Origin of the sequence: Scytonema millei VB511283 (genome assembly GCF_000817735.3) — a bacterium.
GTDB classification, from domain to species: domain Bacteria; phylum Cyanobacteriota; class Cyanobacteriia; order Cyanobacteriales; family Chroococcidiopsidaceae; genus Chroococcidiopsis; species Chroococcidiopsis millei_B.
The window spans coordinates 173,015-224,735 of sequence record NZ_JTJC03000008.1 but is presented as its reverse complement, the minus strand read 5'-3'; the positions used below and the strand labels follow the sequence as shown (position 1 = coordinate 224,735).

Genomic DNA, 51,721 nt, shown 5'->3' with positions numbered 1-51,721 from the left:
TGGCTAGTGGCTAGTAGTAGATAGGGTGTGGGGTGTGGGGTGTGGGGTGTGGGGTGTGGGGTGTAGTGGATTGTTAACTGGTCAGGAGTCACTGGTCACTGATAACTGGTCACTGGTCACTGCTCGTGCGCTCCCTTTCCTCATCAAAGCTAATACTATTTGACTTGTATTCAGGTGGCTCAACGTGAATTAAAACCCGCACGGGGCTAAATTTCTCTTCCAGTTTGGCTTCTACGGCTTCAGTGATCCGGTGGGCAGTATCCACATCAGCAGCATCGACAATTAAATGCATTTCAATAAAGACTTGTCGCCCTAGTAAACCACGGGAGGCAATATCGTGACAGTTAACCACCCCAGGTACGGACATGGCGATCGCGTGGATTGCTTCGGGGGCGATCGCGATTTCATCGACCAACCAAGGTAAATTTTCCTTAATCACCTGCCAACCACTCCAAAACACTAATAAGGCAACGGGAAACGCCAAAATTATGTCTAACCATTGAAGTTGAGGCAGATTTAAAACTCGTCCCTGCCAAATACCAATCAATCCTGCTAACACGGTAATCGTCACCCAGACATCGCTCATAGTGTGTTTAGCATCGGCAATCAAAATCGGACTGCCTACCCTTTGACCCTCGCGACGTTCGTAAAAAGTCACGAAAATATTCACTCCCAAAACAATCAGTAGCAACCACAACTCTGATTCAGTAATTTTTACTGGCTGAATCCCATTAAAAATTCGCTCGATCGCTCCTTGTAAAATTTCAAAGCAAGCAATGCCTAAAAAGGCAGCTATACCTAAAGCTCCTACGGCTTCAAATTTTTGATGCCCGTAGGGATGATCTCGATCTGGTCGGGGAGAAGAAAAGCGACTGGTAATTAATCCCAAAACGTTATTGGCGCTATCCGTGATACTATGCAAAGCATCGGCTAATAAACTGAGCGAACCCGTCCACCAACCTATTGTGGCTTTCAACGCCATCACAAATAAGTTGAGTAATAAAGTTATCAGTAAAACCTTACGAACTACGGAACGATTGTCTAAAATCATATATAAAATTTCTGAACTTTCAATATCAAATTTAGAGCTGTCAACTACATTAATTATAGGAAAATAATATTTGATTTTGCGTATTTTTATATAGAATTGAGATGGTAAAAAATCAATTGATTTTTTTTACTTAATGAGCAAAACTAGCAACTAATTTTATATTTTCTTGGATTATTTTGAAAGAATTTCTGATTAGAGATCGATCGAAATAGCAAGCGAGAGATGAGGAAAGGACGAAAGAGTTGCAAAGCAGCGATCGAGTCGTAAGTCGTAAATAGAGAATTAACTGGTCACTGGTCACTGGTCACTGCTCCCTGCTCCCTGTTAACTGATAGAATCAAATTTTAATTACCCGATCGTGACTCCTACACAATTAACCTTAAATTTAGTTGAAGGCTCGGTTTCCTTCAGCTTTTCGCCAATGGCAGCACGAGAGTTACAAGCTGCGATCGCTCAGTTAATGGATCGTCTCAAAGCAGTTGCAGTCAAAACTGCACCAATTGGTAAAGCCACGCCTCAACCTTCGATGGAATATCGCCATGTGGGAGAAATTTTTCTCGAAGTATTTTGTAATCCTAATATTTGGGCGAGTCCCTTTGCGGCAAAAGTTCTGCTAACCGTCAAAGATAGCAACATTCGCTTAACTAGCGAAGCCGAACTCACTCGCATCAGCGAAGACTTAGAGCGATATTTAGCAGAAACTGATGGCTAGAGAGCAGATGGGGAAGCAGTCAAAAATCCGCTAAAGTGGTACTAAATATTTAGATGCAAGAATTGGAATGTCACCACGTCTTTTACTAGTCGATGATGAACCTGGATTGCGGGAAGCCGTCAAGGACTACTTAGAAGAAAGCGGTTTTACCGTGCAGGTTGCAAGTAATGCCCGCGAAGGTTGGGATTTATTGCAGCAGAATACTCCTGACTTGGTGATTTCAGATATCATGATGCCCCAGGTAGACGGCTATCAATTTCTCAAGCAAATGCGAGAAGATCCTCGCTTCAAACGCCTACCAGTGGTATTTTTGACTGCTAAGGGGATGACAACCGATCGCATTCAGGGCTACAACTCTGGTGTAGATGCCTATATTCCCAAACCTTTCGATCCCGATGAGTTGGTGGCAATTGTCGAAAACTTATTAGACCGTCGCCCCGTCAGTCAACCCTTAGCAGAAGGTGAAGCCCCCGACATCGCTGAATTAGCCAATCAAATCGCTCAAATAAAGGCAATGCTAACTCAGCGTAGTGCAATTAATACGACTCCCGCCCCAATAAAAATCGATCTAACACCGCGAGAACAAAGCGTCTTGAATTTGGTGACAGAAGGATTGATGAACAAAGAAATCGCTCGCCGCTTGCAAACGAGCGTCCGTAACGTAGAAAAATACGTCAGCCGCCTTTTTAGCAAAACTGGTACAAATAGCCGTACTGAATTAGTTCGGTTTGCCCTAGAACATGGCTTGATTGAGTAGGTTGTAACTTATGGCTAGAAAGGCAATTGCCAGTGCGTAAAAGTACGATCTACTAAAGTTTTCAGCTACTCTACTCTAGTAAAAAGAAGTAGGTGCGATCGCTTCAAGGAGCAAAAAGTTCCTAGCTAACGGAGGAATTCCCTTGCATCTGAACTTGCTAGAGTTATGATGAAAGCTCAATTCAAGTGGATTGCTCCATGTTGCGTAAATTCACAATCTTGTTTTTAACCTTAACTTTATGCTGGACAACTGTAGCTTGTGGAGGACCAAATGAAGCGAATAATCCTCAAGCTACTAAGAATGTAGCTACGCGAGAAAGCGTTTCTAGCCAGCTCGCCGATGGTGAGTATCCCGTACAGCAAGTTGAATATAATGATGTTGATGGGACATATAGTTTAGTCTTACTCAATACCCCACCTGGCACGCCCCCAGTTTACAATACTCAAAACTTACAGATGGCACGGCTGACCGACGAACAAATTAAAGCAGGTCAAAAGAGTTATTTGAAAGTAGAAAACGGACAGCCAGCTTTATATTTAACTGAAGATTTTCGGATTCAGTACGTCCATAACGTAACGGAAACGCAGACAAATCCGCAAACAGGACAGCAAGAAACCGTAGTTGTCCGCCGAGAAACGAGTTTCTGGACACCATTTGCTGGAGCCTTAGCGGGTAATATTGCTGGTCAGGCGATCGGTAGCTTGCTATTTAGACCTCAGTACTACGTTCCACCCGTCTATCAACCAGGGGTAAGCGTTCTCAGAGGCTATGGCGGTTATGGCAATACTTACGATCGCGCCGTAAGTAGCTATCGCACGCGCTACAATGCGCCTCCAGCAGCAGTTAGAAACAGACAAACCTTCCGCACTACAGGTAGAATTAGAACTCCTTCGGGCAGCACGGTACGCACACCCGCGCGCACGACTAACCGTCCTACCGGATCGGGCTACGGTACTAACATTCTGCGCCCATCGGGTAATCGTAACTCCACCTACAGAAGACCATCTTCTGGTAGTTTTGGTAGTGGTAGTCGCAGCCGGGGTTCTTTCGGTAGTGGTAGCCGCAGCCGGAGTTCTTTCGGTAGTAGACGACGTTAAAACTGTAAGGTGGGCAATGCTCACCTTTTTTTTCGCCTTTTGGTGTATGAGTGAAAATAACGTGAAAGGCGAGTTGTAGGGTGGGCAATGCCCACCAAAAAACATTTAATTAACGCTCGATTAATATTCTAATGGTTCAAGTTTTTTGCTGAAGATTATGAGCAACTCGATTCTAACGGACAATATACACCGTTTTGTGCTGCTATTATTTATATTCTCAAACAGAACTTTGTGACTTAACTTGAGTGTGTCTACGCGCACCTTGTTTGGATGGTTTTGTAATTTCTCACCTAGTATCTTTGTCCTGTAGCGATCGCACCTGCATTTACCTATTCGACTTCAAAAGAAAAGAATGGTTATCATCTCAGCGAACATTTTATCTAAAAGGCTATTATCCTAGAAAGCTAATAGCGATCGCTTCCATTATGGCTTCTAGTAAACTTTCATTAACATCTGGTCAGCAGTGGCTGACGGGGTTAGCCTCAAGCGAAACATTTATTTATATTATCAAGCGGCTAGCCCAAGCCCTCTTGACATTATTACTAGCATCTGCATTGTCATTCTTTATTATTCAACTTGCTCCTGGGGATTATTTGGATACCCTGCGGCAAAACCCCAAAATCTCGCCCGAACGGATCGAGCAACTGCGACAACAGTTTGGATTAGACCGTCCTTGGATCGAGCAATATTTCCGGTGGTTGTGGCGGATCGTAACTCAAGGTGATTTTGGTACGAGTTTCGTCTATCAGCGTTCCGTGTCTTCCTTGCTGTGGGAGCGGGTTGGAGCCACCTTACTACTAGCAATTTCATCTTTAATTGTCACCTGGGCGATCGCCATTCCTTTAGGAATTGTCGCCGCCGTGAAGCAAAATCAGTGGAGCGATCGCGTTTTACAAGTTATCAGTTACACCGGACAGGGATTTCCCAGCTTCATCACTGCCTTGTTACTCCTCATCTTCGCTCAAAACGTCTCTCCCCTCTTTCCCGTTGGAGACATGACGAGTATCAACCACGCCGATCTCACACCTCTAGGTAAAATTCTCGATGTTGGCTGGCACATGATTTTACCTACCATAGCTTTAAGTATTACCAGCTTTGCAGGCTTGCAACGGATCGCCCGTGGCGAACTTCTCGACGTACTCCGTCAAGATTACATTCAAACTGCCCGCGCCAAGGGACTACCAGAAAACCGCGTGATCTACGTCCACGCCCTGCGTAACGCCATCAACCCCCTAATCACCATCTTAGGATTTGAACTAGCTGGTTTATTAAGCGGTGCATTTATTGCCGAATTCTTCTTCAACTGGCCCGGATTAGGGCGCTTAATTTTGCAAGCAGTCTTAGCTCAAGATTTGTATCTCGTCATGGCAAGCTTGGTCATGGGAGCCGTAATGTTAATTGTTGGTAACTTAATTGCCGACCTGCTACTCAAAGTCGCCGATCCCCGGATCAAGTTAGAGAACCCCTAAACAGTTATCAGTTATCAGTTATCAGTGACCAGCGATCGGTGACCAGTTATCAGTTATCAGTGACCAGTTAACCAACAACTACCAACTACTAACTACCGTCAACCGTCAACCGTCAACTGTCAACCGTCAACCGTCAACCGTCAACCAACCACAAATCGCCAATCACTTACGACTTACGACTTACAACTTACGACTTCTGATTCATGTTGTCCCAAATCTACTACATTGCACGTTCCAAGGCTGACGGTCGCTATTTAGTTGCCCGGGTAAATCGCGATGTAGCTGATGAAAATGCAGGCTATTTGTTACTATTCAGCGAATATTTTGAGGCATTGACTTATCTGAATACTCATGGTGCTGGTGTAGCTGACCAATTTGGCATTGAGTCTATTCCTGGTACTCAACTAGGAGCGTTATTGAAGCGTTGGAATTTTATTGGTGTCGGTATCGTGCGCGATCCATTATTACCAAAGATTGAATTTCTCGTCTGTGATTAGTATTAAATATATCTATCCTGATGTAGATGTAACTAAATCAAAGATTAGCGCTAAATAAAGAAGGTTGGTTCCGAATTTTGCTGAATTTCAGCGAAACGTAGCCATAAATTACAAGTTTGTTATTACAATTGTCGATCGCAGGAGAAACAAGTATGCGCTCTGTTCGATTCAATTTATCTGCGTTGCGCCCAGTTCGCATTTTATTTGCTATCTGTGTTAGCGCGTTGCTAGTATTCTCTCAAGCGCTTCCCGCTTTCAGCGCTCCTGTCAACCCCGGTGGTAGCCCCACTGCTCCCCAACAAGGTGAAGCTCAGCTAAGAGGCATTGAGAAAGAAGCTCAAGAAGCAGTCATCAAAGATCCTTACTCCCGTAAAGAAACACAAACCAAGGCTCAAGAAGGGCTGAATGAAGTTCAAGGAGCTGCTGACTTAAACAAGATGAGTCGTCCAGAAAATGCTAAAGCAACCTCAGTAGAAGACAAACTGAAAAATGCTTTGGAATCAGTTACTGGTAAAGACTAAAGCTTTTGATGCAGCTGAAGAATTGAAACATTAATATTGCTTGACGTGTGGGGATGATTCTGGCGGTGGTCATCCCTAATTGCTGTTTTCTGCTCTCTGCCTTCCCATATTACAAACCAGCAAACTCTGCATCTGCGATCAGGCGGGGATTTTTTGTATTAGCAGAGATCCAACTGCGATCGCGAATAGCTAACTTGTAGGCAGAATAAGTTTTGTAAGTTTTGCCATTATCTACAAATGTACTGTCGCCGCGATCGCCACCAAAAACAGCCCAATCTGTTTCTTTGTCTTGATTGAACCACGCGATCGCTTTGATATTGTGGCTTTGAGCATAATTAAAGACATTGGTAATCCACCGGGATTTCTCCGAGATTCTATTACCAGCAGTGGTAGATGTCGTAGTCGCCACCTCACCAATCGCTACAGGTTTCGATGTGAGGTGACGCAAGCGGCGGAGCATATTGCCGAACACTAGTTCTGGATCTTGCCACTGAGACCATGTTTGAGTTTTACCCCAGTTGTAGCCGTCAATTCCTACCCAATCTACGTAATTGTCACCCGGATAAAACGACTCGGCTTGATAGTTACCCACATCTGTAGCATTAACGCACCAGATCCATTGCAAATGCGTGCGTTCCATACCTTTGTTGGAAAATAAACTTTTGACATGTTGCCACATGCGGATATAATCAGCCGGTTGATTTGTGCCTTGAGCTGCACTCCAAGGATACCAGTTGCCATTCATTTCGTGAGCGAGACGAATGTAAGCGCGGCGATCGTCCTGAGTATTATAAATGCCGTCTGCACCGCTGAGAAAGGTTTTCATCCTGTCTGCCCATCGATTTATGTATGAGTCGAAATCGCCATTGGCAATTTTTACTTCAATATCGCTGGGAGTGGCGGAAGCATTGCAAGAAAATGGTTCCCACGCAATCGCGGGTATGTGGCGATCGCCCCAAATTTTGACCAGTTGTTGTCTAAATAAGTTATCCAGAGCGGTAGTAGAATCGCACCAGTTAGCAAACAGCGCGATCGTTGTATGTTGCTTACCCTGCCATTTTTCCATTGCTTGCACCCGCTCCATTTCCCAGCCATTGTCACCGTAATACACGCCTAATAGCGGTTTATTGGTAGTGGCTTGCAGGGGGAGACAGCAAATGAAAAGGGCGATCGTCAGACAGAAAAAGTAAGTCCTGGCTGACACGAGTTGACGAGCCAGCGATCGCATGAAATTCTTCTTTCTTCGGAATGTCATGTTGCTTTACGCCCTTTTTCTGCAAAACCCGCCCCTACCGACTGCCAATTTCCTGTACGGGCGGGTTTAATCGCGAAACTGTTGGTTGTGCGCACAGATCTGCAAAAAACCCGCCCCTACGACTCCCGATTGTTAATATCCCGCAAACTTCGCATCCGTCAATAAACGGGGATTATTCGGATCTGAAGGAACAAACGCATCAGCGCTAATCGCATTCTTGTAGCTAGAGTAAGCGTTATACCTGTTGTAGTAGTAATCGAAATAGCTATCGCCACTGGGACCACCAAACACCGACCAGTCAGTTTCTTTGGAAAAATTAAACCAGACAACCATCTTGATATCGTTCGCCAGAACGTATTTATAGAAGTTGGTAATCCACAATGCTTTAGCGTCTGTACTAATACCGTTGGGCGTGGCTGGAGTGCTGGCTACCTCGGTGATGGAGATCGGTCTGGTCGATAAAGCCCGTAAGCGACCGAGCATATTGCCAAATGTCTGTTCTGGAGTTATCCAAGGCGACCAAGTTTGACTTGCACCCCAGTTATAGCCGCTAATCGATATCCAGTCTACATAAGCATCGCCAGGGTATAAAGCCTCAGCATTGTATCCCTGGTAATCGTTATAGTTGACACACCAAACCCATTGCAGATGCGTCCACTCCATCCCCTTGTTGAAAAATAAGCTTTTGACGCGCTGCCACATGAGAATATAATCGCTAGCAGGATTACCACCTTCCCCTGAGACTGGACTCCAAGGATACCAGTTGCCATTCATTTCGTGAGCAAAGCGAATGTAAGCGCGGCGATCGTCATTGGTATTGTATATGCCATCGGAACCGCTTAAAAATACCTTCATCCGGTCTGCCCAGTTGTGGAAGTAAGTGTCATACTCGCCATAGGCGGCGCGGATCTCGATGTCACCTGGAGTAATGCTGCGTAACTCAGCATCAGTTGGATTGGAGGAAACGGGACAAGAAAACGGTTCCCAAGTAATCATCGGAACGTTTTGATTGTTCCAAATATTTAAGAGTTGGTCGTTGAATAGATTATCCATGACAGTGCTTTTGTCACACCAAGTCGTGAATAGGTTAATTACAGTATTTTTCTTACCCTGCCAGGTTTCTAGAGCTTGAACTTGCGCCATTTGAAAGCCGTTGTTGCCGTAATAAACGCCAAACAGCGAATTATCTGTAGCTGCTAATGTGGGGGTTAATTGACTTAGGGAAAGCAGAAAAATAAGGCAGGCGATCGCCCAGAATTGTAGAAAAGATTTCTTTCTCAATTTGAAGTTGGCAATTTTTTTGAGTTGAATCATTATTCACAAGTCACAAATTTTTGTGTTGCTATTTCTTTGCTTTGTTTTACGAAGCAGGTGTAAGGTAGGCAATGCCCACCCTACTTACGACTTACGACTTACGACTTAATTAATGTGGTTATAGCGTTGCTATTAACTCTCTGAGTTTCAGCTAAGGGATATAAACGAAAGACAGAGGTAATCAACGCCCAAAAAGATTTGAATTCACTTACGGGAGTCTCTTGCCATTGACCGGGGCGACAGAAAAGAAATTCTATCAGTCGGCGCTCTTGTTCTAAGGTCAAACTCACGAATTCTATTTCTATTTTCGTGCCATTTTTGGCTGTACGGCTGGGAAGGCAAATTAGAGCTAATGTTTTCAGTTCCAGAAATGGAATATCAATTTGGCTAACTGTGTCTGAAGGATAATTTGTCGGAAATGAGTCAAGCTGAATTTTTGCCCCTTTCTGTGATATTTCAACCGTATGACCATCAATAATGCGATCGCCTAAAATTAACTGACAAGAAAGTTGATGCGGAAAACTAATAGACAAAACTTCTTGGGGAACGTCGATCGCAACTTGAATGGCGATCGCTAACACGCAAGCATTATAAATTCCCCAAAAAATACTAAACCCTGGACTGACTGGTTTACCTTCCCACTGCAAACCAAATAAATGCACGGCGAGGGCAATAACATACAATCCTAGAGTGAAAATGAGCGGATAAGCAACTTGCCAATTTACAGCTACCCCACTAGCATCTACACCTTTAGGCGTGACTTTAAAACCTTTTCCAAACGGATTCATTAGTGTTTTAACAGTCATTAATGCCAAAGGAAAGCAGGTGATGTTGGCGTAAACATCAGCCCACAAAGACGATCGCTTGCTACCATTTAACCAAGCAAATACGGTGAGATTGATTAAATAATAAGGTAGCCAAAAGAAAAGCAATTCATCCATTTCCGCTTTTAACGGCATCAATCCTAATAAGAGAAATCCTAAAGGTACGAGCAAGGAAAATATCTGCAAACCTGTTAGCAACCAGCCTAAGATTCCAATAGCATAAAAGCAGCGTTGAACTAAATTCAGCCCTGGCATGGTTAAAGGATTAAGGGAACAAAATAGAGTTTGTAGCGTTCCTTGTCCCCAACGAATCCGCTGATCGATGTAGCCACCAATATTTTCGGCTGAAGCACCAGCAGACAAGGCTTCATTTAAATATAAAACCTTGTATTTTGCTGCTTGAAGTTTGACTGAAGTTAAAAGATCTTCGCAAAGAGTTTCGGTAGGAATACCACCAACTTTCTCCACGGCGTGACGGCGCATGATGAAAGAAGAACCGCAACAAATGACGCAGTTAAAAGTATCTCTACCAGATTGAACTAGGCGAAAAAATAAATCCTGATCGTTGGTTAAAATTCCACCTAAACCTAAATTGTGCTTGATCGGATCGCCATTATAGAAAGTTTGAGGAGTTTGCACTAAAGCAACTTGTGGGTCTTGAAAAAATCCCACCGTGCGCGTCAGAAATTCGCGAGTAGGAATAAAATCAGCATCAAAGGAAACAATTAATTCCCCTTGAGTTTGTTTCATGGCATGGTTGAGATTACCTGCTTTTGCATGGCGATTATCGGGGCGACAGAGATAAACACAACCTAATTCCTCGGCGAGCGATCGCATTGCCGGACGGCGCTTATCGTCTAACAAATACACCCGCTTATTGGCATAATCCATCGCCTGACAGCCGATAATTGTCCGTCGCAACAGTTCCACTGGTTCGTTGTAAGTCGGAATCCACACGTCTACCCAAGGGCAATAAGTCCCAGCAATCACGGCTTTTGACAAGCGATCTGCCTGGGGGGAACGGTTGGTAATAAAACTCATGTGGCACAAAGAGGCAACACAGACCACAAATCCGGCGATATCGATCGCCAAAAACAACAAGCTGAGGCTACCGTTCCAAAAATCGCTAAAGTTAAGCGTGATAAATAATCGCCAAGTCAAGTAACGTAAGCCTAGCAGCACCACTATGCTAGAAACAGCCACCCTTACCCAAACTGGCGGAAAACTAGGAAAAGCATGAATTGCGATCGTGGCAGCAGCAACACCCAGCACGGAAGGAAAGAGCAGAACGTGCAGGGAACTAACCACATTAGAAAAAGATGCTTGTCCCCACTGCCAAAAATTCAGCAACTCAGCCATTAAATCCAACCAGTTGAGCTGTTGAATCGACCAAATTCCTACCAAGATTAGTGCTATGACTATCAGCACTCGTTCTGTGTGGTTATACCAGGAAGTTCTAAATCGCATTCTTAACTACATCCTTTGAAGTCGTAAGTCGTAAGTCGTAAGTCGTAAGTCAGAAATGTCTTACCAATGACTCACGATCGATAACAACCCACACGAAGATTTCATAACTCAAGCTCGAAATGCTACAGAGTGAGACGCTTCGGAAAGCGAACTTCGGCACTGCGTCCGACATCGCAGAAATTGACGGCATTAGGAGCCGCAGACCAATCGAGATTGATTCTGACTGCAACTTGTTTCTGGGTGCTTTCTGGGGGTGGAACGGCGACATCGTAGCCTGTAGCGACCCGTCCCGAACCGCTGCGGAGCGATTCTATTTTTCCTGGTATGAAGCGATCGCCTCCTCCCACCAAACGCACTTGTACAGCCATTCCTGGGGTCAGGTTTTTCGTACTATCTTCCGAGAAGAAAGCATCCACCCAGCGATTTTGACAATTCAAAACCCGCAGCACCGGAGTACTCGAAGCAAGATACTCTCCACCTTTGGCATCAACAGACCACACAGCCCCCGTAGTCGGAGCGGAAATTACCACAACTTTATTCAATCGGGTCTGCTGGATCAGTTTTGCTAGTTCTAGCTCGGTAGTTCTCGCTTCTACGCGCATTTGGGCTGCTTGGCGTTGTAAGTCGGCAATTTCGGTATTGATTTCCCTTTGACGAATCTCGGAATAGCTCAAAGTGCGGGAACCGTCGATTTGCAATCCGGCTTGAGCCGCTCTCAATCGCTGTTGTGCTTGGGCTAGAAGCGCCTGCGCTTTTTTCTCTTCAGCTTGCGCTTGTTCGTAGCGGAGAAAATCTTTTTCGGCTGTAGCCGGGGGAACGATCCCAGCCTCTAACAACTCCTGGGCGCGATCGCGATCGACTTTAGCAGTTTGAGCAGCAACAGTGACGCGATCGAGTTCGCTTTGGGCTGCTTCAACCTGCTGCTGAGCAAACATGCCATCAAGTTGTTTCTGGGCTGCAACTTCAGACGCAAATTGTGCTAATTGACGGCGGCGATCGCGAATCTGTTGTTGAATGCCCTGTTGTTTTTGCTGGGTGACTTGCAGGCGCGATTTGAGTTCTTGCTGTTTGATTTCGAGTTCGGCGACTTGACGCAAGTTTTCGACTCGTCCGATCGCCTTACCTGCGGTAAGCCACTGTCCAGGTTGGAGGCTGTCGAGCATCAAATTACCAGCGATGGGGTTACGCACGTCGATAATTTCGGCGTTAACAAAAGCTTGGCGACTCTCAACTTGGGTATAGTTCTTCCAAACGAAAGTAGCCGCAACACTACCGACGCTGACAATAAAACCCAGTCGCAACATTTTGAACATCCAAACCCGGGATATTTCTGTCTCTGGCTTGCGGGCAGACGCAATTTCAGGAGATAAACTCATGAGATCCTCTTGGTGGTGGTTGGCAATTCGTTCTGATTTCTTGGTACTAGAGCCTGTTTGAGCGCAACACCGACGCGATCGCTTCGGCTCCAAGGTAAAGTTGGTAGTATTCTGGCGGCTACGGCAATTTCGCAAATGAGCTTGCGATTCAGCCAAACCATAAGCGCGACTCAGCAGCCTCCTCCACAGTGAAAGTACCGATTTCAGCTATGGAACAAGCAGCAACGAACCCGTACTATTACGGTGTACGTGTAGATGAATTCTGATTAGAGCGCTCGATAGGATGTGGTTTCGGCGTGTAGGGAAAGAAATCCACAATTCCCATCATTTCTCAATTAGAGGCTAACTTCTCCGTTCGGGGATCGCTAAATTCAGCGCGATCTCTAGATGAGGAATTTTTGACACGATCGTGTTCGTCAATTATGTAATCCAAAATACTTATTGTAAAGAGAAAGACAATTTCTTAAGTATTTCTTTGAGATCGACAATTGATAATTGGTATTTAGTTGACGGTTGACAGTTGACTGCTCGTGCGCTCCCTAATAACTGATAACTGAATTTGTGGTTTAATGTCAAAATAGCTTTCGATGCGTGCTAAGCCTTTTGGTATATGCCGAACTATATAGTAGAATGCTACTCGTTCGATCGATGCTGGGCTTGCCAGTGGCGATCCGACTACGACACTCGCTCGCGGATCTGAGTACAGGCGATCGCGCCCCAAATAGTAGCTTAATATTTATGATTTGATTTTTTATTTATGATTTTTACGGAGCGACCGATCGAGTCATTGTCGCTTTCGGTGTCTGAAATTTTCGTGTGAGGAAGTGCGGTGAAACAACAGCATTTATTTCTAGTGCGTAACTTTTGTTCGAGTCTAGCTGTAGCACTCTTAGCAACAGAGCTAATTAAGATCGAACCAGCACCAGCGATCGCGAGCGAAACTCCGTCTGTCGATAATGCGATCGCGATGAAATCTGAACCTAGTAAAACTCAGTCAATTAAAGCTACCAAACAAGCTTACCTGCAAGCAAACGGCTCGTTCCATCACTCCCAAGCCTCGGTTCTCTTGTCAAACCAGGAAATTGGGAGTCGGGAGTCGGGAGTCGGGAGTCGGGGGAAGAGAGCAGAGGAGCAGAGGGGCAGAGGAGTAGAGGAGCATCAACCGTCTTCACGGCATGTAGCGCCAGCGTCAACCGTCAACCGTCAACCGTCAACCATCAACCGTCAACCATCAACCGTCAACCATCAACCGTCAACCATCAACCGTCAACTACCAACAACTGTAAGCCAACAACCAACAACCAAACCTAAACCAGCCCAGCCGCCTGCTAATTCTCAGTTAAACGATCGCAAGGCTCAAATACCTAGTTATCTCAATCCCAATCCCAATCCGCTGCGATTTCCCACCAAACCAGAAGAAGTACAGGTTGTGGGCGCTCAACCAATTACTTTCCAGCAGGCGTTAGACCTAGCACAGCGCAACAGCACGCAGCTGCGAGAAGCAAGGCTGAACGTAGAACGGAGTCAAGCACAGCTACGACAGGCTTTAGCAGCAGAATATCCCCGCTTAGATCTGGGTGCTGGTGTAACAAATACCGGTCGATATCTTTTCAGCGAAGAGCCAGAGCCATCTTTCTTTCAGCCAGATATCGATAATAGCGATACTGATGTCAGCGGCAATCTCTCGCTCAGCTATGATTTATTCACTTCTGGTTTACGTCCTGCTAACATTCGCGCTGCCGAAGAACAGTTACGTTTTAATCGGTTAGATTTAGAACGGACGCAGGAAGAACTACGCCTTAACGTTGCCAATGATTATTACGAATTGCAACGAGCTGACGAACAAGTACGGATTCAGCGATCTTCTGTCAACAATGCTCAGGCAAGTTTACGCGATGCCCAAGCCTTAGAACAAGCTGGGGTAGGAACTCGCTTTGCCGTCCTCCAAGCTCAGGTACAGTTGGCACAGGCTACCCAAAGATTAACCGATGCCTTAAGCCAGCAGCGGATTGCCCGCCGTCAAATTGCCACGCGAATTAATTTAAACGACTCCATCGTGGTTACGGCTGCCGATCCGGTAGGAGTTGCCGGACAGTGGAACTTTTCCTTAGAAGACAGTATTGTGCTTGCTTTTAGAAATCGTGCCGAACTAGAACAACAATTAGCACAGCGTAATATTAGCGAACAACAACGGCGTGCTGCCTTAGCTGAATTAGGACCGCGAATTAGTCTTGCTGCCGAATATAACCTGAGTGATACCTTTGACGATGGCACAAACTTTGAAGATGGCTACTCTTTAGGAGGAAGATTAAACTTAAGTTTATTTGATGGTGGAGCGGCAAGAGCGAGAGCTAGGCAGGAAGAGGCGGATATCGCGATCGCTGAAACTAATTTTGCCGGACAGCGCAACCAAATTCGCTTTGAAGTAGAACAAGCTTTCTCTCAGTTGCAGTCTAACTTAGAAAACATTCAAACAACCTCTGTTGCTTTAGAACAATCGCGGGAAGCGCTGCGATTGGCACGCCTCAGATTTCAAGCAGGTGTAGGGACGCAAACAGAAGTGATTGATGCTGAGGATGACTTAACTCAAGCGGAAGGCGATCGAGTCAATGCGATTCTAAACTACAACCGCGCCTTAGCTCAGATTCAGCGATCGATTAGCTCTGGTCAGCAACGCTGAACTAGGGGCGAGGAGCGAGGAGTGAGGAGTGAGGGGACAAGGAGGACAAAGGAGAGAAGAGAGCTGAGGGAGCTGAGGGAGCAAAACAATTCAAAATTCAAAATTCAAAATTCAAAATTCTTGCACCCCACACCCCACTCCCTTGCTTCACGCACCACTCTCTTTCTCTCACTCCTCGCTTCTCACTCCTCATTTAGGCTTTCCCTCTCCAGGGAGAGATTGCGGGTTAGAAAGAATAAACTTTTCTGGGTTTCTCAGGAAGGAATCGCAATTCTTATCTAGAGCAACGCAAATATTACCTAAAGCGAGTTGATATTCTTCGATATTGCCTTGTTTGAGAAACAGTTTGGCGGCTGTTTGTAAATCTTCTACCGCTTCGCGATCGCTCTGTCCGCTATATTGAGCTAGCTCGTAGCGAACAATTCCTCGCTTGAGATAGGCTTCTGCTTCTTGGGAGTCAATACTAAGCGCTCGGTTAAAATCTCCAATTGCGGCTTTGTAGCCCGTACTCAAGTCCCCTTTATACTGTGCCAGTTTGTAGTGAACGATGCCACGTTTGACCAGGGCTTTGGCAGCACGGGGGTTGAGCCGCAAAGAGCGATCGAAGTCTTGAATGGCTTGCTGATATTCTTTTTCGGGATTTTTACTATACTGAGCAATTTCATAACGTACCATGCCGCGACTGAGATAGGCTTCGGCTTGGTTGGGTTTGAGTCCCAGAGTGCGATTGAAGTCTTCAATCGCTCGGCGATAGGTACGGTCGGGGTCGCCGCTATGCTGGGCAACTTCGTAGAGGGCGTTACCTCGGTTTAAATAGACTTGAGCATCCTTGGGATTGAGCTTGATCGCGCGATCGTAATTATCAATAGCCCCTTCATAGTCTCCTACTTTGTAATAAGCATCGCCTTGCTTGTAGTAGGCAACAAAATTATTGCCGCTTTTTGCTGCTACTTTACCGTCACTTGGTGGTTCGGGGATAGAGGTAACGCTAAAACGACTGTCAAAAGGCAGTTGCACGTCACTTAACACCTGCATCAGCAGGATCAAGCTCACAGCTCCTAGACTAAACGTTCCCATCATCATCAGGTTGAACTTTCTGCGGCTCAGCCTTCTATGACTTCTTGGCAGTGTTAAAAATAATGGTGCGTGTTTGCTGAGCGTGGCAGATGAATAATAAGCGGCGGAGCGATCGAGCGCTCGATACTGTCGATATACGGTCGGGGTACGCTTAGGCGGCAAAGGTTGGAGGTGTTTTTTCTGTCTGACTGCCTCCAAGGACGGAAAAGGGTCGCGCCCGCCTAATTTTACTGCCCGCTCGCACCAAGGACAGCTTTGCAGGTGATCGCTGTAGCGATGCTGATTGTTGGCGCTACAGGTTGTCAAAGCGTTTTCTGCTTCTTTGAGGGCAGCTTGCCAGGTTTGGGCGTTGGGACGGAGATGGGGTTGAGAATGACCTGCATCAAAACACTTGACAAATAACTGCCTCAAGCTGGGGTGTAAGATCTCCCAGTTTGGAGCAATTGGCGTAGGCTTATACGGTACTGGTTTGCTGCCATAGGTGAAATGCCCTGCCGCTATCCGTGCTGCATAAGGTGGGGGATCGCCGCTACCTTGATAAATTCCTGAAAACGGGTGCGTCCCTTCCATCAGCAGTTGGAAGATCAGGACTGCTAGCCCAAATAAATCGTGTTCTGGAGCGCGATCGATCTGTCCGAAATTCTTTCCTTGCAGTTCTGGCGGCGTAAACTCTGGCTTCCCGACCCCGCAGCGATAAATAGCTGCCGTTTGCAGGTCGCGAACTTGAAACGAATCCGTATCGACAAGGGTGACGAGAGCAGTATCGCTGGCTAAGATGTTAGATTCGTTCACATCTCCAACGCAATAGCCGCGTGCGTGCAGCGCCCCCATAGCAGCGGCAATATTACGGGCAGTTCGATGGAGATAGAGGTAGTTAAAGAACGGGCATTTTTGCCGTCGCGTTTTAGGATTGTAAAAATCGAGTAGGGAGTGCATCCCTTTGACTCGCGGCATCAGAAAGCCGACCACCCGATTGCTGCCATCAGTTGACCTCAGCAACTCTTCAGGCCAAGCGATCGAAATATGTCCTTGCCCTGCCATAGGGTTATCTGGCGGGTTAGCAAGCATTGCCGTAAGCTTAGATGCCTGAATCTCTCTAGGCTTGTGATAAACCTTTGCTACTAGTGCCTCGTTCTGCGGTACAGTAAAGACACGGGCTTCTCCCCCATGTCCGAGGCTAGAGTTGGGGTCCAACGTGATTATTTGGTTGTTGGAGCTTCGTTGCAACCGCATGGCAAAATTAACTCACAAGCGTCGCCAATAGTAAAGTCAAGTCGTCATCCGTCCGTTCCGTAATTCTTGGCGATCGCAAAAACGCCGCCAGTTGTTCTTTAGCTTCACTCTCATCCTCCACGCCTGCCATAAATTGAAACAGGGGAGAAAAAAATGGTTTGTATGGTGAACCATCGCCCATGTTCACAGCAAGCATCTGCAACCCATCTGAAAACACGGCAATATTTGTCGTTGTTCCCCGCCAAACGTTGACTTGGACTGTCTCCAAGGCTTGGGGGGAAACTAGAAAAGTTGTTTCATTAATATATTCTCCCTTTTGAGCGGCAGTCAGAGCAAAAATCTGACCGTCGCGATCGCTCGCTACTGCCAAGCCATCACCTACCTGCACTGCGGCGACTAATTCTGGGGTAGCAACTGCTAAAATCAACGTCGTCGCTAACTCCCGCGCCTGCTTGCCACAGACGGCTGCTTCTGCTTCTACTGCTGTCTTTGCTGCTGCCAGAGCTTGAGTCAGAATTCGCTGCCATGACTGCTCGTCGTCAATCAAATGCAGTCTGGAGCTTTCAGCACAAATCGTCTCTACCGCCGTTTGCGCGGCGACAATTGCCCCGACTTTGCCTAAAGCTGCACTTCCTGCCCCGTCAGCTACTGCTGCTACCAAAACCCCCGTGGGCAACTTTTCCCAATGATGAGCGTCTTGACAAAGCTGTCCGACCTTTTCGTGGCTCGTACCTCGAACTGAGGCGGATGCGACTCGCCATTGCCGGATCTGAGCAGGAGCATCTAACTGTCCTGTTGTATATAGCTCATCGTGGGCATCGTTACGCATTCATCGTGATTCCTTACTGATTCCTAGCCTATCTTAGGTGAACGGACAATCAGAGCGATCGCATCGCTCGACAAATCCTCCTTTTGTATACGGTAATGTGTAGGGTTCCGTCAATTTACTCATTCATCTCTTTACACTTTCATTATGTACTTAGGGATAAGGGGTAAGGGAAAGAGGTAAATATTCAATTCCGAATTCCGAATTCCGAATTCCGAATTCAAGTGGCTCCCCACCCCACAGGTGGTAATGCTACTTGTTCGTCGAAGCGAGAATGAGAAACGGCTGTGATGCTAGCAGACAACCAGAGAAACATTTCTGTAAACCTCAGTCCTTTAAGTCTGAGTGGAGTGCGGACAGATATATACTTGAGCCGCTCCAGATTAGCATTTTCTACGCCCACAGAGAAAAAAGCTACATGCTTGTTAACTTCATCTGTCTCAATTCGCTGCCTTGCCTGCTCGATTAATTGCTCTGATTCTCCTTGGGGTTCTCCATCTGTAATTAAAAATATCCAGGGACGATAATAAGCTACCCCGTGAGCGCGGTATGTAGCTTTGCGAGACTGGATCATGTCTAAGGCGCGATGAATTCCAGTTCCCATACAGGTTAAGCCTTGCGCTGTCAGCTCTGGTAGATCGAGTTGGTCGGGAGTGACAAAATCCTGTATAACTTTGACATCACTATCAAAAACAACGATCGCCACCTCAACACGTCGGGCAGCGAGAGAGTTTTGTAATAAATCTGTTTGCAATGCACGCAGCCCTTCATTTAAAGCATCTATTGCTGCTCCCTGCATCGAACCTGAAGTATCTAGAAGTAATACGCAAGGACAGCGAGGTTCTGGATTTTCAGCAAACTCTACCGCTTCATCAAGTCTTAATTGGTCAGACATACTTACAATTTAGGTGGGAGATTAGCTACTTGACATATGTGGTAGCTTTTACTCACTAGTGGACTGAGTTGATGGGCTGCTGGCATTGACAACAATTTATCTATGATAGTTCAGCTTTGACTTTACTAGTTCTTTTATCTCTGTAGTTTTAGCTGCGTCAGTCCAGTATTTTACTCACATTCATTTCGCTAGGGAAAAACCAGCAGTAAATTCAGACAATCGGTGCAGTTAACTACGCATACAAGACCAAGGCGACAAATTACTTAACTTTCCCACAGATTGTTTTTCTATCTGTCCAAATCCTTTGTCACACGCCAATAGCTAAAAACTGTAAACTGGATGGTTAATTTTTATAGATTGCGCTATAGTCAATAGAAACTGTTAGCCTTCCGTCAATTTTTTATGATTTGCAGGGATTCTAGCGGTGTAAGAGCAGATACAGCTTACAATATTTTAATAAACTTAGACTAGGTTATCTCAATCCTCTTACCTCAATTGATTCAGACAAAAACACTCAAATTGCTTGAAATTAAGGCTTTGCTAAATAGGCATTGTCAGTTAAAGTATTCGCTCGCTTGGAAAAAGGTTTAAGTGCTAAATGGCTAGCTGTGGAACCTTTCAGAAGTTAAGTCCGCTGAGTTTATTGGCGCACTTGTCTAGTTGTTATGATAGTGCCTTGTTAAAGGTGACTAGCGGTGCTGTTACATGGTCGGTATATCTTGAAGAGGGGAAGATTACTTATGCTTCCCATTCAATAGCAGCATTCGATCGCCTCGACTGTCATTTGCATCGCCTCAGTTATAAAGTACCGACGCTGACAAGTGAAACTAGGGCGCAATTAAGTTTAATTTTTGAAACTGAAGCAGAACAGCGCTCGGATACTAATCCCGAATATCAAGCAATTGGTTGGTTAGTTAACCATCAATATTTAAATGCCGAACAAGCAGCAGAATTAGTTGGAGAATTGGTTGGAGAAACGATCGAGTCGTTTTTATTAGTTAAATCGGGGCAGTACGACTTTAGCAGCAACTCAAACTTAGAGCAAATTTTTTGTCGGCTCGAACTACAACCGATTGTCGATCTATGTCAAAAGCGCCTGCAAAAGTGGCAAGCTCTAGCACCAGAAATTTTCTCACCCTACCAGCGGCTTTATTTTTCTAACCGTCACAAATTAGAACAGCAAATTCCGCAGGAAATTCAGCAAAAGTTTAGTACGATTCTCAAAGGTTTCAGTTTTCGTCATCTGGCAATTCTATTAAATCAAGACGAACTTGAATTGGCGCAAAACCTACATCAGTACATTGCAGCAGGAACAATTTTGTTGCAAGACCCCTATGCGCCATTTGACCAATTACCAAGAACCTTTGAACAGACTGCATCGCCATCAACAACACCAATTGTCATACCGGAAAAAGTTCCTTTACCGCTAGATGATATCCGCGATCGCCACATTAGCGATCGCCGTCTGGCTGCAACTCCAAAAGCTTTCGAGCGCGAACCAGTCAGAGAGACGCAGCTCCCTACAACAAAAGAAAAACCTCTTCCCGTACAGTCCCCGCAGCCACACTCAGAGACAGTCAAGCACTCAGAGACAGTCAAGCATAGCTCTCAGCCGCCAGCGAGTTTCCCGATTACGCGGACGACACCCCCAGTTCCTCCCACGCATGTAGAAACTCCCACATCCCCACCGACTGTTATTCCCGATGCCCCGACTACGAGAAATAAGTATAAAATTGTCTGTGTAGACGATAGCCCAGCAATGTTACAGGAACTGAAAAAGTTTTTAGAAGACGAATTATTTTCAGTTTTTACGATTGATAATCCTGTTAAAGCCTTAATGCAAATTATTAAAGTCAAGCCAGATCTCATCTTGTTAGATGTAAATATGGCAGGAATTGATGGCTATGAATTATGTCGTCTCTTGCGCAATCATTCTTTATTTAAAGACACGCCGATTATTATGGTGACGGCAAATACAGGAATTATTAACCGTGTCAAAGCTAGAGTCGTCGGTGCTTCAGGTTACTTAACTAAGCCTTTTAGCCAACCAGATATTCTCAAAATGGTGTTTAGGCATTTGACTTAGAGAAGGGAGTAGAGAGTAGGGGGCGAGGAGTGAGGAGCGAGGAGTGAGGGGAATTCAAAATTCACGCATTCAAAATTGCCCTACACCCTACACCCTTTCTTCACTGATAACTGATAACTGATAACTGACAACTGCTTCCTACCTTTGGTGAGGGAAGAAAACGGTGTAGTAAAGTGAAGGATCGACCCGATCGGTAAACCGAGGATATAAACTGCGATCGCAAGTAGAATTGGATTCATCTGGTTGAAATGAATCGCTTAGTTCTGTTTTTTCAGTAGATTCGCCGAGCGAAATTTCTGGATAAACTAGATCCGCTAGTTTTGACCAGGCAATAGAAAAGGGATTTTGTAAATATTTCTGTACGAGCGATCGCTTATCTTTTTCGTTTAAATTTTCCGATCGCCTATCGTTTGTAGACTCGCTCATAAATGCATTCCTCGCGGCTATTTTGTGCGCTGGCTTGACTCGCGCTAAAGTTTATTAGCCACCATTGAAACGAGTTATGCACGCTTGTATGGTATGGAATGCTATCCATAACCTAATTGAGGAGTTGAGCTAGGATAGGAGATAGAGCGATCGCATAAAATCTATACTTCAGTAGACTTGCTATTCATTGCTCAAATAAACAATTTTATCCCTTACCCAAGCTCGAAAAGATTTGAGTAAAGCTACTTCTCCTTGCGTGGGAATCTGTTGCATAAAATTACTCATATCTTCAACAGATATAAGAGGAAAAGCAAGGCTTACATCACGCTCTCTATATTTCTCTACTGCTAGTTGATAAAATTTTAATTCTCTTCCGTCGTATTTCCAAAGTTCAGAAATACCTAGAGCAGCATAAATATCAAATTTATTTATAGAAGTACTAGTAATATCGATTTCAATTGCTAAATTGGGCGGCAGATCGGTTCCTAAATCTAACTTTAGCTTGCCTCTAATTGCTGGCTCGTTCTGAATATAATAACAACTATCTGGTTCTATACCGCGATTAGCTACTTGGCGTTTTAGAGTTGTCGATCCAACACTTTTAATTTCAATACTTAATTCTTCAGCTAAAACAACTATAAAGCGACCGAGCTGAATTTTAAAGGTTTCGTGTTCGAGAAGGGGAGTCATAATTTCTAAAGTGCCACATTCATAAGCAAATCGAGAACCTCTGTTTTCACCTACTTCTTTGAGTAAAGCTTCAAAGGTTTCCCAGCGAATGTTATGCAGCACTATTCTTTGCTCTGCTGGAGTTGAAGTATCAGTCATATCAAAACCAGTTTTAGAGTCAATTGGGCGAGCCAAGCCCACCCTTTTACCTTAACCGAAGATACTACCAAAAAATTCTACCGCTTCCTTCAGAGCAACAATAAATATGTCAATCTCTTCACGGGTATTGTAAAAAGATAAACTTGCCCGTGCGGTAGACTGAGCGTGGATATAACGATGTAAAGGCTGCGTGCAGTGGTGTCCGGCGCGAATAGCAACCCCAGCTTGATCTAGTAGAGTAGATAAGTCGTGAGGATGGACATCGCCAGCTGTGAATGAAGCCAACGCAGCTCTACCCACACCTGCTATTTTAGGCAATGGTCCGTAGGTACGGACTTCAGAAATTTGAGCCAGTTGCTCGAACAGATATTGCGTTAATTCCGATTCATAGGCATAAATTTTATCCATCCCGATCGCCCCTAAATAGTCTACAGCTGCACCAAGGGCGATCGCTTCTCCGATTGCTGGAGTTCCTGCTTCAAATTTGTGCGGTAAATCGGCGTAGGTAGAACGATCTAAATACACGTCAGCGATCATTTCACCACCACCTAAAAACGGTAGCATCGATCGCAATAATTCTAGTTTTCCATACAAAAAGCCAATTCCGGTAGGAGCGCACATTTTATGACCGGAAGCTACTAACCAATCGCAGTCCATTTGCTGTACGTTGACAGGCATATGTGGTACGCTTTGGCAAGCATCGATCAAAACTTTCGCCCCGTGTTGATGGGCGATCGCAATTATCTCTTGTACCGGGTTAATACATCCCAAAGTATTAGAGACATGAACCACAGCCACAAGTTTTGTTTTGTCGGAAATTAAAGACTTATATTGCTCTAAATTAAACTCTTCTTCTGGAGTTAGTTCGACAAACTTCAACACCGCACCCGTTCTCTGTGCTAGGAGTTGCCAAGGGACTAGGTTGCTGTGGTGTTCCATCACGGAAAGGATGATTTCATCTCCCCGTTGGATATTGCTATTACCCCAACTGTAAGCAACTAAGTTAATTGCTTCGGTAGCATTGCGGGTAAACACAATTTCTTCTCGCGCCGCCGCATTCACAAACGCAGCAACTTTATCCCGCGCCCCTTCGTAAGCCTCGGTTGCTTTAGCCGCCAGAGTATGCACGCCGCGATGGACGTTGGAGTTATATTGCTCGTAATAATCCCGTAGGGTATTGAGGACGAGTAAAGGTTTTTGGGAAGTAGCGGCGTTGTCTAGGTACACCAAGGGTTTACCGTTGACTTCCTGATGCAGGATGGGGAAGTCAGCGCGGACGATATCGGCGAGGGTTCTTGCTTGGGTAAAAGTCATGGTTCAAGTCGAGAGAAGGAACAGAACGCAAATGTTGTAGGGGCGGGTTCACCAGAGTTCTCTACTTGGAACCAAATATATTGATAAACCCGTCCTCACTTTCGGTCAATCAGCCAGATTTAATGTTGTAGCTTCGCGGGTAACTGCTTTGAGTAAAGTTTGTTGTAAAGAGAGAATTGGTAGTTGGTTAATAATCTCAGCAGCAAAGGCGTTGACTAACAAATTTTGAGCGTCAGCAGCGTTAATGCCGCGACTTTGCAGGTAAAAAATTTCATCGTCTTCCAACTGGCTGACGGTAGCACCGTGACTGCACTTAACGTTATCGGCGATAATTTCTAATTGAGGCTTGGTGTCTACTCTGGCTTTAGGAGAGAGGAGTAAATTACGGTTGAGTTGTCCTGCATCTGTAAGCTGAGCGGCTTTCGCCACAAAGACTCTACCGTTAAATACAGTGTGGGCTTTATCAGCGACAATGCATTTATGGAGTTGACGGCTCATACCATAAGGATAATTGAGTGCGATCGCACTATGAGTATCGGCTGTTTGTTGTCCTGCTACCATAGTTAAGCCATTGAGAATCGTTTCTGTCTGTTCTCCTGTTTGGAAGATGTCTAAATTGTGGCGCGACAGTTTCGCCCCTAAAGTAATCGCATTGCAGGTGTAACGGCTATCCCGTGCTTGAGTAATGGCAGTTTTGCCAATGTGGAATGCTTCTACACTTTCCCGCTCAACTCTAGTATGGCGAACTTGGGCATTTTCTCCCAGCCAGATTTCCGTAACGGCGTTGGTAAAGTATACCGTCTCGCTAACTTCGGCTTCGCTTGTTTCTGGTTCTTCAATATTAAATTGATTTAAGTAGTCTTCCACCAGCGTCACGCTACTACCAGTTTCCGCTACCACTAAACAGCGTGGTTGATTAATTGTTGGCGTTCTGAAGGAATTAGCAATAAATAATAAGTGGATTGGGGTTTCCACCACGACATTCTTGGAAATCCAGACTACAGCAACATCTGTCATTCCAGCTGTATTCAGGGTGGTGAAGATTTCTTCTCCTCCCTCAGATTTTGCCAGGTAGTTGTAAATGCGATCGCGGTATTCTGCTGGTAATCCTGATAAATTGCTAACTACCACACCTTTCGGTAAGTCACCAATCGCCGATAGTTCTGATGCATACACTCCGTTGATAAATACCAAACGGCTATTTGCTGCTTCTGGAAAGGTCAGAGGTGCAACCAGCGCTTCTGGTAATCCACATGGAACCGCAGCTTGAAAGTCGATTTGCTTGAGTGCAGATAAATCGGTAAACCGCCACTCTTCAATTTTGGTAGTAGGTAGAGTAGACTGACGAATTATAGCAGAGGCGCGATCGCGAATTTCTTGTAGAGATGTTACATGTAAGGTCTCTACACCCTTTTGACATTGTTGCAATAACTCTAATAGGTAATTATTCTCACCCGATACATTACCATGACTGCCATTCGTAACTGTCGGAGAAACTTGAATACTCATTACACTCCTACCTCAGCTCCAGCCTGTTCCAAAACCCAGTCATAGCCACGGGATTCTAATTCTAGTGCTAATTCTTTACCACCACTCTTGATAATCTGTCCCCTAGCCATCACATGAACGTAATCCGGTACGATGTAGTTGAGCAATCGCTGGTAGTGAGTAATTAGAATTGTGGCATTTTCGGGACTAGCCAATTGATTCACGCCATTCGCAACAATCTTCAGCGCGTCAATATCTAATCCTGAATCTGTTTCATCCAAAATTGCAATTTTTGGTTCCAACAGTGCCATTTGCAAAATTTCGTTCCGCTTCTTCTCGCCACCAGAAAACCCTTCATTCACGCTGCGGTTTAAGAAAGCCGCATCCATCTTGACGACATCTAACTTTTCTTGGATCAAATCGTCAAAATCAAATGCATCCAATTCTTCTAAACCTTGCTCTTTCCGCCGAGAATTGTAGGCAACTCGCAAGAAATCTAAATTACTTACGCCAGGAATTTCTAAGGGATACTGAAATGCCAGAAAAACTCCAGCTCTAGCGCGTTCTTCTGGTTCCATTTCCAGCAAATTTTTGCCTTGAAAAATTGCTTCACCACCCGTCACCTCGTAAGCTGGGTGTCCTGCTAAGGCTTTAGAAAAAGTGCTTTTACCAGAACCATTGGGTCCCATAATCGCATGGATTTCTCCAGAGCGAACTGCTAAATTCACTCCCTTTAGAATTGAATTCCCATCAACTTCAGCTGTCAGATCTTTCACCGACAGCAAAATTTCACTATTTTCAATAATCATTACTCTCTACGTCCTCTGCGCTCTCTCTATTCAGTTGCGAATCGCTTGATTGAGGGTGAGCATTGCCCACCCTACTTTATTAACCCACACTACCTTCCAGTTTCAGACTCAGCAGGCGATCTGCTTCTACAGCAAATTCCATTGGCAGTTGGTTAAACACATCCTTACAGAAACCGCTAATCATCATCGAGATCGCATCTTCTGAAGAAATGCCCCGCTGTGAGAAGTAAAATAATTGATCTTCACCAATCTTAGAAGTCGAAGCTTCATGCTCGATCTTGGCAGTGTTATTTTGTACCTGAATGTAGGGGAATGTATTCGCCCGTGCATTATCTCCAATTAACATTGAATCGCACTGAGAATAATTCCGCGCTCCTTGTGCTTTCGGGTTAACTTTTACCAAACCACGGTAGCTATTGCTAGAGTTCCCCGCAGAAATTCCCTTGGAAATAATCGTGCTGCGGGTGTTCTTGCCAACATGGATCATCTTCGTTCCTGTATCGGCTTGCTGCATATTATTTGTCAGCGCCACAGAATAAAACTCACCTACAGAATTGTCGCCGACTAACACGCAACTAGGATACTTCCAAGTAATTGCCGAACCCGTTTCTACCTGCGTCCAAGAAATTTTAGAATTCACTCCCTGACACAAACCGCGCTTGGTGACGAAGTTGTAGATTCCACCTTTACCCTTTTCATCGCCAGCATACCAGTTTTGGACAGTAGAGTATTTAATTTCAGCATTGTCTAAAGCGACAAGTTCCACCACCGCCGCGTGTAGCTGGTTAGTGTCGTACATCGGTGCGGTGCAGCCTTCCAGGTAGGAAACGTAGCTACCCTCTTCAGCCACAATCAACGTCCGCTCGAACTGTCCCGTATCCCCGCTATTGATCCGAAAATATGTAGACAGTTCCATCGGGCATTTGGTGTTTTTGGGAATATAGACAAAGGAACCGTCACTGAATACAGCGGAATTGAGTGCGGCAAAATAGTTATCTGCTGTTGGGACGACACTACCCAGATATTTCTGTACCAACTCTGGATATTCCCGTAAAGCTTCGGAAATCGAGCAGAAAATTACACCTTCTTTGGCTAACTTTTCCTTGAAGGTAGTAGCTACAGAAACGCTGTCAAAAATCGCATCTACCGCGACGTTAGATAAACGCTTCTGTTCTGATATGGGAATCCCCAGCTTTTCAAAGGTTTCCAACAACGCCGGATCGACTTCTTCCAAACTATTCAGTTGCTTGGGCTTCTTTTTCGGCGCGGAATAGTAGATAATATCCTGATAGTTGATGGGAGGATACTGGACACTGTGCCAAGTAGGTTCTGTCATCTTTAGCCACTGACGGTAAGCTCTCAGACGAAATTCCAACATGAACTCTGGTTCTTCTTTCTTAGCAGAGATCAGGCGGATAACGTCTTCACTCAGACCGCGAGGAATGATATCTGCCTCGATGTCGGTAATAAAGCCGTACTTGTAAGGCTGGTTGACGATGGTTTTGACAGTTGCACTCATTGGTAGTGTTCTCTCGGTTGGGCTGAAATGCTCGAAGTAGCTCTTTAAGGATGAAAGACGGGTGGTCTAACCCCTTCCCACCTTCCTCGTTGTAAAAATCGTAACTAAAACAACACGCTTGTTGTTTAACCTGTCTCCATTTTACGCTACATTAACAACAGGTATGTTGTCAAAGTAAAATTTTCAGCTGAAAACTTTGGAATGACAATGGTGACAACGCAGCAGCCCTCGACCAAGCAGGATATTCTGCAATATTTGATGAAGCAGGGGCAAGCCACGGCACAGGAGCTAGCCACAGAGCTTGATGTCAGTCCACAAGCGATTCGTCGCCATTTAAAAGATCTAGAAGCAGAGGAACTACTTTTATATCAAGCAGTTCACCTGGGAATGGGGCGACCGCAACACGTATATAAACTGAGCGATAAAGGGCGGGATCGCCTGCGTCGTACAATTAACGATGCAGGGGGAGATAGCCACGGACAATTTGCCGTTTCCCTGCTCGACACCCTCGCCCAAACAGTGGGGCGAGAACAAATGGGGACGATTTTACGGATGCAATGGGAGCGTAAAGCTCTAGAATACCGCGATCGCGTCGGCGAGGGTTCGTTGCAAGAGCGAGTAGCGAACTTAGTAGAATTGAGAAAAGCTGAAGGCTACATGGCAGAGTGGTATTTCGTCAATGAAGAGAATTCAGCTAGAGGATTTATCATTACCGAACATAATTGTGCCATTGCCAACGTTGCCGAGTCCTTTCCTGTAGTTTGCGGACACGAGTTAGAAATGTTTGCCACAATTTTACCTGATTGTCAAGTCGAGCGCACCCACTGGATCATTGACGGCGAACACCGTTGCGGATATTTAGTACGAAGCACGGGGAAGAAGTCGTAAGTCGTAAGTCGTAAGTCGTAAGTCAGAAGACAATACTCGCCAATGACCAATGACAAATAACATGAATCTAGACCAACAACCTTCAATGCAATTTCTCTCGACGGAAGAGTCAGCCAAGGTAGATGCAGCCTTGCTTTCTTCTCCAGAAAAGTTTTTAACCAGACTGACAGTTTCATCGCTGCGGCTGTTGAAACATATAGCCGAAGACTACGGCGTAAAAATGGAAGATTTAACCGCAGAACAGGTGGTAGCCTGGTTTGAAAAAGATGGCAAGATTAGACGCGAACAAGGACTTGAGGCGGCTTTTCTCAAATGGTAACTATTTAGTTATCAGTTCACAGTTAGCTGTCAACCGTCTTCACGGAGTGTAGCGTAGCGTTTACCGTCAACTAACATCTATCCTTGAGAAACTGCGATCGCATTGACATCTATATTGCGATCGAATATGATTCGCGGTCGGAATAGAATTTTCAGAATCAGTAAAATCGATTTGAATTCCCCTGGCGTGTTATGGCGCTTCCATTGTCCAGGGCGACAAAATAACATTTCTACTAAGCGGCGATGTTGGCTGAGATTGAGTTGTTGAAACATGACCCTAACTGTAGGAAATTCATTTTGAAATCCAGTCCGAATGACTTCACCAGTTAATTTTACTCCTTCCTCCATAATTTCTAACGTGACTGGCTGCATTTCTGCTGCTGAAATTATTGCTTTTTGTGTCAAAGCAATTTCCGCTCCAACTTCAGAAATCATCGTCGTGACTCCCCAATAATTTTCCCCTTGAATATTGCACCTTACTGTTCGCCGGAGAGCAAACCAATCGTAAACATCTGGCTTGGGAGCGTCAAGCAGAATTAAAATTGCAATACCCAACATAATTAAGTTGTAGCCACTCCACAGCCAACCCAAACCAATACCTCGAATTTGTTGAGCAATTTCTAATGGTACTGTTGTTGCCCATTCTGCTTTGGCCATAGACATTCCTAAGTTGCGCCACAGACTGATAGCTGTGATCGCAAACAAAATAATTAAAGGTGAAGCTAGTTTCCAATTAAATGAAAAGCGATCGCGCTGTTGTCCTTTTGGAGTGACTTTAAATCCTTTGGCGAACGGTCTTAACATGACTTGAATTACAGTCAAAGCCAAGGGAAAGCATAAAACTAAAGAGTATATATCTGATAGTAAAGCCGAGCGCGAGCGGTGATTCAACCAAGCAAATACTGAGAGTTGAACTAAATAGTAGGGCAAAAAGAAGTATAACAATTCGGTTGCTGTTGCCCTGAGTGGAATCACTCCTAGAAATGAATAGGCAAGCGGCATAAATAAAAACCCAACCCGGGAAATACTAGTGAACCAATGCAATAATCCTTCTAAATGCGCAATTCTTTGTAAAGGTCGCAATCCTTTGATTGTTAAAGGGTTTGCGTCGATAAAAAATGCTTGTAACGTCCCTTGCGCCCATCTGATCCGCTGCGTAGCATGAGCGGCGATGTTTTCGGCTGCTAAACCCGCACTGAGTTTTTCATCTAAATAAATTAATCGATAACCCTGAGCTGATAAACGAATTCCTGTAAAGTAATCTTCGCTCAAAGAATCTGTGACAAAACCGCCAGCAGCTTGTAGCGCTTTGCGTCTGACGACAAAAGAAGTACCAGCACAAATGACGCTATCAGATCCGTCTCTAATTGGCTGAATTTGACGATAAAAAACTTCTTCTTCTGGGGTAACTGCATCTTCTAACCCTAAATTACGGGCGATTGGATCGGCGTTATAAAAACTTTGGGGTGTTTGAATTAAAGCAATTTTTTCGTTTTGGAAAAAACCAACAGTTCGAGTGAGAAAGTTTTTAGTTGGGACAAAATCGGCATCAAAGACAACAATTAATTCGCCTTGAGTTTTGGCGATCGCATGATTTAAGTTACCTGCTTTAGCGTGCTTATTATCGGAACGAGTTAAATATTGACAGCCCAACTCTCTAGCTAAATCTTTGACTTCCGGTCGGCGCGTATCGTCAAGTAAGTAGATTTTTTTATACGGATATTCCAGGGCTTGGCAACCGATAATAGTCCGTCTGAGGATAAAAGTAGGCTCGTTATAAGTAGGAATTAAAATATCAACTGTTGGGGCAAAACTACCGTCAAGCACGGCTACAGCAAAGCGGTCGGCTTCGCGGCTGCGGTCTTTGACATTCAACATTAAAAATAGTTGAATTGTACTGCTGGTTAATACTATAAATTCTAAAAATAATAGTCCCAGACTAAATACACCATTGAGGGGAGTAGCAAGATTGAGGGTAGTTAGCGATCGCCAAATAATATAACGGATAGTCAGCAGCAGTAATATCGCTACTACAATTTGTCGCGACCATCGTTTCGGTTGGGGAGAAATTCGCATAACTAGCATCACAATTAGGAGTAAAACAATTGTGGGAGCTAGTAAATATCCTCCTGATAGCATTGGTACTTCTAACCAAAAAGGAGGATTATTTTGAAAATTTTGCAATTGTAAAAAAATCGAAGTAATTGTGCCTTCTCCGGCAAACCATCCTCCAACTATCAGGCTAGAAAATGCCACAATACTGAGCATAACTAGCGTAGCGAGACGCGATCGCCTCACGCGCCTGAGTTCTCTCTGCTCTATCCCCTGACTTTTAATCTGAGAAACTGTCATTCCTACTACCCAATAATTTTCCTAACAAATCCACTAGATTGTTGTTAGCAATCCATGTTAGGTAACACAATTGTAAAATAATTATAATTTTTATTATCGTTTATTATGTCAAGTTTTAGCTAGTAGTTGAAATTTTGTTTGCTCCTAACTGTTCCAATAGAGATCTACCAGCAATAACTCGATGTTATGCCGTAGAAAAAGAATCGGATATTCAGATAGTTCTATGACCGTAGAGCAATAGCTGAAGTTCCCTCACGGGTAAGTTATATTGCTCAAGCGCCCCTAGATGCACTCTCGCAACAGCAGTAGCAAATTACGGTGCATCAAGAATCATCTCAAACTCGATCGCGATCGGGATTGGCTTCAGTAATGGGGGTATACTGCAACCCACATACATTTGTTAGTGGACTAGCACATTAAACTCATTATTGTTGCAGAGGTTTTGTATGGTAGACTTACTCGATGCTTGGAGACTTTTGCATCCCGCGATCGCCGTTACCTTCATTTTTCCTTTAATTGGAATCGTGGCTAACTTCGCATGGCAGACGCGCCAGCGCCGATTGCAAGCTAAAGGGGGCGATAAAAGTAAAATTCCCCCGACAGTTGGCACAGAACATAATAAATTCGGCAAGTGGTTGGCTGGGGGCGTGGTAGGATTGGCACTTGTGGGACTTGCCCGTCCCATTTTTAGTCATATTGCAACTAACCAAATCTGGAGTAAAAACCCTTTTCAAGTTATCTTCATCACCCTGATGTTTGGTGCAACCATAGCCTCTTTGGTGTTGCTTTACCGCGCTAAACAGAAACTTTGGCGGGGAGTGTTTGCCACTTTGACAGGAATGGGCTTGGTAATTCTAGGTTTCCAAGAAGGTGTCTTCCGTCGCGATAACGAATGGTTTATCTCTCATTTCTACATCGGACTGACAGCAGCAATGCTAATGATTTTTTCCTTAGCAATTATGCAAGATATCTATCAGGATCGCTCCCATCGCTGGCGGATCGTCCATGCTATTTTAAATTCGATCGCGCTATTACTCTTTATCGGGCAGGGGATGACTGGGACGCGAGACTTGCTAGAAATTCCTTTACACTGGCAGGAACCATTCATCTACAAGTGTGATTTTAATCAAAAGACTTGTCCCACCCCAACTTCTATGACTGGCGAGTGGCGAATCGCAAGAGAGTAGAGAATAGATTGACGTGTTATTCAGACATATTAGTTGTATCGCGATCGAGAGCGTGCTGCCTGAGTTCGCTCAGAGAAACGTATTCTAGTGCCGATGCATGAGTTGACTGTAAAATTATTGGCGGTGCAACACCAGAATCTAGAGCTTCTTTCCAACGAGAAGCACACAAGCACCAGCGATCGCCTGGTTTTAAGCCAGGGAAGTTAAACTCAGGTACGGGCGTGCTGAGATCGTTTCCCTGTGACTTGGTAAAATTCAAGAACTCTGCCGTTAGTTCTGCGCAAACGACATGCGCTCCATAATCGCCTGCACCAGTATTACATTTACCATCACGGTAATACCCAGTCATAGGAGCGCTGCAACAAGTTTTCAGTTCGCTACCGAGAACATTTCTAGCCTGTGCCACGATCGTCATCTCTCCAAAAGTCTCTCTATATTTACTTTATAAAGATCTCCTAACTTAAGGCAAATACTCGATCGCTAGCTCTTTTGAGAATCTATACGCACGCAACAACTTCTTGATAACTACCCGATTTAACGACTCGACCTTTTTCAATCGAATAGACGCGATCGCAATGTTCGAGAGTAGAAAGACGGTGAGCTATGATAATCATGGTTTTAGTACCACTGAGAGAGCGAATAGCCTCGCTGACAAGACTTTCAGTTTCGCGATCCAGTGCAGCAGTAGCTTCATCTAGCACCAAAATTTCCCGTTCGTGATAGAGGACGCGAGCAATTCCGATGCGCTGGCGTTGTCCTCCCGAGAGGCGTACTCCCCGTTCGCCAACGACTGTATTGATTCCATCGGGAAGTTGCTCGATCAATTCCTCTAACTGAGCTGACTGAATAGCTTTCTCTAATCTTGGCTTGTCAATCAGATCGTCTGGAACACCAAAAGTAATATTTTTCTCAATTGTGTCATCGATCAGAAAAATAGACTGCGGAATGTAGCCAATTAGATTTTGCCAGGAGCGCAGATCGTTGTATATTGTTTTACTATCAACTTTAATGTCTCCTGTTTCTGGTGTCAAAAGTCCCAAGATGACATCAATTAATGTTGTCTTGCCTGCTCCAGATTTACCAATTATCCCAATAGACTGACCTTTTTTAATGTGTAAAGAGATTCCTTTGAGATTGGTTTCTGTGGCGCTAGGATAGCGATAAGTAATTTTGTCTAAAATAATTTCTTGCTCGAATGGCAGACAGCATCTGCTATAGCTTTTTGAATCAAATAGCTTGCGTAAGCTTAGCTCGTCTAGTATTTTTTGACCTCGCTCGAATTCTAGGTTTTCTGTTTCTTTCAAATCGTGATAAACTTTATCAACTGAATAAGTGCTATTTCTCATGATGCCAAAAGCATAGATTGTATTACTGACTGATGGCAGCAGGCGAATTGAAGCCATTGCAAAAACACCCAGAACAGAAGTTAAGTTTTCTGCATTCTGATTAGATAGTAAAAATATAATTGTAAATCCAACTAAAAAAGTTACTAGAATAGCTTCCAGTAAGATGCGCGGTAAAATTGAAAATGCTTGAAAGGAGCTAAGTGCAAAAGCAAATTTATCAATCTGCGCTCTCATTTGATTCTCAAAATAAGATTCACAACCAATAATACGTGTTTCTTTCAGTCCTCCTAATCCATGATTGATAATCCGAATCATTTCTGTGTTAGATTCAGAAGCTTCTTGCCCCCATTGTGAAATTTTGTATCTGAAAAAGTAGATCGAACCAAAGGCTGGTAAAAGAATTGCTGCTACGCTTAATGTTGCTATTAAGTTTGTCTTCGATAGCAAAAAAATCAAAGCCAATATCACAGTGATATTGGCTAAAGATGTAAGAAAAGGTAGCATAAAATGAGTGCAGAATTTATCAGTTTCGTTGACAATATTCTGAATTAATAATGCTGAGTTTCGGGTTAAATGAAAAGTGTAAGGTGCTGCTAAATAAGAGCGAAGTAACTTTGCTGAAAGTTCGCCTTGCTGTTTGAAGGAGAATTGAAATACATACTTTTGACCGTAAAAACTTAGGACGGATTTGAAGTATAAAATCCCGACAGTTATTGCACTTAGTAAATATAAAAAATGTTTATCATTTTGCAGGCCCGACTGAGTATAAAACCAATGCAGCCAGGGATTTTGATAGATAACCTGGGGATTGCTTGCCAAGGCAATAAAGGGTCCAACTAGTCCAATTCCTATTGCTTCCATGAGAGAAGTCAAGAGAAAGAAGAATATCAGGAAAATTAGTTGTCTTCTCTTGCCCGCAAGGATATAAAAAAACTTAGATAAGTAGCCGATCATGTAGATATAAGTTAGCTATACTCAGCCACAATCGTAGTTTAAGTAAGTTGAAAAGACTACTCAACAATTTGTAATTTTACCTAATCTTCAAATAGTGTCTGTTTTATGTAAAAACAAATATATAAAAATAGCGAGTTTGCGTAAAAACACTCAAATATATAAAAAATGACTCTAATGCTATACCGAGATTTAAGGCGATCGCCACCTAAACTCCACAGCAGTTTGTGGGATAAGACATGAAAGACGCGATCGCTCGATAATTAACCAGTTGCCGTTGCTACCGCTTGTAACTGCGGTTGTGGCAAATTTGTCAAGCAGGGATCGAAAGGAAAAACAGACCGCAGAGAGAGGAAATAAAGCCGAGAATCCGATAGGTTTAGAGCTTTGTGCCTAAATTTTTCCTCAAATTCACTATGGCTTTCGATTATGACTTGTTTATCATTGGTGCTGGTCCTGGGGGAGTAGCCGCTGCAAGACAAGCTAAAACTTACGGTGTCCGCGTTGGAATTGCCGAACGAGAGGCAATTGGCGGTACTTGCGTCAATCGCGGTTGTATCCCGAAAAAGTTTATCGTCTACGCTGCTGATTTTGCCTTACACGATCGCGCGGCTGCAAGTTACGGCTGGAGCAAATGCGATCGCTACTTTGATTGGTCTGATTTTATCGCCTCAGTTCATCAACAAATCGAACAGCGCCGCCAGTCTTTTTTAAACAAGTTTCAACAGGCGGGAATTGATGTCATTCGAGGTCAAGCAACTTTTATCGATCCACATACCGTAGACATCGACGGACGCAAAATTACGGCTGACAAAATTATTATTGCGGTAGGTGGCAAATCCATCAAACCATCAAAAATTCCAGGGATCGAATATGCAATTACATCCCGTCAAATGTTTGAACTTCCTCAGCTACCGCGACAGTTAGCAATTGTTGGTGGCGGTTACATTGGCGTGGAATTCTCTAGCATGATGAATGCCTTCGGTGTCGAAGTGACATTAATGGATCGCGATGAAACAATTTTATCGGGATTTGATGACGATGTTCGTACTGCCGTACAGCAGGGATTGAATCAAAGAGGAATTCAATTTCTCGGCAACACAACGGCAAAAGAAATCAAACAAGGTGCTACAGGATTGCAAGTTGTTTTAGAAGGCGACGATCCTCAATTCGTCACAGTCGATACCGTTCTCTTTGCCACAGGCAGAAGCCCCAATACTGAAAACCTGGGTCTAGAAAACGCTGGGGTAGAATTGGATGAAAAAGGCGCGATCGCGGTTGATGCCGATAGTCGCACGAACCAGGCGCATATCTTTGCTGTCGGTGATTGTACCAATCGCAAGCAATTGACTCCCGTTGCCAGAACAGAAGGTCGGGCAGTAGCGCGCATGATTTTTGACCAGCGATCGCCACAAATTGATTACACTCTCGTTCCTACCGCTGTCGTTGCCCGTCCTGAAGCTGCTGCTGTAGGATTGACAGAAGCGCAAGCACGCGAACAATTTGGCGATGCCGTGCAATGCTACTGCACCCAATTTGAACCCCTGTTTTACAGCATGACAGATCGCTCTGAGCAGGCGATGATGAAATTAGTGGTAGATCGGCGCAGCGATCGCGTGTTAGGCGCTCATATGGTAGGCGAAAATGCTGCTGAGATTATTCAAAGTCTGGCAGTGTCGATCCAAAAAGGCATCGCTAAACAAGATATTGACGCAAACCTTGGCATCCATCCAACCACCGGAGAGGAATTCTTCTTGTTAGATTAAATTTAAACCCGTACAGTACGCCTGTTAGATACCCTCCCATTCCAACAGTTTATCTGACCACAAACTTAAATATCGCGACCAAATTAGTTGATAGGTGATAGATAATTTTTCTACCAACTACCAACTACCAACTACCAACTACCATAGGAACATATTGACTCATGACATTCGACTACGATTTATTTGTCATTGGCGCTGGATCTGGAGGACTGGCAGCTTCTAAACGGGCAGCTAGCTACGGTGCAAAGGTAGCGATCGCAGAAGAAAGTCTCGTTGGTGGTACTTGTGTCGTCCGAGGCTGTATTCCAAAAAAACTCATGGTCTACGGTTCTCGGTTTCCGGCTTTGTTTCACGATGCTGCGGGTTATGGCTGGCAGGTTGGCGAGACAAGTTTAGATTGGCAACACTTCATCACTGTTATTGACAACGAAGTGAACCGTCTTTCTCAGTTGCATATCAACTTTTTAGCAAAAGCTGGAGTCGAGTTAATTCCCAGTCGCGCCGCTTTGGTAGATCCCCACACGATCGAAGTAGACGGGCGCAAAGTCACGGCTGAAAAAATCTTAATTGCCGTTGGCGGTCGTCCGATTAAACCAGACATTCCAGGTATGGAACATGTCATTACCTCGAATGAAATGTTTCACCTACCAGAAAAACCCAAACACATAGCGATTATTGGAGCGGGTTACATTGGGGTGGAGTTTGCCTGTATTATGCGCGGTCTGGGTTGCGAAGTTACCCAAATTATTCGCAAAGATTTGATTTTACGAGGATTCGATCGCGACATCCGTAATGAAATTCAGCAAGGCATGATTCATCACGGAATTCATGTAATCGCTGATAATGTTGTTACGGCGATCGATCGCGTTCCCGAAGGATTAAAGCTGACTCTTTCCGAGCAGGATCGAGAACCAGTGGTTGCCGATGTCATTTTAGCTGCAACTGGTCGTACTCCTTATGTTGAAGGACTTGGCTTAGAAAATGCTGGCATAGATTTAGTTCCCAGTTCTCTAGAAGGTCCAGGCTACAGTACCACTAATGCGATCGCGGTGAACGAATTTGGTCAAACTTCCCAGCCAAATATCTTTGCAGTCGGTGACTGTACCGACCGGATTAATCTCACTCCTGTCGCTATTGGTGAAGGTCGTGCTTTTGCGGATACGGAATTTGGCAATCTGCGCCGTGCTTTTAACCACGAAACCGTTGCCTCAGCGGTGTTTTCTACCCCCGAAGCTGCTACTGTCGGCATGACAGAGGATGACGCGATCGCCCAACTGAGTGAAGATGGGGTCAAAATCTATCGCGCCCGTTTTCGTCCCCTATTTCACAGCTTGACTGGTGCTGCTGATAAGACGCTGATGAAATTAGTTGTCAATGCTCAGACCGAACGAGTCTTGGGAGCGCATATGGTAGGAGAATACTCGGCGGAAATTATTCAAGGAGTAGCGATCGCCGTGACTATGGGCGCAACCAAAAAAGATTTCGATGCTACTGTTGGCATCCATCCCTCTACCGCTGAAGAATTCGTCACCATGCGTTAATGGTAAGACTAATCCCTGTTTTCGTCGAATTCATTTCTAGTTTGATTCATAGCTAGTCACATCACGGCTAGCTTGTTTTTTTGCCATCTTATTTGTGGACAATCTGCGTAAGCTTGCCAAGTTCGATCGCAAATATCAATAATTTCACGGATATTTTCGACAACTACAGTTGTTATAAATGGCTTGTACTATTTTTAGATAAAAGTTTTAGCTCTTTTTATCTAGCAGCATTCGCAGCAATGAAGATGTAAGTAACATCACAAGACTTGGCAAGGGTGGGAATCAAATTGAGAACAGCCAATTATGGAAATTACCGGACAATTATTAGAATTTTCCTTACTAAATATTTTTCAATTCATCGAGCAATTTCATCAAACAGGCTTACTTTCGCTTGAGCCTGAACCAAGTGACGACTCTCAACTAGGAAAAAGCTGCTATCTCTGGTTTCAAGCAGGTGGTATTGTTGCAATAGTCGAGCAACTCGATAATCAGCACTTGCTCTCAATGATCGATAAGCGGGGCTGGATCGCACCAGAATTACTCAATATCTTGTCTGAGCCAAATGGCATAGAACATCCTCTGGGAGTTGAGTTGAAAACCAACGGACAGTTGAATGCCGAACAATTACAGGTTTTGTTTCACGCTCAAGTCATTCAGCCCGTCTGCGCTTTATTTAAATTATCGCGGGGTCATTTTAGCTTTAATTCGCAAGCGACTTTACCGAAAATCGAAATGACGGGTTTGAGCTTGCCAGTAGCGGAGGCAACTTTATTAGGTTTGCGGGTATTGCGAGACTGGAAGCCATTTACAGCAAAACTGCCAACCCCATCTGACATTTTGAATAAGAATGTTGTTGCTAAGCCGCGATTCCAACTCGATGCCCAAGAAAGGCAAGTATGGGAACTCGTTAATGGTAAAACTTCAATTGAAGCGATCGCCAAGCAGTTGCAACAACCATTAGAATCCATCCAACAAATCGCTTTTCGGATGAAGGTCGTTGGGTTATTAGGCTCTGTCTCTACCTCTCTCATGTCTGGGGAGACAACTGAAGAAATAATGACGGACAGCGGTGTAGGAGCGAATGCTGCTGCGGTAGCTAATCCTTCGCTAGTCAAGAATTTAGTCAACTTACTCAATACTAAAATTGTCTAATGCTCGGTCGACATGAATTTGTCAACGTGAAAACGTTAAATTGATGGGTAAGACGATTAATGCTTTGTAGTTATCTGCTTGCATCACAATAACTGTCAACTGTCAATCACTTTGACAACAAATTGTCACTTGAGTAGCAAATTCATCTATCTACATGGTTTTGCCTCTAGCCCTCAGTCAGCTAAGGCAGTCTATCTATGCGATCGCTTTGCCCAAATCGGTCTATCTTTATGCGTTCCCGATCTGAATCAGGGCGATTTTTCACATTTAACAATCACGCGGCAGTTACATCAAGTTGTTACCCTGTTACCACCACTTCCTACATCTGTCACAGTTATTGGTTCTAGTTTAGGCGGGCTAACCGCAGCTTGGTTGGGGCAGAATTACCAGCAAATTCAACGGTTAGTATTACTCGCACCCGCATTTGAATTTCTCACCCACTGGCTGCCGCGATTAGGCACGGCACAGCTTCAGCAATGGCAGACAGATAGGTATCTACAGACCTATCATTACGGCGAAAACTGCCTATTACCTCTAAATTATAATTTCGTTCTTGATGCTATCCAGTATCGAGAAACAGAAATATCCCGCCCTCTCCCTACTCTCATTCTTCACGGGATTCATGATGAAGTGATTCCAGTTCAATCTAGCCGCAATTTTGCGCTTCACCGCCCTTGGGTACAATTAATCGAGCTAGACAGCGACCACGCTTTAGCTAATGTCCTGCCTGAGATTTGGGATATAATGAAGTCTTTCTGTCAGTTATCAGGCAAGTAATGCTGCCATTCATCCGCTCAGACCTGGCTCAGTTCACAGCTTACAAACCCCATCCCAACAGCTCATCTGGAAAAGCTGTTGAGTCGTCAATTTCGCTCGATCGCTTAGATACGAATGAAAGTCCGTTCGATCTACCCCAAGAGTTGAAAGACAAGCTTGCCTGGATGTATCAACACGCACTGGAGAGTAACCGTTATCCTGATGGGGGACACGCTCAGCTCAAAAGTACGATCGCCCAGTATGCCAGTGAGTCAGCGGTACTAGCTGATGCTGGTTTTACCAGTGCCAACATTTCTGTCGGTAATGGTTCGGACGAACTGATTCGTTCTTTGTTAATTGCGACTTGCTTGCAGGGAGAGGGAGCGATTTTAGTTGCCAATCCCACGTTTTCGATGTATGGAATTTTAGCTCAAACTTTGGGTATTCCCGCGATCGCGGTGGGACGAAAAGCCGACAACTTCGAGATCGATCTAGCTGCGGCAAAATTGGCGATCGCGAACGAGCAAAATCCTCCCATCCGCGTTGTGTTTGTCGTCCATCCCAATTCACCTACAGCTAATGCTTTAACTACAGCAGAATTAGAGTGGTTGCGTAGCTTGCCACAGGAGATTTTAGTCGTCATTGATGAAGCTTATTTCGAGTTTAGTCAAACAACTGTTGCCAGCGAATTATTGCACCGACCGAATTGGATTGTACTGCGGACATTTTCCAAAGCTTTTCGCTTAGCAGCACATCGGGTAGGCTATGCGATCGGGCATCCAGAATTAATTATGACTTTGGAAAAAATTCGTCTCCCTTATAATTTACCTACATATTCTCAAGCCGCAGCCGCGATCTCTCTTCAGTATCGTCACACCTTATTAAGTGCAATTCCCCAAATTTTATCTGAAAGAAGCAAGCTGATGCAGGCTTTAACCGCTTGCCCTCAGTTCAAAGTCTATCCGAGTATGGCTAATTTTATTTTTATTCAGTTACAGCAGGATGCGATCGCCCTAGAAAGCGATTCCCTTAGCAAGTTGCATCAACAGTTACAAGCCAGCGGTACGTTAGTCAGACAGATTAGCAACGGCTTGCGAATTACTATCGGCACACCAGAGGAAAATGCTCGTACTTTAGAGAGAATCTTGTCAGTTTTCCCTAACTCCTAAACTCCGTACTTTAAAGTCGGCGACGCTCAATGCCACTCGGTCGGCGTACCATAGCAACAGTTTGGGGCAGAATGCCAACTAGCAGGGCAAAAGCCTCGTCTGAAACGCGATTTACAGTTTCCGTGTCAAAATACTGTTCAAATTGTTCGAGAATTTTTTGCACTCGTTGCTGGGGAACTGTCTTCTCGGTAATTTGCTTCATCAACCGAATCCACTGCCTTCGGATTAAGTAAGCTTTCTGACAGTCTTCATGAGATTCAGGCGTAACTAAAGAAAGATTCCCGACTGGTATTGCTGCTTGACAATCGCGATCGTAAAAACCCCCCACTGCGGCTCCAGGTCCGGCAAATTCTGCATGAAAGCGCTTGATCACGATCAAGCCATTTCTGCGGCGACTGTTGACCATCAGTACTTGCCCGTTGTGCAGCAGCTGTAGAATTTCCGAAGCATTCTGACTTTCGTTGATATGTGTCATGCTGCTAGAACCACAGGAATCGGTAATGCCGATACTGCTACAAGGGGTTTGGGCTAGTAGTAGAGCAGGTTGGTAATACGATCGGATTTTGCTATCCATTTTTCCTACTCAAGATAAGTTTTCTGTGGGTTTGTAAGTATAAAGAGTAGCTAGGAGTCAAATCCAACTGCTTTGCCTTCCCTTCGATCCAAAACATGACGACTGAGCAAACAAAAACGCAACTTTTGCCTTCTGGTTACCCATTTTGCTTCATATTCTATTTGATCTAGCAAAGGCTGATATAAAGTAACTATGAGGTAAGTTTAAAGCCTTAATAAAGATTAAATTCAGAAATCTTATAGGCTGAGAAGAGACTAATATTTATTTAAGCAATAATTAATACCGAATTGCCTGAATATTTTAACTTTTACTTAATTATTTGGCAGCGGTTACAATTTGTATCGTTTTTGCTAGTGGCGGAATAGATAGAGCGACCTGAAAGGATAGACAGCTTTGCGCCGCTCAATGTCAGAGATCGTCATTCCAGTGTCAAGTTTTCAATCTAGCTGTCAGTCCCAAAATCGCATTCAAGTACTATTGCTGGATTTGAGGCGCTTGTGTAATAGTAACTGCCGAGGTTGTTGAAATAGCCAATGGCTCCAACTTGTATCAATTCGTTCTAACTGATATCCCAATTTTAGATAGAGTTGTCGTGCTTGATGATTGTTTTCTAAGACATGGAGAAATAGATCGTCAAAACCCCAAGATTTAGCAACTTGTTCGCAGCTAAGCAGTAATTTCCCGGCTATTCCTTGGCGGCGACGAGTTGTATGAACGGCTAGATTTGAAAGATAGGGATATTGATAGCTTTGGCGATAGGGTGTAAAGCTGTAAGCGGTTCCCAGCGAGATTGTTCGCAATGCCAGTTCTACTGTTCCAGCTATACCTAACGTACTGTCATGGGAATAGATACCTATATTTTCATTTTGTGCAGTTTTTTCAACTGCGACTAAACAGACGTGATGGGGGGCAGTGGTATGGATGCGATGGCGAATGTCTTCGTAAATTCCCAGCCTCAACAACGGGTAAGTCCAACCAAAAAATCCTTCGCGAGAGTGAAAACTGTCTGCCAAAATTTCTGCGACGCTCGACACATCTTCCAGTCCGGCAGGACGAACTTGCCAGTGGAAGTTGCGATCGCCTGGTTGCGATGTCAGCACTTGAAAATTAGATGGAGTCAAAGAGGAAGATTTTGAAACATATAAGCTGCCCACTGCCAAATATCCTAAACGATCGCTACAGCTAAGACCAGAATAGCTTATGGAAGACTTATCAGAAGTCAGAAATCAGAACGAAAAGTCGCGATCGCTAGCCACTTCACCACTCCCTACTTCCCGATTGCTGAGTAACTGCGTGCAAACTCAATAAAATCTATGTTATTCTAATTGAGTTCTCCAGTAGCGGCATCTCGTATCGTCAACAGCGTGCGGGCATAGTTTAGTGGTAAAACCATAGCCTTCCAAGCTATTGATGCGAGTTCGATTCTCGCTGCCCGCTTTTTGACCGAAACCCCTGAAACCGTTGATTTTTAGGGGTTTTGCATTTTTGTGTCATTCGAGTCAATAGTACAAAAGTTCTGAACTTGTGCCCAAAATTGGGGTAGTTTAGGTGCTTTTAGAGTGAAAATTGGGGTAAATTATTGGCGTTTACCCCAAGACATATATGTACTCAGAAAGCAGAAAACAGAAGGCTTCCAAAGGAGCAGTTCGGGTCAAAAACTCTAATGGTCGGCTACAGCTAGTTTTCTCTTATGGCGGTAAGCGTCATTATCTTTCACTTGGCTTTGACGATACGCCAACTACACGCTCGCGCTACGCAGATGAGAGCAAATCAAATCGAGCTGGATCTCATTTCTGGTAACTTTGATGAAACGCTAACGAAGTACAAACCACAGGCAGCACTTTCAACCGTTAGCACTATTACCCCAATCTCTACCCCTGTAAACCCATCGTTGGCTGAGTTATGGGAAAAGTTCGTGGAGTATAAAAGACCACAATGTTGCTGTTGGAACAAACGCGATTTGACGGGTTTGATGACAAGATTCTGTCGTTGTATGCGCTCTTGCATGAGTACTCGTGACATCCAAGCACAGCTACAAGACCTCTACGGGGTGGAGGTGTCAGCTGGCTTGATTTCCAATGTCGCGCTCTGCCGTGGAAGAGGAGCGCAAACAAGGCGCAAAATCGTAGTCTTGATTCGGTTTACCCAATCGTTTACTTTGATGCAATCGTCGTCAAAGTCTGCGCCTGTTGGACGAGTTATCAACAAAGCCATCCACTTGGCTTTAGGAGTTAATTTATCGGGTGCTAAGGAACTCTTGGGGATGTGGATGACCCAGAATGAATCCGCCAAGTTTTGGTTACAGGTTTTAACAGAGTTACAAAATCGGGGGGTGAAGGATATCTTCATCGCTTGTGTAGATGGCTTAACGGGCTTCCCAGATGCGATTTGTCGCTGTGTTTCCCAAAACCCAGGTACAAATGTGCATTGTTCATCTGGTGAGAAATTCCTTGAGCTACGTGTCCTACAAAGACCGTAAAGCCGTCGCCGCTGACCTGAGACTGGTTTACACCGCTCTTCCCTGAAGCCCAGGCAGAACAGCAGTTGCTACGCTTTGCTGAATGCAGGGGATCGGCAATACCCCACCATCAGCAAGTCTTGGATGACTCACTGGCAGCACATTATCCCGTTTTTTGCCTTTCCGCCTGAGATTCGCAAAGCTATCTACACCACCAATGTCATCGAGTCAATGAATATGACTCTGAGAAAAGTGCTGAGAAATCCGAAGTGCTTTTCCTACTGACGAGTCCGCTCTGAAAGTGTTTACCTGGCGCTCCAGAATATTGCTAAAAAGCGGACCATGCCAATTCGTGATTGGAAACCTGCGCTCAATCGTTTTGCTATCGAATTTGGCGATCGCTTTCCATCCTAACTTTTCCCCTTGACCCAATTTATTTGACAAACTCGTTTGAATTTCACTTCCGCGTTTTTCGAGTCTCAAAAAAATGTAGGACGAGCATTTGCTCACCCTACATTTATGGTTTATTCAAAAACATTCTAGCTAGCAGAAGACAACATCAATTCTTTTGCTTCTACTTTGCTGACTTGGACTTGACCGTCAGCATCAACATCAACTAGAGCTGTGTCGCCATCGTTAATGCGACCGGATAACATAGCTTCGGCTAAAGAATCTTCCAACAGCCGCATCATTGCTCTGCGCAACGGTCTAGCACCGTAGCTGGGATTGTAGCCTTCATCGACCACTTTATCTTTAAAACGCTCTGTCACTTTCAAGGTAATAGAACGCTCGGTCAAGCGGCTAGAAATCTCTTGAAGCATGATGTCAGCAATTTGCTTGACTTCATTCTTATTGAGTTGACGGAAGACAATGACCTCATCAAGACGGTTGAGAAACTCAGGACGGAAATGTTGCTTGAGTTCTTCTTGTACCAAGTTACGGACGCGATCGTATTGTGCGTCAGCGCGATCGCCATCTAATTCAAATCCAATTCCACCGCCACCTTTTTCAATGACTCTCGAACCAATATTAGAGGTGAGAATAATCAGCGTGTTTTTAAAGTCTACCGTGCGTCCCTTGGCATCGGTCAAACGACCGTCATCCATGATTTGCAACAGCATATTAAACACGTCAGGGTGTGCTTTCTCGATCTCGTCGAATAGCAACACGGTGTATGGTTTGCGCCGCACGGCTTCCGTTAGTTGTCCGCCTTCGTCAAAGCCAACGTAACCAGGAGGCGAACCGATGAGCTTAGAAACAGTATGTCGTTCCATGAATTCCGACATATCCAAGCGAATCATCGCTTCTTCCGAACCGAAGAAGTATGCAGCAAGGGATTTTGCCAACTCCGTCTTACCTACACCAGTAGGACCGGAGAAGATAAAGCTAGCGATCGGACGGTCGGGATTCTTCAATCCAACTCGCGCCCTGCGGATAGCTTTAGAAACAGCTGTAACGGCTTCTTCTTGTCCGATTAGACGCTGGTGCAGAGTATCTTCTAAGTGCAACAGCAACTCTGATTCAGATTCCGTTAGCTTGCTGACAGGTACGCCCGTCCAAGAAGCGACAATTTGAGCAATGTCTTCTTCGTCTACTACAGGAACGCTAGCGTTTTCGATTTCTTGCTTTCTATTTTCAGCGATCGCCTTCAGTTGTTGCTCGATTTCCAACTCGCGATCGCGCAATTTCCCAGCATTGTCAAAATCTTGTGCCGAGACTGCGGCTTCTTTATCTTTCGTTACCTGCACCAATTCTTGCTTGAGTGCTTGGGTTTCGGGAGACTGCTTCGAGTTGCGGAAGCGGACGCGAGAACCTGCTTCGTCGATCAAATCGATCGCCTTATCGGGCAAAAAGCGATCGCTAATGTAGCGATCGGACAATTTAGCAGCAGCAGCCAAAGCTAGATCTGACATCTTAACTTTGTGGTGTTGCTCGTAGCGATCGCGCAGTCCAAACAAAATCTCGATTGTCTCGACAACACTAGGTTCATCTACCATCACTGGCTGGAAACGCCTTTCTAGTGCTGCATCTCGCTCGATGTGCTTGCGGTACTCATCTAGGGTAGTAGCTCCCATGCACTGCAACTCGCCTCTAGCTAAGGCAGGCTTGAGCATATTCGCCGCATCGATTCCGCCTTCGACACCGCCTACGCCAATTAAAGTATGGATTTCGTCGATAAATAGGATAACGCTGCTATTCGATCGCACTTCATCCAAAACAGATTTGATCCGTTCTTCAAAGTCGCCGCGATAGCGAGTTCCAGCAACTAACAAGCCCATATCAAGACTGTATAGCTGCTTGTCTACCAAAGTTTCGGGTACGTCGTTGTTAGCAATCCGTTGCGCCAATCCTTCCGCGATCGCGGTTTTACCAACACCAGGTTCGCCAATCAATACGGGGTTATTCTTCGTGCGCCGACCTAAAATTTGCACGGCACGTTGAACTTCTTTTTCACGACCGACGACAGGATCTAGCTTACCTTCCGCCGCTAGCTTCGTTAAATTCGTCCCAAACTCATCTAGCGTCGAAGTTTTGCTAGGAGCCGTGCCAAAACCCTTGCGTCCTTGTCTACCAGCACTAGCAACAGTTGCAACTTCGCCTAACTTGCGAATCGTGTTACCACGGGCTTCGTCTAAATCGACCCCCAAGTTTTGTAGAACTTTTCCAGCGACACCTTCTCCCTCTTGGAGCAAACCTAACAACACATGTTCTGGACCGATGTAATTATGCCCCAAAGTGCGTGCTTCTGTGAAAGCTTGCTCGAATACGCGCTTGACTTTTGGTGTAAAGGGAATTTCAGCCATCGCTGGACGATTTCCTCTACCGATTATTTTTTCCACTTCGGCGCGGGCTGCTTGAAGGGTCACTCCCAGCTCGGTTAATACTTTTGCTGCAATTCCCGTGCCTTCTCCAATCAAGCCTAATAAAATTTGCTCGGTTCCTACTAAATTGTGACCCAGGCGACGTGCTTCTTCCTGGGCAAGCATAACTGCTTTAATTGCTTTATCAGTGAAATGCTCAAACATAACGGACTTCCTCTACCGAGCTGTTTGAAAAGGTGAGAATCAAACTCTTTTTACTTCTGGTGAAATTAAAATCTCTTCACCTTTGGCGAAAGAATAATCTCTTCACCCCCTCTACATAAACTTTTATGTAGTTTCTTCCGTTAATGTATCCTTCCCAAGTACAACTCTGCATTGGTAATAGCCGTAATGCCAAAGGCGTAGTAGCCACCCCGATGACAGTTATCAGTGGATAGCGGCTAGTGGCTGGTGGCTAGATGCTTCTGACTTGCGATCTTGATAGCTGCTCCGCGACTCTCTCTTTTCCCTACTCCCTACTCCCTACTCCCTCACACAGCGGTATTTTCACCATAAAGATCGTGCCGACTCCAACTTCGCTTTTTACGTAGATTTGACCGCCGTGAAGATCGACAGATTTTTTAACAATAGCAAGCCCTAGCCCCGTACCCGAGATATTACCGACGTTGCTAGCTCTGTGAAAGGAATGGAAGAGTCGATCGCGATCGCCTATTGGAATACCAATGCCTTCGTCTTGAATTCGGAAGATTGCTACTCCTTCCTTGGAAACAATATCAAAATAAATACTTCCACCATTGGGTGAATACTTAATTGCATTGGAGAGTAAATTTCCTAGTACCTGTCGCAAAAGCTTTTCATCCATACAGCCATTGATACTCTCTCCCTGCGTGCGCAGAATAATTTTATGAGCTGTGGTTGTGATTTGCATCCCTTCAACCAGTTCGCGGCAAAATTCGATCGGATCTATGGACGATGGATTGAATTCCAGCTTACCTGCGTCTGCTTTGCCAATTAAGAGGACATCATCCAGCAAACCAGTCATGTGTTTGACAGCTGTAATGATGCGCTGGAAATGATGGCGTTTTTTCTCCTCCGTCCACTTGGAACTGTAATCTTCTAATAACTCTGCTGAAGACAAAATTGTTGTCAATGGCGTGCGGAATTCGTGGGATGCCATCGTGACGAAGCGAGATTTTAGTTCGTTCAGTTCTTTTTCTCTCGCTAGAGCGTGTCTGATTTCTGCTTCTGCTCCTTTTCTTTCGGTGATGTCGCGCACGATCGCCATTACTTCGTCTTCTTCGCTTAAAGCAATTCGTGCTTCGTAATCTCGCGATTGCTCTGCGATTGTCAATCTATATTCATATATTTGAATTTCACCGGTAGCGATCGCTTGCTCGACACATTCTACTAACGGTAGAGCGATCTCTGGCACAAATAGATCGGATAGTTTTTTACCAACTGGCTCGGTATGAGAAGCAACCAGCCAATCATCCTTTGCTGCTTTGTAGTTGAGGAGAGTGCCATCTTGACTGAGGCGAAACATGGAATCGGGAATTGCATTGAGCAGAGCGCGATTGGTAGCAACGCTGGAACGCAAAGCCTCTTCTACCCTCTGGCGCTCGGTAATTTCTCTGCGGAGTTGCTCGTTTGCCAGTCTTAATTCTGCCGTTCGCTGTTCTACTCTCAGTTCTAGTTCGTCGTATGCTTGTTGTAGTAAACTTTCTACCCGTTTGCGCTCTGTAATATCTCGGATAATAGCCAGTACTTCGCGATCGCCACTAACGACGATTCTCGCTTCTTCCACGCGAATCTTATCGTTAACCTGTAGCTGATACTCAAAAAGCTGGGGTTTCCCTGTCTCTAAGGCAGCATGGACGTAACGCATTCTTTGTTCGGCAACTTCCGTTGGTAACACGTCGTACTCGTTTTTGCCAATCATTTGACTGCTGGTGGCAGAAAACTCGCTGTCTTTAGCTGGTATGTAGTCCAGATACGTTCCGTCTCTGCCGATCCGCAAGATCAAATCTGGAATCGCCTTGAGCAAAGCTCGGTTTTTGGTTTCGCTTTCTCGCAGCGCTAGCTCGGTGTGCTTGCGCGCGGTAATATCGACGATGTAGCTCCTAACCAGATCGTTTTCTGGTAGGTAGTGGACGGATTGCTCGAAAATTTTGTCAAGAACTTCTATTTCGCGAACGAAAAATGTCTCGCGATCGTCTTGCACTCTTTCTACAATTCCAGCCATAATCGGATGCTGGAGTTTAACGTCTCGCAGATCGGGAAATTGAGCGACAGCTGCGGGGTTAATGTAAGTAATATCGCCCGTGAGATCGAATTCTAGTATCGGATTTGATATTAATTCGGGAAAGGAAGCCAAGCGAACGAGTACTGACTCTTTAGAATTAGCAAACTCGATATTTTCAATAATTTGCGTGGGTGGGCTGTGATGGGAGCTAGAATTTAGCCCACCAGAATCACATTCGCGATCGCTGTTGCAGTAGTAAGTGGCACTTACATCTCCGGCAAATTCAATTTCATCGCCATGTTTGAGATCGTGCGAGAAACAAGTTTTTTTATTGATCCGAATGCCATTCGTGCTGGGCTTGCCTTGTAAATTACCGTCAATGATGCGAAAAAAATGGTTGGCAGTACCAGGAGTTGTCACGCGCAACAAGATAGCGTGCTGGCGAGAGACAAGCTTAGACTGCAACACAATCGAGTTAGAAGAGTCGCGCCCCAGAGTGCAGGTAGCAGCCTCCAAAACGACTACGCGCTTACCTGCGTTATCTTCGATCTCCAGCCAATGCTGAGTTTGCTGTGGTTCTTTCTCTGGCACTGTTTTAAGGCAGCATATCTATAAATTGTTATTCATAGTCTGCCCATTTTTGGCGAGAAAAATGCAAATTTAGGGTAAGGGAAGCGATCGAGGGTAGGGAGTAAGGGAAGGGAGAAGCGCCACTCTCTGGTTGCGGTGTGAGACTTAGGGCTAAACCCGCCCCTACGATTCCTGATAACTGTTATCGTTTCGTAGGAGGTTCTTCACCCTCTACATACATTGGTGGTTCGATCGCGAAGTTATCAAGCCTTCCAGACTCATCAACAACATAACCATCTGTGGTAGTAAAGCCCTCGCCCTCTTCCTCTTCCTGTTGCTTAAAGGCTTCGAGTTGTTGTTTGCTCTGTTCGGTTGGAGTATTAGCTGGAATTTTAGCATCAGGTGGATTAACTGCTGTAGTTTGAGCGGTTTGTACCCCAACATGGTCATTTCCTGGCGCACCTCTACCAGGTTCGGCTGCTCTCGGATCTTCTTGCTGTGTCGGACTTACAGCAGTTTCAGATTCTCGCGAGTCTTCTCTCGGTGGTCTAGCTGGATCGTTAATCATATTTTTTACCCTCCAAATTTTTCGTTGCGATCGCAGTTTGGCTTTATATTAGGGAGCAGAGAGCAGGGAGCGCACGAGCAGTTTGACAAGTCTCGTATAGACTTACTTACGGTCGATCCCTTGTCCTTTTCTATCTACTCGCTGCCATAGTTGCTGGCACTGCATTTATTTTCAAGTTCTTACGACGATATCTGAATTCATCTTTACTTTGTCTCTTTCGCGAGAATTAAAATTGCTACGGTGCCAGGTAGAGATTGTGTATTCGAGACGTGACATGTCACATCTCGACAGTTAAGGCAAAATCTTTTCTAGCCACTCGGTAAAACTGGGAATTGTCCAGTGGCGAAAATCGCCTTCTACTCTGTCGTAGCCTGTAATTGGCGCAAAGACGTTGTTAGGTGCATCTTCTGACTTGACTTCCTTGGTACGCTGTCCCTGAAAGCCTATCAGTACCAAAAGAGTATCTACTAGAGATGGTGATAGCCGTTGCAGCAGATCTAGGACTCTACCTACATCTCCTACAATGTAGTCCCGGGTAGGATGTTCGGCAGCGTAGAGGATGGCATCAGCAACTAGACTCGGCTGGTAGTAAGGAGGTATACCCGTGGGTTTTACTCCCAGTTTGGTTTTGACTTTGTTGTAGTAGGGAGTATTGATCACAGCAGGTAGGATACTGGTGACACTGATAGGGATGTTTTCGTGTTGTAATTCGACGCGCAGAGATTCGAGAAAACCTTCTAAGCCGTGCTTAGCTGACGAATAAGGACTTTGCAAAGGGAGCGATCGCCTGCCTTCCACTGAGGAAATGTGAATCAGCGCCCCTCGTCCTTCTTGCTTCAAATATGGTATGGCTGCCATTGCGCCATAAACTTGTCCCATCAACACAACGTCAATGACACGTTTAAATTCTTCTGGCGTAATTTGTTCAAACGGTGCAAGAATACCAGTAGCAGCCGCATGAACCCAAGTATCGAGTCTGCCGTAGGTTGCTACTGCTTTATCTGCGATCGCTTTGACTTGTTGAAAGTCGCTAACATCGGCCAGGATATAAGTTGCCTCTCCGTTTGCCGCTTTAATTTCTTCGACTAAGGAGAGCAAACCTGGTTCGCTACGGGCTGCTACGATAACTTTTGCGCCTTTTGCAGCAAACTTTAACGCTGTTTCTCGTCCAATTCCACTAGATGCACCAACAACTGCAACCACTTGTTGCGCGATCGGCTTGAGTTTTGTCACTGTGTCTCCTTTAGATAACTCGTTTTTCCGCTCCAAGCCATCGAAGCTAGGAAAAATATCGAGTTTAAATTAATAATTTTTAACTTTTATGAACTAAGGTAATTAAGTTCAAGAAGTAGGACATCAGCCGAAAGATTGGTTATTATCTAATCGTTAGTTTTAAAACTCTTGAGAATACATTAATTGTCTGACATCACTCTAAAGGAGTAAAAATCATATTTTTATACTGAATAAATATATTTAAAGGACGAGCTTTAGCTTTTAATTAGACTTTCCGGTCGAATGAAAACTCTGCCATTTTTGTCTA

At 44.8% G+C, this 51,721-nt stretch carries 43 protein-coding genes and 1 tRNA gene; 21 read left to right on the top strand and 23 right to left on the bottom strand.

Going from position 1 to position 51,721, the window contains the following annotated elements; all coding sequences use genetic code 11:
- Positions 1-109 precede the first annotated feature (109 nt).
- Entirely contained in the window at positions 110-1,051 is a 942-nt protein-coding gene (cdf31, locus tag QH73_RS23230; protein ID WP_039714274.1) for a CDF family zinc efflux transporter Cdf31, read from the bottom strand.
- Positions 1,052-1,409: 358 nt separating this feature from the next.
- Between cdf31 and QH73_RS23225 the strand changes: the two genes are divergently transcribed.
- From QH73_RS23225 to QH73_RS23195, 6 genes are all read left to right on the top strand, one after another.
- Entirely contained in the window at positions 1,410-1,763 is a 354-nt protein-coding gene (locus QH73_RS23225) for a hypothetical protein (RefSeq protein ID WP_039714275.1), read from the top strand.
- A 67-nt stretch (positions 1,764-1,830) separates the two neighbouring features.
- Positions 1,831-2,520, top strand: a complete 690-nt coding sequence (locus QH73_RS23220) for a response regulator transcription factor (protein ID WP_039714276.1) — start codon at positions 1,831-1,833, stop codon at positions 2,518-2,520.
- Between the two features lie 197 nt (positions 2,521-2,717).
- Positions 2,718-3,617, top strand: coding sequence for a hypothetical protein (locus QH73_RS23215; protein WP_039714277.1), 900 nt, complete (start codon positions 2,718-2,720; stop codon positions 3,615-3,617).
- A 425-nt stretch (positions 3,618-4,042) separates the two neighbouring features.
- Positions 4,043-5,086, top strand: coding sequence for an ABC transporter permease (locus QH73_RS23205; protein WP_039714278.1), 1,044 nt, complete (start codon positions 4,043-4,045; stop codon positions 5,084-5,086).
- 203 nt (positions 5,087-5,289) lie between these two features.
- Complete coding sequence (locus tag QH73_RS23200; protein WP_039714279.1) at positions 5,290-5,583, top strand: hypothetical protein; 294 nt, start codon at positions 5,290-5,292, stop codon at positions 5,581-5,583.
- A gap of 152 nt (positions 5,584-5,735) precedes the next feature.
- Complete coding sequence (locus QH73_RS23195; protein WP_039714692.1) at positions 5,736-6,104, top strand: hypothetical protein; 369 nt, start codon at positions 5,736-5,738, stop codon at positions 6,102-6,104.
- Between the two features lie 109 nt (positions 6,105-6,213).
- Here QH73_RS23195 and QH73_RS23190 read toward each other — a convergent pair whose 3' ends face one another.
- The 4 genes from QH73_RS23190 to QH73_RS23175 all read right to left on the bottom strand — a co-directional run bounded on the left by QH73_RS23190 (position 6,214) and on the right by QH73_RS23175 (position 12,496).
- Positions 6,214-7,359 carry a glycoside hydrolase family 26 protein gene (locus QH73_RS23190; RefSeq protein WP_132867496.1) on the bottom strand — a complete coding sequence of 382 codons (1,146 nt, stop codon included), beginning with the start codon at positions 7,357-7,359 and terminating at the stop codon, positions 6,214-6,216.
- Positions 7,360-7,491: 132 nt separating this feature from the next.
- Entirely contained in the window at positions 7,492-8,673 is a 1,182-nt protein-coding gene (locus tag QH73_RS23185) for a glycoside hydrolase family 26 protein (RefSeq protein WP_052289874.1), read from the bottom strand.
- A 98-nt stretch (positions 8,674-8,771) separates the two neighbouring features.
- The gene (locus QH73_RS23180; protein ID WP_063777307.1) at positions 8,772-10,964 is read right to left on the bottom strand and encodes a glycosyltransferase; all 2,193 of its coding nucleotides are present in this window, start codon (positions 10,962-10,964) and stop codon (positions 8,772-8,774) included.
- 122 nt (positions 10,965-11,086) lie between these two features.
- Positions 11,087-12,496, bottom strand: a complete 1,410-nt coding sequence (locus QH73_RS23175) for an HlyD family secretion protein (RefSeq protein ID WP_132867495.1) — start codon at positions 12,494-12,496, stop codon at positions 11,087-11,089.
- Between the two features lie 673 nt (positions 12,497-13,169).
- On the opposite strand from QH73_RS23175, the gene QH73_RS23170 reads away from it, so the two are divergent.
- A complete protein-coding gene (locus tag QH73_RS23170; RefSeq protein WP_039714281.1) occupies positions 13,170-15,020 on the top strand; it encodes a TolC family protein in 1,851 nt (616 codons plus the stop codon).
- 189 nt (positions 15,021-15,209) lie between these two features.
- On the opposite strand, the gene QH73_RS23165 is transcribed toward QH73_RS23170, so the two are convergent.
- From QH73_RS23165 to QH73_RS23155, 3 genes are all read right to left on the bottom strand, one after another.
- Positions 15,210-17,291 carry a tetratricopeptide repeat protein gene (locus QH73_RS23165; RefSeq protein WP_309476523.1) on the bottom strand — a complete coding sequence of 694 codons (2,082 nt, stop codon included), beginning with the start codon at positions 17,289-17,291 and terminating at the stop codon, positions 15,210-15,212.
- 46 nt (positions 17,292-17,337) lie between these two features.
- Positions 17,338-18,159: a PP2C family serine/threonine-protein phosphatase gene (locus QH73_RS23160; RefSeq protein ID WP_052289876.1), complete on the bottom strand. Its 822-nt coding sequence runs from the start codon at positions 18,157-18,159 to the stop codon at positions 17,338-17,340.
- Between the two features lie 217 nt (positions 18,160-18,376).
- Positions 18,377-19,051 carry a vWA domain-containing protein gene (locus tag QH73_RS23155; protein ID WP_039714283.1) on the bottom strand — a complete coding sequence of 225 codons (675 nt, stop codon included), beginning with the start codon at positions 19,049-19,051 and terminating at the stop codon, positions 18,377-18,379.
- A gap of 598 nt (positions 19,052-19,649) precedes the next feature.
- Here QH73_RS23155 and QH73_RS23150 point away from each other — a divergent pair.
- On the top strand, positions 19,650-21,137 hold the full coding sequence (locus tag QH73_RS23150) for a response regulator (protein WP_039714284.1): 1,488 nt from the start codon (positions 19,650-19,652) through the stop codon (positions 21,135-21,137).
- Positions 21,138-21,275: 138 nt separating this feature from the next.
- Here QH73_RS23150 and QH73_RS23145 read toward each other — a convergent pair whose 3' ends face one another.
- The 6 genes from QH73_RS23145 to sufB form a co-directional block, all read right to left on the bottom strand.
- Entirely contained in the window at positions 21,276-21,563 is a 288-nt protein-coding gene (locus tag QH73_RS23145; protein ID WP_039714285.1) for a hypothetical protein, read from the bottom strand.
- Positions 21,564-21,743: 180 nt separating this feature from the next.
- Complete coding sequence (locus QH73_RS23140) at positions 21,744-22,391, bottom strand: Uma2 family endonuclease (RefSeq protein WP_039714697.1); 648 nt, start codon at positions 22,389-22,391, stop codon at positions 21,744-21,746.
- A gap of 51 nt (positions 22,392-22,442) precedes the next feature.
- Entirely contained in the window at positions 22,443-23,705 is a 1,263-nt protein-coding gene (locus QH73_RS23135) for a SufS family cysteine desulfurase (RefSeq protein ID WP_039714286.1), read from the bottom strand.
- Between the two features lie 105 nt (positions 23,706-23,810).
- Positions 23,811-25,214, bottom strand: a complete 1,404-nt coding sequence (gene sufD / locus QH73_RS23130) for a Fe-S cluster assembly protein SufD (RefSeq protein WP_039714287.1) — start codon at positions 25,212-25,214, stop codon at positions 23,811-23,813.
- Positions 25,214-26,002, bottom strand: a complete 789-nt coding sequence (gene sufC, locus QH73_RS23125) for a Fe-S cluster assembly ATPase SufC (RefSeq protein ID WP_039714288.1) — start codon at positions 26,000-26,002, stop codon at positions 25,214-25,216. The genes sufD and sufC overlap by 1 nt, the downstream gene beginning before the upstream one ends.
- A gap of 79 nt (positions 26,003-26,081) precedes the next feature.
- The gene (sufB, locus tag QH73_RS23120; protein ID WP_039714289.1) at positions 26,082-27,521 is read right to left on the bottom strand and encodes a Fe-S cluster assembly protein SufB; all 1,440 of its coding nucleotides are present in this window, start codon (positions 27,519-27,521) and stop codon (positions 26,082-26,084) included.
- 207 nt (positions 27,522-27,728) lie between these two features.
- Here sufB and sufR point away from each other — a divergent pair, with 207 nt between their 5' ends.
- Both sufR and QH73_RS23110 read left to right on the top strand, forming a co-directional pair.
- Positions 27,729-28,409, top strand: coding sequence for an iron-sulfur cluster biosynthesis transcriptional regulator SufR (gene sufR / locus QH73_RS23115; protein ID WP_039714290.1), 681 nt, complete (start codon positions 27,729-27,731; stop codon positions 28,407-28,409).
- 49 nt (positions 28,410-28,458) lie between these two features.
- The gene (locus QH73_RS23110) at positions 28,459-28,728 is read left to right on the top strand and encodes an NDH complex assembly factor CRR9 (RefSeq protein ID WP_374189056.1); all 270 of its coding nucleotides are present in this window, start codon (positions 28,459-28,461) and stop codon (positions 28,726-28,728) included.
- Positions 28,729-28,805: 77 nt separating this feature from the next.
- On the opposite strand, the gene QH73_RS23105 is transcribed toward QH73_RS23110, so the two are convergent.
- On the bottom strand, positions 28,806-31,079 hold the full coding sequence (locus tag QH73_RS23105) for a glycosyltransferase family 2 protein (RefSeq protein ID WP_039714292.1): 2,274 nt from the start codon (positions 31,077-31,079) through the stop codon (positions 28,806-28,808).
- Between the two features lie 446 nt (positions 31,080-31,525).
- Between QH73_RS23105 and QH73_RS23100 the strand changes: the two genes are divergently transcribed.
- Entirely contained in the window at positions 31,526-32,266 is a 741-nt protein-coding gene (locus QH73_RS23100) for a DUF4079 domain-containing protein (RefSeq protein WP_039714293.1), read from the top strand.
- Positions 32,267-32,282: 16 nt separating this feature from the next.
- Here the strand turns inward: QH73_RS23100 and QH73_RS23095 are convergent, their stop codons facing one another.
- On the bottom strand, positions 32,283-32,672 hold the full coding sequence (locus QH73_RS23095) for a DUF2237 family protein (RefSeq protein ID WP_039714698.1): 390 nt from the start codon (positions 32,670-32,672) through the stop codon (positions 32,283-32,285).
- Positions 32,673-32,763: 91 nt separating this feature from the next.
- Positions 32,764-34,473 carry an ABC transporter ATP-binding protein gene (locus tag QH73_RS23090; RefSeq protein ID WP_236147142.1) on the bottom strand — a complete coding sequence of 570 codons (1,710 nt, stop codon included), beginning with the start codon at positions 34,471-34,473 and terminating at the stop codon, positions 32,764-32,766.
- 506 nt (positions 34,474-34,979) lie between these two features.
- Here QH73_RS23090 and gorA point away from each other — a divergent pair.
- The 5 genes from gorA (at position 34,980) to QH73_RS23065 (ending at position 40,947) form a co-directional block, all read left to right on the top strand.
- Entirely contained in the window at positions 34,980-36,329 is a 1,350-nt protein-coding gene (gene gorA, locus QH73_RS23085; protein ID WP_039714295.1) for a glutathione-disulfide reductase, read from the top strand.
- A 161-nt stretch (positions 36,330-36,490) separates the two neighbouring features.
- Positions 36,491-37,870 carry a glutathione-disulfide reductase gene (gor, locus tag QH73_RS23080; RefSeq protein ID WP_039714296.1) on the top strand — a complete coding sequence of 460 codons (1,380 nt, stop codon included), beginning with the start codon at positions 36,491-36,493 and terminating at the stop codon, positions 37,868-37,870.
- Positions 37,871-38,173: 303 nt separating this feature from the next.
- Entirely contained in the window at positions 38,174-39,022 is an 849-nt protein-coding gene (locus tag QH73_RS23075; protein WP_039714297.1) for a DUF4388 domain-containing protein, read from the top strand.
- Positions 39,023-39,151: 129 nt separating this feature from the next.
- Entirely contained in the window at positions 39,152-39,799 is a 648-nt protein-coding gene (locus QH73_RS23070) for a YqiA/YcfP family alpha/beta fold hydrolase (RefSeq protein WP_039714298.1), read from the top strand.
- Positions 39,799-40,947, top strand: coding sequence for a histidinol-phosphate transaminase (locus QH73_RS23065; RefSeq protein ID WP_201278301.1), 1,149 nt, complete (start codon positions 39,799-39,801; stop codon positions 40,945-40,947). The genes QH73_RS23070 and QH73_RS23065 overlap by 1 nt, the downstream gene beginning before the upstream one ends.
- A gap of 10 nt (positions 40,948-40,957) precedes the next feature.
- Here QH73_RS23065 and QH73_RS23060 read toward each other — a convergent pair whose 3' ends face one another.
- Both QH73_RS23060 and QH73_RS23055 read right to left on the bottom strand, forming a co-directional pair.
- Positions 40,958-41,422 (bottom strand): hypothetical protein, encoded by a 465-nt coding sequence (locus QH73_RS23060; protein WP_374189059.1) that lies wholly within the window; start codon positions 41,420-41,422, stop codon positions 40,958-40,960.
- Positions 41,423-41,988: 566 nt separating this feature from the next.
- Entirely contained in the window at positions 41,989-42,621 is a 633-nt protein-coding gene (locus tag QH73_RS23055) for a GNAT family N-acetyltransferase (RefSeq protein ID WP_309476522.1), read from the bottom strand.
- 266 nt (positions 42,622-42,887) lie between these two features.
- Between QH73_RS23055 and QH73_RS23050 the strand changes: the two genes are divergently transcribed.
- The 5 genes from QH73_RS23050 (at position 42,888) to QH73_RS29355 (ending at position 44,264) form a co-directional block, all read left to right on the top strand.
- Positions 42,888-42,958: transfer RNA gene (locus QH73_RS23050), tRNA-Gly, on the top strand.
- A gap of 165 nt (positions 42,959-43,123) precedes the next feature.
- The gene (locus tag QH73_RS29365; protein ID WP_132867494.1) at positions 43,124-43,321 is read left to right on the top strand and encodes an Arm DNA-binding domain-containing protein; all 198 of its coding nucleotides are present in this window, start codon (positions 43,124-43,126) and stop codon (positions 43,319-43,321) included.
- Entirely contained in the window at positions 43,281-44,000 is a 720-nt protein-coding gene (locus QH73_RS23040; protein ID WP_165587767.1) for a transposase, read from the top strand. The genes QH73_RS29365 and QH73_RS23040 overlap by 41 nt, the downstream gene beginning before the upstream one ends.
- Positions 43,960-44,046, top strand: coding sequence for a hypothetical protein (locus QH73_RS29360; protein WP_374189058.1), 87 nt, complete (start codon positions 43,960-43,962; stop codon positions 44,044-44,046). Before QH73_RS23040 ends, QH73_RS29360 begins: the two co-directional genes overlap by 41 nt.
- Positions 44,047-44,123: 77 nt before the next feature.
- A complete protein-coding gene (locus QH73_RS29355) occupies positions 44,124-44,264 on the top strand; it encodes a transposase (protein ID WP_374189057.1) in 141 nt (46 codons plus the stop codon).
- A 254-nt stretch (positions 44,265-44,518) separates the two neighbouring features.
- Here QH73_RS29355 and QH73_RS23030 read toward each other — a convergent pair whose 3' ends face one another.
- The 4 genes from QH73_RS23030 to QH73_RS23015 all read right to left on the bottom strand — a co-directional run bounded on the left by QH73_RS23030 (position 44,519) and on the right by QH73_RS23015 (position 51,414).
- A complete protein-coding gene (locus tag QH73_RS23030) occupies positions 44,519-47,005 on the bottom strand; it encodes an ATP-dependent Clp protease ATP-binding subunit (protein WP_039714301.1) in 2,487 nt (828 codons plus the stop codon).
- Positions 47,006-47,309: 304 nt separating this feature from the next.
- Positions 47,310-49,634, bottom strand: coding sequence for an ATP-binding protein (locus QH73_RS23025; RefSeq protein WP_039714302.1), 2,325 nt, complete (start codon positions 49,632-49,634; stop codon positions 47,310-47,312).
- A gap of 181 nt (positions 49,635-49,815) precedes the next feature.
- Positions 49,816-50,181: a hypothetical protein gene (locus tag QH73_RS23020; protein ID WP_039714303.1), complete on the bottom strand. Its 366-nt coding sequence runs from the start codon at positions 50,179-50,181 to the stop codon at positions 49,816-49,818.
- Positions 50,182-50,472: 291 nt separating this feature from the next.
- Positions 50,473-51,414: an SDR family oxidoreductase gene (locus QH73_RS23015; protein ID WP_039714700.1), complete on the bottom strand. Its 942-nt coding sequence runs from the start codon at positions 51,412-51,414 to the stop codon at positions 50,473-50,475.
- Positions 51,415-51,721 lie beyond the last annotated feature (307 nt).

Excerpts from the sequence above, each read along its gene's own strand:
- QH73_RS23100 (WP_039714293.1), top strand. The coding sequence starts at position 31,526 with ATGGTAGACTTACTCGATGCTTGGAGACTTTTGCATCCCGCGATCGCC.
- sufD (WP_039714287.1), bottom strand. The coding sequence starts at position 25,214 with ATGAGTATTCAAGTTTCTCCGACAGTTACGAATGGCAGTCATGGTAAT.
- cdf31 (WP_039714274.1), bottom strand. The coding sequence starts at position 1,051 with ATGATTTTAGACAATCGTTCCGTAGTTCGTAAGGTTTTACTGATAACT.
- QH73_RS23200 (WP_039714279.1), top strand. The coding sequence starts at position 5,290 with ATGTTGTCCCAAATCTACTACATTGCACGTTCCAAGGCTGACGGTCGC.
- QH73_RS23155 (WP_039714283.1), bottom strand. The coding sequence starts at position 19,051 with ATGTCTGACCAATTAAGACTTGATGAAGCGGTAGAGTTTGCTGAAAAT.
- QH73_RS23060 (WP_374189059.1), bottom strand. The coding sequence starts at position 41,422 with ATGACACATATCAACGAAAGTCAGAATGCTTCGGAAATTCTACAGCTG.
- gorA (WP_039714295.1), top strand. The coding sequence starts at position 34,980 with ATGGCTTTCGATTATGACTTGTTTATCATTGGTGCTGGTCCTGGGGGA.
- QH73_RS23160 (WP_052289876.1), bottom strand. The coding sequence starts at position 18,159 with ATGCGTAACGATGCCCACGATGAGCTATATACAACAGGACAGTTAGAT.
- QH73_RS23135 (WP_039714286.1), bottom strand. The coding sequence starts at position 23,705 with ATGACTTTTACCCAAGCAAGAACCCTCGCCGATATCGTCCGCGCTGAC.
- QH73_RS23020 (WP_039714303.1), bottom strand. The coding sequence starts at position 50,181 with ATGATTAACGATCCAGCTAGACCACCGAGAGAAGACTCGCGAGAATCT.
- QH73_RS29355 (WP_374189057.1), top strand. The coding sequence starts at position 44,124 with ATGACTCACTGGCAGCACATTATCCCGTTTTTTGCCTTTCCGCCTGAG.
- QH73_RS23150 (WP_039714284.1), top strand. The coding sequence starts at position 19,650 with ATGGCTAGCTGTGGAACCTTTCAGAAGTTAAGTCCGCTGAGTTTATTG.
- QH73_RS23180 (WP_063777307.1), bottom strand. The coding sequence starts at position 10,964 with ATGCGATTTAGAACTTCCTGGTATAACCACACAGAACGAGTGCTGATA.
- QH73_RS23145 (WP_039714285.1), bottom strand. The coding sequence starts at position 21,563 with ATGAGCGAGTCTACAAACGATAGGCGATCGGAAAATTTAAACGAAAAA.
- sufB (WP_039714289.1), bottom strand. The coding sequence starts at position 27,521 with ATGAGTGCAACTGTCAAAACCATCGTCAACCAGCCTTACAAGTACGGC.
- QH73_RS29365 (WP_132867494.1), top strand. The coding sequence starts at position 43,124 with ATGTACTCAGAAAGCAGAAAACAGAAGGCTTCCAAAGGAGCAGTTCGG.
- QH73_RS23110 (WP_374189056.1), top strand. The coding sequence starts at position 28,459 with ATGACAAATAACATGAATCTAGACCAACAACCTTCAATGCAATTTCTC.
- QH73_RS23065 (WP_201278301.1), top strand. The coding sequence starts at position 39,799 with ATGCTGCCATTCATCCGCTCAGACCTGGCTCAGTTCACAGCTTACAAA.
- QH73_RS23090 (WP_236147142.1), bottom strand. The coding sequence starts at position 34,473 with ATGGAAGCAATAGGAATTGGACTAGTTGGACCCTTTATTGCCTTGGCA.
- QH73_RS23185 (WP_052289874.1), bottom strand. The coding sequence starts at position 8,673 with ATGATTCAACTCAAAAAAATTGCCAACTTCAAATTGAGAAAGAAATCT.
- QH73_RS23075 (WP_039714297.1), top strand. The coding sequence starts at position 38,174 with ATGGAAATTACCGGACAATTATTAGAATTTTCCTTACTAAATATTTTT.
- QH73_RS23205 (WP_039714278.1), top strand. The coding sequence starts at position 4,043 with ATGGCTTCTAGTAAACTTTCATTAACATCTGGTCAGCAGTGGCTGACG.
- QH73_RS23220 (WP_039714276.1), top strand. The coding sequence starts at position 1,831 with ATGTCACCACGTCTTTTACTAGTCGATGATGAACCTGGATTGCGGGAA.
- QH73_RS23040 (WP_165587767.1), top strand. The coding sequence starts at position 43,281 with ATGAGAGCAAATCAAATCGAGCTGGATCTCATTTCTGGTAACTTTGAT.
- QH73_RS23195 (WP_039714692.1), top strand. The coding sequence starts at position 5,736 with ATGCGCTCTGTTCGATTCAATTTATCTGCGTTGCGCCCAGTTCGCATT.
- sufR (WP_039714290.1), top strand. The coding sequence starts at position 27,729 with ATGGTGACAACGCAGCAGCCCTCGACCAAGCAGGATATTCTGCAATAT.
- QH73_RS23105 (WP_039714292.1), bottom strand. The coding sequence starts at position 31,079 with ATGACAGTTTCTCAGATTAAAAGTCAGGGGATAGAGCAGAGAGAACTC.
- QH73_RS23190 (WP_132867496.1), bottom strand. The coding sequence starts at position 7,359 with ATGACATTCCGAAGAAAGAAGAATTTCATGCGATCGCTGGCTCGTCAA.
- gor (WP_039714296.1), top strand. The coding sequence starts at position 36,491 with ATGACATTCGACTACGATTTATTTGTCATTGGCGCTGGATCTGGAGGA.
- QH73_RS23215 (WP_039714277.1), top strand. The coding sequence starts at position 2,718 with ATGTTGCGTAAATTCACAATCTTGTTTTTAACCTTAACTTTATGCTGG.
- QH73_RS23140 (WP_039714697.1), bottom strand. The coding sequence starts at position 22,391 with ATGACTGATACTTCAACTCCAGCAGAGCAAAGAATAGTGCTGCATAAC.
- sufC (WP_039714288.1), bottom strand. The coding sequence starts at position 26,002 with ATGATTATTGAAAATAGTGAAATTTTGCTGTCGGTGAAAGATCTGACA.
- QH73_RS23030 (WP_039714301.1), bottom strand. The coding sequence starts at position 47,005 with ATGTTTGAGCATTTCACTGATAAAGCAATTAAAGCAGTTATGCTTGCC.